At 65.5% G+C, this 55,347-nt stretch carries 57 protein-coding genes and 2 tRNA genes (1 of these 59 only partly in view); 24 read left to right on the top strand and 35 right to left on the bottom strand.

The features are described 5' to 3' along the window. Both AC5O77_RS14395 and AC5O77_RS14390 read right to left on the bottom strand, forming a co-directional pair. Positions 1-543, bottom strand: partial view of an efflux RND transporter permease subunit gene (locus tag AC5O77_RS14395; protein ID WP_478058250.1) — the start only. 2,559 nt of this gene lie to the left of the window's left edge; only the first 543 of its 3,102 coding nucleotides appear in the window; it begins with the start codon at positions 541-543; its stop codon lies beyond the left edge, outside the window. Positions 544-547: 4 nt separating this feature from the next. After that, a complete protein-coding gene (locus AC5O77_RS14390; RefSeq protein WP_478058249.1) occupies positions 548-1,726 on the bottom strand; it encodes an efflux RND transporter periplasmic adaptor subunit in 1,179 nt (392 codons plus the stop codon). Positions 1,727-1,879: 153 nt separating this feature from the next. Between AC5O77_RS14390 and AC5O77_RS14385 the strand changes: the two genes are divergently transcribed. The 3 genes from AC5O77_RS14385 to AC5O77_RS14375 all read left to right on the top strand — a co-directional run bounded on the left by AC5O77_RS14385 (position 1,880) and on the right by AC5O77_RS14375 (position 6,116). Continuing rightward, positions 1,880-2,563 (top strand): response regulator transcription factor, encoded by a 684-nt coding sequence (locus AC5O77_RS14385; RefSeq protein WP_032969121.1) that lies wholly within the window; start codon positions 1,880-1,882, stop codon positions 2,561-2,563. Beyond that, positions 2,541-3,926, top strand: a complete 1,386-nt coding sequence (locus tag AC5O77_RS14380; RefSeq protein WP_478058248.1) for a sensor histidine kinase — start codon at positions 2,541-2,543, stop codon at positions 3,924-3,926. Before AC5O77_RS14385 ends, AC5O77_RS14380 begins: the two co-directional genes overlap by 23 nt. A gap of 99 nt (positions 3,927-4,025) precedes the next feature. After that, the gene (locus tag AC5O77_RS14375; protein ID WP_478058247.1) at positions 4,026-6,116 is read left to right on the top strand and encodes a TonB-dependent siderophore receptor; all 2,091 of its coding nucleotides are present in this window, start codon (positions 4,026-4,028) and stop codon (positions 6,114-6,116) included. A 157-nt stretch (positions 6,117-6,273) separates the two neighbouring features. On the opposite strand, the gene AC5O77_RS14370 is transcribed toward AC5O77_RS14375, so the two are convergent. From AC5O77_RS14370 to AC5O77_RS14360, 3 genes are all read right to left on the bottom strand, one after another. Next, entirely contained in the window at positions 6,274-7,152 is an 879-nt protein-coding gene (locus AC5O77_RS14370) for a LysR family transcriptional regulator (RefSeq protein ID WP_478058246.1), read from the bottom strand. 38 nt (positions 7,153-7,190) lie between these two features. After that, complete coding sequence (locus tag AC5O77_RS14365; protein ID WP_478058245.1) at positions 7,191-8,072, bottom strand: SDR family NAD(P)-dependent oxidoreductase; 882 nt, start codon at positions 8,070-8,072, stop codon at positions 7,191-7,193. 158 nt (positions 8,073-8,230) lie between these two features. Beyond that, positions 8,231-9,094: a DMT family transporter gene (locus AC5O77_RS14360; protein ID WP_478058244.1), complete on the bottom strand. Its 864-nt coding sequence runs from the start codon at positions 9,092-9,094 to the stop codon at positions 8,231-8,233. A gap of 133 nt (positions 9,095-9,227) precedes the next feature. Here AC5O77_RS14360 and AC5O77_RS14355 point away from each other — a divergent pair, with 133 nt between their 5' ends. Next, the gene (locus tag AC5O77_RS14355) at positions 9,228-10,607 is read left to right on the top strand and encodes an aminotransferase-like domain-containing protein (protein ID WP_478058243.1); all 1,380 of its coding nucleotides are present in this window, start codon (positions 9,228-9,230) and stop codon (positions 10,605-10,607) included. Between the two features lie 99 nt (positions 10,608-10,706). Further along, positions 10,707-11,381 carry a class I SAM-dependent methyltransferase gene (locus AC5O77_RS14350; RefSeq protein ID WP_478058242.1) on the top strand — a complete coding sequence of 225 codons (675 nt, stop codon included), beginning with the start codon at positions 10,707-10,709 and terminating at the stop codon, positions 11,379-11,381. 3 nt (positions 11,382-11,384) lie between these two features. Here the strand turns inward: AC5O77_RS14350 and smqnr are convergent, their stop codons facing one another. Next, positions 11,385-12,032 carry a SmQnr family pentapeptide repeat protein gene (gene smqnr, locus AC5O77_RS14345; protein WP_317217323.1) on the bottom strand — a complete coding sequence of 216 codons (648 nt, stop codon included), beginning with the start codon at positions 12,030-12,032 and terminating at the stop codon, positions 11,385-11,387. Positions 12,033-12,190: 158 nt separating this feature from the next. On the opposite strand from smqnr, the gene AC5O77_RS14340 reads away from it, so the two are divergent. Continuing rightward, positions 12,191-12,967, top strand: a complete 777-nt coding sequence (locus tag AC5O77_RS14340; protein ID WP_478058241.1) for a DeoR/GlpR family DNA-binding transcription regulator — start codon at positions 12,191-12,193, stop codon at positions 12,965-12,967. Between the two features lie 11 nt (positions 12,968-12,978). Beyond that, a complete protein-coding gene (locus AC5O77_RS14335; RefSeq protein WP_478058240.1) occupies positions 12,979-14,112 on the top strand; it encodes an MFS transporter in 1,134 nt (377 codons plus the stop codon). 9 nt (positions 14,113-14,121) lie between these two features. Here AC5O77_RS14335 and AC5O77_RS14330 read toward each other — a convergent pair whose 3' ends face one another. From AC5O77_RS14330 to AC5O77_RS14320, 3 genes are all read right to left on the bottom strand, one after another. Continuing rightward, entirely contained in the window at positions 14,122-15,627 is a 1,506-nt protein-coding gene (locus tag AC5O77_RS14330) for a PepSY domain-containing protein (RefSeq protein WP_478058239.1), read from the bottom strand. Positions 15,628-15,638: 11 nt separating this feature from the next. Then, positions 15,639-17,777: a TonB-dependent receptor gene (locus AC5O77_RS14325; protein WP_478058238.1), complete on the bottom strand. Its 2,139-nt coding sequence runs from the start codon at positions 17,775-17,777 to the stop codon at positions 15,639-15,641. Positions 17,778-17,906: 129 nt separating this feature from the next. Next, a complete protein-coding gene (locus AC5O77_RS14320; protein WP_478058237.1) occupies positions 17,907-18,302 on the bottom strand; it encodes a DUF2946 family protein in 396 nt (131 codons plus the stop codon). Positions 18,303-18,561: 259 nt separating this feature from the next. Between AC5O77_RS14320 and AC5O77_RS14315 the strand changes: the two genes are divergently transcribed. Continuing rightward, positions 18,562-19,143, top strand: a complete 582-nt coding sequence (locus tag AC5O77_RS14315; protein ID WP_430345018.1) for a hypothetical protein — start codon at positions 18,562-18,564, stop codon at positions 19,141-19,143. Positions 19,144-19,175: 32 nt separating this feature from the next. Beyond that, entirely contained in the window at positions 19,176-20,273 is a 1,098-nt protein-coding gene (locus AC5O77_RS14310) for an XVIPCD domain-containing protein (RefSeq protein WP_478058236.1), read from the top strand. A gap of 34 nt (positions 20,274-20,307) precedes the next feature. Here the strand turns inward: AC5O77_RS14310 and AC5O77_RS14305 are convergent, their stop codons facing one another. Next, on the bottom strand, positions 20,308-20,688 hold the full coding sequence (locus AC5O77_RS14305) for a tautomerase family protein (protein ID WP_032127756.1): 381 nt from the start codon (positions 20,686-20,688) through the stop codon (positions 20,308-20,310). Between the two features lie 564 nt (positions 20,689-21,252). Between AC5O77_RS14305 and AC5O77_RS14300 the strand changes: the two genes are divergently transcribed. Further along, positions 21,253-21,660: a hypothetical protein gene (locus AC5O77_RS14300; protein WP_478058235.1), complete on the top strand. Its 408-nt coding sequence runs from the start codon at positions 21,253-21,255 to the stop codon at positions 21,658-21,660. Positions 21,661-21,712: 52 nt separating this feature from the next. Further along, entirely contained in the window at positions 21,713-22,276 is a 564-nt protein-coding gene (locus tag AC5O77_RS14295; RefSeq protein WP_164079933.1) for a hypothetical protein, read from the top strand. An 84-nt stretch (positions 22,277-22,360) separates the two neighbouring features. Here the strand turns inward: AC5O77_RS14295 and AC5O77_RS14290 are convergent. From AC5O77_RS14290 to AC5O77_RS14225, 14 genes are all read right to left on the bottom strand, one after another. Next, positions 22,361-22,435, bottom strand: a tRNA-Val gene (locus AC5O77_RS14290). Between the two features lie 189 nt (positions 22,436-22,624). Beyond that, on the bottom strand, positions 22,625-22,978 hold the full coding sequence (locus AC5O77_RS14285; RefSeq protein ID WP_004146965.1) for a PilZ domain-containing protein: 354 nt from the start codon (positions 22,976-22,978) through the stop codon (positions 22,625-22,627). Next, positions 22,975-23,931 (bottom strand): DNA polymerase III subunit delta', encoded by a 957-nt coding sequence (locus AC5O77_RS14280; protein ID WP_350259907.1) that lies wholly within the window; start codon positions 23,929-23,931, stop codon positions 22,975-22,977. Before AC5O77_RS14280 ends, AC5O77_RS14285 begins: the two co-directional genes overlap by 4 nt. Further along, positions 23,928-24,593, bottom strand: a complete 666-nt coding sequence (tmk, locus tag AC5O77_RS14275; protein ID WP_478058234.1) for a dTMP kinase — start codon at positions 24,591-24,593, stop codon at positions 23,928-23,930. Before tmk ends, AC5O77_RS14280 begins: the two co-directional genes overlap by 4 nt. Continuing rightward, positions 24,590-25,651, bottom strand: a complete 1,062-nt coding sequence (gene mltG / locus AC5O77_RS14270) for an endolytic transglycosylase MltG (RefSeq protein WP_317217318.1) — start codon at positions 25,649-25,651, stop codon at positions 24,590-24,592. Before mltG ends, tmk begins: the two co-directional genes overlap by 4 nt. 211 nt (positions 25,652-25,862) lie before the next feature. Continuing rightward, entirely contained in the window at positions 25,863-27,227 is a 1,365-nt protein-coding gene (locus AC5O77_RS14265; RefSeq protein ID WP_478058233.1) for an aminodeoxychorismate synthase component I, read from the bottom strand. A gap of 124 nt (positions 27,228-27,351) precedes the next feature. Continuing rightward, positions 27,352-28,614, bottom strand: coding sequence for a beta-ketoacyl-ACP synthase II (fabF, locus tag AC5O77_RS14260; RefSeq protein ID WP_049463472.1), 1,263 nt, complete (start codon positions 28,612-28,614; stop codon positions 27,352-27,354). A gap of 143 nt (positions 28,615-28,757) precedes the next feature. Beyond that, positions 28,758-28,997 carry an acyl carrier protein gene (gene acpP, locus AC5O77_RS14255; protein ID WP_005415509.1) on the bottom strand — a complete coding sequence of 80 codons (240 nt, stop codon included), beginning with the start codon at positions 28,995-28,997 and terminating at the stop codon, positions 28,758-28,760. A 152-nt stretch (positions 28,998-29,149) separates the two neighbouring features. Further along, positions 29,150-29,893 carry a 3-oxoacyl-ACP reductase FabG gene (gene fabG, locus AC5O77_RS14250; protein ID WP_004146899.1) on the bottom strand — a complete coding sequence of 248 codons (744 nt, stop codon included), beginning with the start codon at positions 29,891-29,893 and terminating at the stop codon, positions 29,150-29,152. Between the two features lie 82 nt (positions 29,894-29,975). Further along, complete coding sequence (gene fabD, locus AC5O77_RS14245; RefSeq protein WP_478058232.1) at positions 29,976-30,920, bottom strand: ACP S-malonyltransferase; 945 nt, start codon at positions 30,918-30,920, stop codon at positions 29,976-29,978. A gap of 135 nt (positions 30,921-31,055) precedes the next feature. Beyond that, the gene (locus AC5O77_RS14240) at positions 31,056-31,838 is read right to left on the bottom strand and encodes a BUD32 family EKC/KEOPS complex subunit (protein ID WP_032127765.1); all 783 of its coding nucleotides are present in this window, start codon (positions 31,836-31,838) and stop codon (positions 31,056-31,058) included. A 77-nt stretch (positions 31,839-31,915) separates the two neighbouring features. Then, entirely contained in the window at positions 31,916-32,893 is a 978-nt protein-coding gene (locus AC5O77_RS14235; protein ID WP_032127766.1) for a beta-ketoacyl-ACP synthase III, read from the bottom strand. 91 nt (positions 32,894-32,984) lie between these two features. Further along, positions 32,985-33,179, bottom strand: a complete 195-nt coding sequence (gene rpmF / locus AC5O77_RS14230) for a 50S ribosomal protein L32 (RefSeq protein ID WP_004154640.1) — start codon at positions 33,177-33,179, stop codon at positions 32,985-32,987. Between the two features lie 107 nt (positions 33,180-33,286). Beyond that, positions 33,287-33,796 carry a YceD family protein gene (locus AC5O77_RS14225; RefSeq protein WP_032127767.1) on the bottom strand — a complete coding sequence of 170 codons (510 nt, stop codon included), beginning with the start codon at positions 33,794-33,796 and terminating at the stop codon, positions 33,287-33,289. A 113-nt stretch (positions 33,797-33,909) separates the two neighbouring features. On the opposite strand from AC5O77_RS14225, the gene AC5O77_RS14220 reads away from it, so the two are divergent. Further along, the gene (locus AC5O77_RS14220) at positions 33,910-34,479 is read left to right on the top strand and encodes a Maf family protein (RefSeq protein WP_049400644.1); all 570 of its coding nucleotides are present in this window, start codon (positions 33,910-33,912) and stop codon (positions 34,477-34,479) included. A gap of 98 nt (positions 34,480-34,577) precedes the next feature. On the opposite strand, the gene AC5O77_RS14215 is transcribed toward AC5O77_RS14220, so the two are convergent. After that, positions 34,578-36,413: a glycosyltransferase family 39 protein gene (locus tag AC5O77_RS14215; RefSeq protein ID WP_032127769.1), complete on the bottom strand. Its 1,836-nt coding sequence runs from the start codon at positions 36,411-36,413 to the stop codon at positions 34,578-34,580. Between the two features lie 42 nt (positions 36,414-36,455). Here AC5O77_RS14215 and AC5O77_RS14210 point away from each other — a divergent pair, with 42 nt between their 5' ends. From AC5O77_RS14210 to AC5O77_RS14195, 4 genes are read left to right on the top strand one after another with little or no spacing between them, the layout of a single operon-like run. Then, positions 36,456-37,409, top strand: a complete 954-nt coding sequence (locus tag AC5O77_RS14210; protein ID WP_478058231.1) for an AAA family ATPase — start codon at positions 36,456-36,458, stop codon at positions 37,407-37,409. A 23-nt stretch (positions 37,410-37,432) separates the two neighbouring features. Beyond that, positions 37,433-38,356: a DUF58 domain-containing protein gene (locus AC5O77_RS14205; RefSeq protein WP_478058230.1), complete on the top strand. Its 924-nt coding sequence runs from the start codon at positions 37,433-37,435 to the stop codon at positions 38,354-38,356. After that, entirely contained in the window at positions 38,349-40,298 is a 1,950-nt protein-coding gene (locus AC5O77_RS14200; RefSeq protein WP_478058229.1) for a transglutaminase TgpA family protein, read from the top strand. The genes AC5O77_RS14205 and AC5O77_RS14200 overlap by 8 nt, the downstream gene beginning before the upstream one ends. Continuing rightward, positions 40,295-40,822 (top strand): Slp family lipoprotein, encoded by a 528-nt coding sequence (locus tag AC5O77_RS14195; protein WP_032127773.1) that lies wholly within the window; start codon positions 40,295-40,297, stop codon positions 40,820-40,822. Before AC5O77_RS14200 ends, AC5O77_RS14195 begins: the two co-directional genes overlap by 4 nt. Positions 40,823-40,920: 98 nt before the next feature. Here AC5O77_RS14195 and AC5O77_RS14190 read toward each other — a convergent pair whose 3' ends face one another. The 4 genes from AC5O77_RS14190 to dnaX all read right to left on the bottom strand — a co-directional run bounded on the left by AC5O77_RS14190 (position 40,921) and on the right by dnaX (position 44,451). Next, positions 40,921-41,280: a histidine triad nucleotide-binding protein gene (locus AC5O77_RS14190; protein ID WP_014646179.1), complete on the bottom strand. Its 360-nt coding sequence runs from the start codon at positions 41,278-41,280 to the stop codon at positions 40,921-40,923. Between the two features lie 66 nt (positions 41,281-41,346). After that, positions 41,347-41,946, bottom strand: coding sequence for a recombination mediator RecR (gene recR, locus AC5O77_RS14185; RefSeq protein ID WP_032127775.1), 600 nt, complete (start codon positions 41,944-41,946; stop codon positions 41,347-41,349). 141 nt (positions 41,947-42,087) lie between these two features. Beyond that, entirely contained in the window at positions 42,088-42,408 is a 321-nt protein-coding gene (locus tag AC5O77_RS14180) for a YbaB/EbfC family nucleoid-associated protein (protein WP_004154630.1), read from the bottom strand. A gap of 6 nt (positions 42,409-42,414) precedes the next feature. Further along, positions 42,415-44,451, bottom strand: a complete 2,037-nt coding sequence (gene dnaX / locus AC5O77_RS14175) for a DNA polymerase III subunit gamma/tau (protein WP_478058228.1) — start codon at positions 44,449-44,451, stop codon at positions 42,415-42,417. 162 nt (positions 44,452-44,613) lie between these two features. Here dnaX and AC5O77_RS14170 point away from each other — a divergent pair. Next, positions 44,614-44,706, top strand: a tRNA-Ser gene (locus AC5O77_RS14170). 84 nt (positions 44,707-44,790) lie between these two features. Continuing rightward, positions 44,791-46,320 carry a DUF6538 domain-containing protein gene (locus AC5O77_RS14165; RefSeq protein ID WP_494506920.1) on the top strand — a complete coding sequence of 510 codons (1,530 nt, stop codon included), beginning with the start codon at positions 44,791-44,793 and terminating at the stop codon, positions 46,318-46,320. 530 nt (positions 46,321-46,850) lie between these two features. Here the strand turns inward: AC5O77_RS14165 and AC5O77_RS14160 are convergent. Then, on the bottom strand, positions 46,851-47,216 hold the full coding sequence (locus AC5O77_RS14160) for a conjugal transfer protein TraD (RefSeq protein ID WP_478058225.1): 366 nt from the start codon (positions 47,214-47,216) through the stop codon (positions 46,851-46,853). A 386-nt stretch (positions 47,217-47,602) separates the two neighbouring features. Between AC5O77_RS14160 and mobQ the strand changes: the two genes are divergently transcribed. After that, entirely contained in the window at positions 47,603-49,300 is a 1,698-nt protein-coding gene (gene mobQ, locus AC5O77_RS14155; protein ID WP_478058224.1) for a MobQ family relaxase, read from the top strand. 45 nt (positions 49,301-49,345) lie between these two features. Here mobQ and AC5O77_RS14150 read toward each other — a convergent pair whose 3' ends face one another. Next, complete coding sequence (locus tag AC5O77_RS14150) at positions 49,346-49,591, bottom strand: hypothetical protein (RefSeq protein ID WP_494506919.1); 246 nt, start codon at positions 49,589-49,591, stop codon at positions 49,346-49,348. A 104-nt stretch (positions 49,592-49,695) separates the two neighbouring features. Continuing rightward, a complete protein-coding gene (locus AC5O77_RS14145; protein WP_494506918.1) occupies positions 49,696-50,019 on the bottom strand; it encodes a helix-turn-helix domain-containing protein in 324 nt (107 codons plus the stop codon). 109 nt (positions 50,020-50,128) lie between these two features. Between AC5O77_RS14145 and AC5O77_RS14140 the strand changes: the two genes are divergently transcribed. The 3 genes from AC5O77_RS14140 (at position 50,129) to AC5O77_RS14130 (ending at position 51,297) form a co-directional block, all read left to right on the top strand. Continuing rightward, on the top strand, positions 50,129-50,452 hold the full coding sequence (locus tag AC5O77_RS14140) for a hypothetical protein (RefSeq protein ID WP_478058221.1): 324 nt from the start codon (positions 50,129-50,131) through the stop codon (positions 50,450-50,452). A 4-nt stretch (positions 50,453-50,456) separates the two neighbouring features. Further along, positions 50,457-50,918, top strand: a complete 462-nt coding sequence (locus tag AC5O77_RS14135) for a hypothetical protein (protein ID WP_478058220.1) — start codon at positions 50,457-50,459, stop codon at positions 50,916-50,918. 88 nt (positions 50,919-51,006) lie between these two features. After that, entirely contained in the window at positions 51,007-51,297 is a 291-nt protein-coding gene (locus AC5O77_RS14130; RefSeq protein WP_478058219.1) for a hypothetical protein, read from the top strand. 144 nt (positions 51,298-51,441) lie between these two features. Here AC5O77_RS14130 and AC5O77_RS14125 read toward each other — a convergent pair whose 3' ends face one another. Next, complete coding sequence (locus tag AC5O77_RS14125; protein ID WP_478058218.1) at positions 51,442-52,887, bottom strand: ATP-dependent nuclease; 1,446 nt, start codon at positions 52,885-52,887, stop codon at positions 51,442-51,444. Between the two features lie 979 nt (positions 52,888-53,866). Here AC5O77_RS14125 and AC5O77_RS14120 point away from each other — a divergent pair. Then, positions 53,867-54,055 (top strand): hypothetical protein, encoded by a 189-nt coding sequence (locus tag AC5O77_RS14120; protein WP_478058217.1) that lies wholly within the window; start codon positions 53,867-53,869, stop codon positions 54,053-54,055. Positions 54,056-54,336: 281 nt separating this feature from the next. On the opposite strand, the gene AC5O77_RS14115 is transcribed toward AC5O77_RS14120, so the two are convergent. Beyond that, a complete protein-coding gene (locus tag AC5O77_RS14115; protein ID WP_478058216.1) occupies positions 54,337-54,942 on the bottom strand; it encodes a hypothetical protein in 606 nt (201 codons plus the stop codon). Beyond that, positions 54,942-55,232, bottom strand: a complete 291-nt coding sequence (locus AC5O77_RS14110) for a hypothetical protein (protein WP_494506917.1) — start codon at positions 55,230-55,232, stop codon at positions 54,942-54,944. Before AC5O77_RS14110 ends, AC5O77_RS14115 begins: the two co-directional genes overlap by 1 nt. Positions 55,233-55,274: 42 nt before the next feature. Between AC5O77_RS14110 and AC5O77_RS14105 the strand changes: the two genes are divergently transcribed. Then, positions 55,275-55,347, top strand: a 73-nt coding sequence (locus AC5O77_RS14105; RefSeq protein ID WP_494506921.1) for a transposase, incomplete at its 3' end; no start/stop codon positions are given.

Below are 55,347 nucleotides of genomic sequence, written 5' to 3'. Positions count from 1 at the left end.
CGAGCCGAACACGTTGATCTCGCCAACGCCGGGAATGCGGCTGATCGGGTCCTGCACGTTGCTGACCAGGAAATCGGAAACATCCACCCGTTCCATGCGCCGGCTGGTGTCGTACAGCGAGACCACCATCAGCGAATCGCCCTGCGACTTGGCCACCGTCACGCCCTGCTGCTGCACTTCCTGCGGCAGCCGGTTGATGGCCTGGTTGACACTATTCTGCACCTGCACCTGGGCAATATCCGGGTTGGCGCTCTGGTCGAAGGTGACCGTGATGCGCGCCTGCCCCGATGACGAACTGGTCGATGAGAAATACAACAGGTGATCGATGCCCTTGATCTGCTGTTCGATTACCTGGGTGACGCTGTCTTCCACCGTCTGCGCCGAGGCACCGGTGTAGTTCGCGGTGATGTTGACCTGCGGTGGTGCGATGTCCGGGTACTGCTCCACCGGCAGCTGGGTCACCGCTATGGTGCCGAAGGCCATGATGCAGATCGCCAGGACCCAGGCGAATACCGGGCGATGGATGAAGAAGCGCGGCAGCATCTGCTCAGTCCTTCCCGGCCGGTGCCGGTGCAGGCTTCACCCGTACCGTCATGCCATCGGCCAGGCCCTGCGCGCCGGCTACCACCACCTGCTCACCGGCGGCCAGGCCATCGAGCACCAGCCACTGATCGCCCACCGCACGCGCGGTGCGGAACAGGCGCAGCCGCGCCTTGCCGTCCTTGTCCACCAGCCACGCCTGCGCCTCGCCCTTGGGGCTGCGATCGACCGCGGCCTGTGGCACCAGCAGCGCCTGCTGGCGGGTCCCCTGCCCCACCAATGCGCGCACATACATGCCCGGCAGCAGCTGCCCATCCGGGTTGGGGAAACGCGCCCGCAGGGTGATGCTGCCGGTTTCCTGCTGCACGTCCACGTCGGCGAATTCCAGCGTGCCGGGCAGCGGGTAGTCGGTGCCATCGGACAGGCGCAGCCGCACCGGCGCAGTATCGGCCTGCACGCCACCGTCGGCGATGGCGCGGCGCAGTGCCAAATACTCATTGCTGGACTGGGTGATGTCCACGTTCATCGGGTCCATCTGCTGCACCCGTGCCAGTGGATCGGCTTGGCCGGAGGTAACCAGTGCACCCGGCGTGAACAGCGCGCGGCCGATGCGCCCGGCGATCGGCGAGGTCACCGTGGCAAACCCCAGCCGTGTGCTGGCCGTGTCACGCGCGGCCTGTGCGGCCTGCGCCGCGGCGGCAGCCTGCTGGTCGCTGGCGATCGCATCGTCCACGTCCTGGCGCGCGGCCAGCTGGTCCTTGCCCAGCGCCTGCATGCGCTGCGCCCGCAGGCGCGCGGTCACCGCAGCGGCCTCGGCAGTTTTCAGGTTGGCCTGCGCCTCGTTCAGCGCCGCCTGGTACAGCGCCGGTTCGATCTGGAACAGCGGCTGCCCGGCCTTCACCCACTGGCCCTGCTCGAACAACCGCTTCACCAGCACGCCATCGACCTGCGGGCGCACGTCCGATTCCTGCGAGGCGACGCTGCGCCCGGGTAGTTCCTGCTGCAGTGCCAGCGGCTGGCTGCGCAGGGTCAGCACGGTCACCTCCGGTGCCGCGGCGCCGGGCTTGGGCGCGTCCTTGCCGCAGGCGCTGAGCAGGCCCGCCAGGGCAAGCGCCAGCAGCGGCAGGCCCGCGGTTCGCGGCAGCCGCCAGGCACGGTACGGACGGGAGGGGTTCGGAAGGATCATCGGCTGCAGGGTTCCACGCGTGGGGGAGCGTTCGGCGCCGAATATAGAAGACGTGGCGGCACGATCCTGCTAAATCGCGCATGAAACATTTTTCATTTGCAGTCGCTGCCCACGATTGCGAGGATGCCCCTGTCCCACTCTGCACACTGGCCCATGCCGCGCGTACTCACCATCGAGGACGATCTTGTCACCGCCGAGGAGATCGCCACCGAACTGCGCAGCCACGGCTTCGACGTGGACCTGGCCAGCGACGGCAGCAACGGCCTGGCGCTGGCACGTGCAGGCGACTACGCGGTGATCACCCTGGACCGCATGCTGCCCGGCATCGACGGGCTGGCCCTGGTCACCACGCTGCGCCGTGAAGGCATCACCACGCCGGTACTGATGATCAGTGCGCTGTCGGACGTGGATGAACGCGTGCGTGGCCTGCGCGCCGGTGGCGACGACTACCTGACCAAGCCCTTCGCCTCCGATGAGATGGCTGCACGCGTGGAAGTGCTGATCCGGCGCCAGGGCCCGACTGGCGCCATCGACAACGTGCTGCGCGCCGGTGACCTGGAACTGGACCTGATGACCCGTTCGGCGCGACGCGGCGGGCATGAAATCGCGCTGTTGCCGACCGAGTTCAAGCTGCTCGAATTCCTGGTGCGCAACGCCGGCCAGGTAGTCACCCGCAGCATGCTGTTCCAGGAAGTCTGGGGCTACCACTTCGATCCGGGTACCAACCTGATCGACGTGCATATCGGTCGCGTGCGCAAACGCATCGAACAACCCGGCCGGCCGCAGCCGATCATGACCGTCCGTGGAACCGGCTATGTCTTCGACGCGCAATCCTGACCACTGGCGTTCCTCCAGCAGCAGGCTGCTGGGCCTGTACTGCATCCTGTTCGTGGCGTGGTCGAGCCTGCTGCTGGGCGTGATGTACTGGCGCATCTCGGACTACCTCAGTGACCTGACCGAATCGGGCCTGCAGCAGCGCGCCCACCTGTTCATGAGCTTCGACGGGCCGGCACTGGATGAAGCATTGCGCGACAGCCAGCGCTTCGATCTGCACCAGGTCTATACCTATGGGTTGTTCGACAAGGCCGGCATGCCGATGGCAGGCCCGCTGACAGCGATCCCCGCGGGACTGCAGCTGGATGGCAACTCGCATCCGGTGGACGGTTGGACACTGGCCGATGGCCGCCACGACAACGGTGGCAGTGCGCTGGGCGTAGTAACCCGCGATGGCCGCACGCTGGTATTCGTACGCCAGAATGGCAAGCTCATGGCGGTCAACAGCATCATCCTCGATGCACTGCTGTGGGGTGTGTCGCTGACCGTCATCCCCGGGTTGGTGGGCTGGCATCTGCTGCGTCGGCGCCCGTTGAAACGTATCCAGCAGATCGAAGCGGCCACCAACCGAATTGTTGCCGGCGACCTCGGCCAGCGCCTGCCGGTCTCCAGCCGTCGCGACGAGATCGATCGGCTGTCGAGCATCGTCAATGCCATGCTGGAACGCATCGAACAGCTGATGACCGAAGTCAAAGGAGTCTGCGACAGCATCGCCCACGATCTGCGCACCCCGCTGACCCGCCTGCGCGCGCATCTGTACCGCATGCGCGTGGGCCTGGACGAACTGAACCCGCATGCCGATCCACTGGACAAGGCGCTGACCGAGACTGACCTGCTGATGGCGCGCTTCGCCGCGCTGCTGCGGGTATCCGAGCTGGAGAGCCACCAGCGGCGTTCGGCCTTCGACGCGGTCGACATCGCCGATCTGCTGCAGGAACTTCACCAGTTCTACCTGCCGCTGGCCGAAGAGAAGCAACAGTTGCTGGAACTGCAGGTGGACCCGAAGCTCGGGCAACTTCGTGGCGACCGCGAACTGCTGTTCGAAGCGCTGGCCAACCTGCTGTCCAACGCCCTGCAGTTCACGCCGGCGCAGGGCCGCATCCTGCTGCGTGCGGTCGATGATCACGGCGCCCCGAGGATCGATGTGATCGACAACGGGCCGGGCATTCCGCCACAGGACCGCACGCTGATCTACCAGCGCTTTTTCCGCGGCAGCAGCAGTGCCGGCCAGGGACCGGGATTTGGCCTGGGCCTGTCGATCGTGGCCGCCATTGCCGGACTGCACGGCTTCCGCGTCCGTGCTGGCAGCGCCCCCGGCGGCGGCGCCTGGATGAGCATCCGCGGCGCAACGGACGGCCTGCCCTGAGGTCTGGCCCGGGCGCCTCAATCGCATTTGGGAATCATTTGTATTTGAGGGCGAGCATCCGGATAATCCGCCGTCACCGCCCTTCCCGGATCATTCCCGATGCCCGCCCTGCCGTCGCGTCCGCTGCTGTACACGCTCGCCCTGCCCACCCTGCTGGCCTCGGCCCTCGCCCAGGCCCAGGACAACCCGGCGGCGCGCACCCTGGACAAGGTGACGGTGGTGGCCGAGCGGGCCAGCACCGCGACCAAGACCGACACCGCCCTGACCGAGACGCCGCAGGCGATCAGCGTGGTCACCCAGCAGCTGTTCACCGATCGCGGCGCGCACAATCTGCAGGAAGTGCTGCGCTACAGCGCCGGCGTCACCGCCGATGCGTGGGGGCTGGATACCCGCAACGATGCGACCTCGGTGCGCGGGCTGGACCCGGTGCAGTACCAGGATGGCCTGCGCCGCAGCTACGGTTTCAGCCCCCTCGCCCGCCCTGAGATCTATGGCCTGGAGCGGGTGGAGGTGCTGCGCGGCCCGTCCTCGGTGCTGTACGGTGCCGGCGCCACCGGCGGCATCATCAATGCGATGAGCAAGCGCCCGACCTTCGGTGCCCTCAACGGCGAGGTCGGCGTGCAGCTCGGCAGTTTCGACCGCAGGCAGCTGCAGGGTGACATCGGCGGCGCATTGAACGATGCCGGTACGCTTGCTGGCCGCTTCGTCGGGCTGGTGCGCGAATCGAACATGCAGACCGATGTATTGAAGGATGACCGCGTCTATCTGGCACCGTCGATCAGCTGGCGTGGCGAAAGCAGTACGTTGACCCTGCTGGCCAGCTACCAGCGCGACAAGACCGGCTCCAGCCAGCAGTTCCTGCCGCTGGCTGCGACCCTGCTGGCCCCGCCCGGACGCCGCCTCGACCCGTCCACCTTCATAGGCGATCCCGGCTTCGACCGCATCGACTCGCGTGTGTACAGCCTGACAGCGCTGTTCGACCACAGCTTCAACGACACGCTCAGCCTGCGCTCGGCAGTGCGTTACATCGATGGCAGGACCACTCTGCAGCAGATGTACGTGGACAGCTACAGCAATCCGGCCGATCCCTTCATCGACGCCGATCGGCGCGTGGTCAACCGCACGGCCTATGGCACCCGCCCCGACGTGCAGATCTTCAGCGCCGACAATGCGCTGCAGTTCGACTTCGCCACCGGTGCCTTCCAGCATCTGCTGCTGGCCGGCGTGGACTACAGCCAATACAAGGAGCAGCTGCAGCGGCTGGACGCCACCGGCACGCCGATCGACATCTACACCCCGGTATCGGTCGCACCGATCGTGCGTGGCTGGGATCGTCAGCCGGACCAGACCTCCACCCAGCTGGGTGTCTATGTGCAAGACCAGATCCGCTGGGCCGACCGCATCTCGCTGGTGCTGGGCGCGCGCCGCGACCATGCACGCTCGAAGACCGAAGGCCAGCCCAGCCAGACCGACAATGCCACCACCTACCGCGCCGGGCTGATCGGCGAACTGGGTGCAGGCGTTTCGCCCTACCTGAGCTACAGCGAATCGTTCCTGCCGGTATCCGGCCAGGATCTGTTCGGCAGCGCCTTCAAGCCGATGCGCGGCCGCCAGTCCGAGGCCGGCATCAAGTGGCAACCGGCGCGCAGCCTGCTGCTGACGCTGGCGGCGTACCGCATCACCGAAACCAACCGGCAGACCAACGACCCGGACAACGTATTGAACGTGGTGCAGACCGGGCAGATCCGCTCCAAGGGCGTGGAGCTGGAAGGGCAGTTCCAGTTCGCCAACGACCTCACAATCACCGCTGCCGTTGCGCGCAACGAGGCTGAGGTCAGCCGCAGCAACTTCGCACTGGAAGTGGGCCAGCGCCTCAACGACACCCCGCAGGACCTGGCCTCGGCCTGGGTTTCGAAGGGCTTCCAGCTGGACGATGCCGCACGCCTGCGCCTGGGCCTGGGCGTGCGCCATGTCGGCAACACGGTGTCGCTGGGCAATGGCGGGCGCATCGTCACGCCCAGCTACACGCTGGCCGATGCATTGCTGGAAGTGCAGGTGACCGACTGGACGATGGCGTTGAACATCACCAACCTCACCGGCAAGCGCTACTACGCGCCGTGCCGCACTTTTGGCGACTGCTTCGCCGGCTACCCGCGCGTGGTGACCGGCACCATCAGCTATCGGTTCTGATCACGGCCAACGCTGGCCGCCGCAGCAGCAGGTGCAACAGCACAGCGCATGCGGCGGTCAGGTCCCGCCACGGTGGCCTGGCATACGCCCGCAGGCGTCATCGACGACGCCGTTGCGCATCTGCTCCGTAGTGCTCAGGCCCAGCTGATCCACCGGATCAGCTCGCGGTCGCGGCGTCCAGGAAATTGCGCAGCACTGGCGACGGAGCTTCCGGGCGCGCGCAGAACTGCAGCGCGAAGCGCGCTGCGTCATCGGCCAACAGGCGATAGACGATTTCCTGCGAACGGAAACTGGCCATGCTGGCCGGCACGATCGCCACGCCGGCGTCCACCGCCACCAGCGACAGCACCGCGTGCATGCCCTGCGCTTCCTGCACCACGCGCGGGGTGAATCCTGCTGCGGTGCACAGGCCCAGCACCTGCGCATGAAAGCCGATGCCCTCGCCCGCCGGCCATGAAACGAACGGCTCATCGGCGAGCATCGCCACACTGACCTCCGGCGCGTTGGCCAGCGCATGTGCACGCGGCAGCGCAATCGCCAGGCGGTCGTGGTCGAAGCCGTACAGCACCAGCTCGGCGGCGAGAATCGGTGGGATCAACACGCCGACATCGATGCGCTGCTCACGCAGCCACAGCTGCTGCTGACGCGAGGTCGCTTCCTGCAGATGCAGCTGCACCTGCGGGTACTGCTGGCGGAAGCGGCGGATCAGGCCCGGCAACCGGCCATACAGCGCACTGCCCACATAACCCACGCGCAGGCTGCCAGACTGCCCGGCGGCGGCTTCGCGCGTGCGCTGCAATGCCTGCTCGGCCTGCTGCAGCGTTGCCCGCGCCTCCACCAGCAGCGTCTGCCCGGCCACGGTCAGGCCCAGGGTACGGTTGCCGCGCACGATCAGCTCGCTTCCGAGTTCGTCTTCCAAGCGTCGTACTGCCGCGGTCAGCGGCGGCTGCGACATGTGCAGGCGGGCTGCGGCGCGGTGGAAATGAAGCTCTTCGGCTACGGCCACGAACTGGCGCAGCAGGCGCAGGTCGATCATCTCGATGCAGGCAGTGGGAACCCGCCTAGGGTACGCCCTCAGCTGCGCGCGTCCACGCTGGCGCGGACAATGGCTGGCCATTGCAGCGCCACCGACTCGATGCTGTCGGCACTGACCGCGCGCAGATCCCGCGGATACGCCACATGCTCGGCCTCCTGCAGGCGCAGTGCGTGGAACTGGCCATTGCTTGCGCGCAGCACCCATCCGCCGTCCTGGCAGCGCGTGGACGCCAGATAGGCCACGCCCTGCGCGACCGCGTCCGGATGCAGTTCGTCGGGCTCGCCGTCGATGCCCCACATGCGCGTCTTTGCCACCGGCGAAACCGCGTTGACCACGATGCCATGCTCGGCGCCTTCCAGCGCCAGCACATTGACCAGGCCCAACGCCGCCAACTTGCCCATCGCGTAAGCGGACAGCCCGCGCTGTGCGTACTGCGGATACAGCGCGCGATCGGAGGTGGTGATGACGATGCGCCCACCGCCCGCCGCGCGCATTGCCGGCCACGCCGCCTGCGCCAGCCACAGCGGCGTCTTCGCGGCCAGGGACAGCATCTGCTCCAGCGCGTTGTCCTCGATCGCTTCCAGCATCTGGTACTCGACCCAGCCGGCGTTGTGGATCAGGAAATCGATGCGGCCGTGCTGCTGCAGCAGATTCTGCACCAGCGCGCGGCAACCGGCGCGATGGTCGATGGGATCACTGACGGCCTGCACCGATAGCCCCCGCGCCAGCAGTGCTTCGACACTGCGTTGGATGCGCTGCGGTTCCACACCGCGACCATCGGTGCCGGCACCGACGTCATGCATCACCACATGCGCGCCACGCTCGGCCAGCAGGCGGCTGTAGGCCAGGCCCAGTCCACCGGCGGCACCGGTCACCAGGCCCACCTGGCCTTCGAAGGAAATACGCGAGATCGGCTTCATGCGCCCAGCTTCAACCAAGCACGCAGGCCGCAGCCAATACCGTTCACCGCCCTCCACGATACGCGCACGCTATCGTCGAAAAGGGGACGGAGGGGATTAAGTCGTTTCAGGCACAGTAGGGCCGATTACGACTTAATCCCCTCCGTCCCCTTTTTCGCTCAGCAGCTGAAGCGGCGCGCGCCTGCCACGCAGATCACCGCGACCACGGTCACCAGCACCATGCTGAGGCTGACCGACTCGTGCAGCAGCAGCGCAGCCAGGGCCAGGCCGAAGAACGGTTGCAACAGCTGCAGCTGGCCAACTGCGGCAATCCCGCCCTGGGCCAGCCCGCGATACCAGAACAGGAAACCGATCAGCATGCTGAACACAGCGACATAGCCCAGCGCCCACCACGCGGATGCCCCGACCGCCGCGAATGACGCCGGCCGCATCAGCACCGCCAACGGCAACATCACTGGCAGCGCCAACAGCAGCGCCCAGCTGATCACCTGCCAACCGCCGAGATGGCGGGCAAGTCGACCACCTTCGGCATAGCCCAGCCCACACACCACGATCGCCGCCAGCATCAGCAGGTCAGCCTGAAGCGAGGCCTCGATGCCGTTGCGTACCGCATAGCCGACCACGCAGGCACTGCCCAGCAGCGAGAACAACCAGAACGCCGGGCGCGGCCGATCGCCACCGCGCAGTACACCGAACACAGCAGTGCTCAGTGGCAGCAGGCCGAGGAACACGATGGTGTGTGCCGATGAAGCGTGGCGAAGGGCCAGTGCGGTCAGCAGTGGAAAACCGACCACCACGCCGAGACTGACCACGGCCAGGCCCGCCAGATCGGTGCGCTGCGGACGCGGCTGGCGCAGCAGCAGCAACAGGCTGACGCCAAGCACGGCGGCAATGGTGGCACGTGCAGCGGTGACGAACCCGGCGTCCAGCTGCAGCACTGCCAGACGGGTTGCCGGCAACGAGCCCGCGAAAATCACCACGCCGATGAAGCCATTGATCCAACCACTCGCCGACCGTTCCACGCCTGTACTCCTGAAGGTGCCGGACGATGCCCGGCTGGACCTGTATGGAAGCATCCAGCGCGGAACGACCCCAGCTACAATCCAGTACAGTCGCAAGTAACTGTACTGCCCACACTTCCACTACGGTTCCGCCATGCCACGTTCGCCCACCCGCATCGAATCGGTCATCCAGTCCGTCCGCACCCGCATCGGTGCGCGAGTGGATGGCCCCGGCTCCCGCCTGCCCTCGGTACGTGCGCAGGCGGCGGCGATGGGGGTTTCGGTCTCCACCGTGGTCGAGGCCTACGAGCGCCTGGCCGCCGAAGGCCTGATCAGCGCTCGCGCAGGTTCGGGCTTCTACGTCAGTGGCCCGGCGGCACCGCTGGCGCTGGCCGAGATGGAGCCGCGGCTGGACCGCGCAGTGGACCCGTTGTGGGTGTCGCGGCAATCGCTGGAAACACCGGCCGGTCACCTCAAACCGGGCTGTGGCTGGATGCCCAGCGATTGGCTGTACCACGACGGCATGCGTCGTGGCCTGCGCCGGCTGGCGCGCGCCGATGCATCACAACTGGTCGACTACGCCGGGCCGCTCGGCCTGCCTGCGCTGCGCCAGTTGCTGCAACGGCGTTCGGCCGCAGTGGGCATCGATGCGCCGATGGAACAGATCCTGCTGACCGAATCGGGCACGCATGCGGTCGAGCTGATCTGTCGTTTCCTGCTCAAGCCCGGCGACTGCGTGCTGGTCGATGACCCCAGCTACTTCAACTACCACGCGTTGCTGAAGGCACACCAGGTGCAGGCCATCGGTGTGCCCTACACGCACAGCGGCCCGGACCTGGAAGCGTTCGCGCAGGCACTGCAGGCGCATTCGCCGCGGCTGTACATCACCAATTCCGGCCTGCACAACCCGACCGGCGCGGTGCTTTCCGCGAGCACCGCACACCGCCTGCTGGGCCTGGCCGAACGCAGCGAACTGATCATCGTTGAGGATGACATCTTCGCCGACTTTGAACTGCAGCCTGCACCGCGACTGGCCGCGCTCGATGGACTGTCGCGGGTGATCCACGTCGGCAGCTTCTCCAAAACACTGTCGGCTGCATCGCGCTGCGGCTACATCGCTGCCCGCCACGAATGGATCGAGGCGCTGACCGACCTGAAGCTGGCCACCAGCTTCGGTGGCGGTCACCTGGCGATGCAGTTGATGCACATCGCGCTGACCGACAGCGGCTACCGCCGCCACATGCAGTCGGTGCGTTCGCGGCTGGCCGATGCGCGCCGGCACACGCTGCGGAAGCTGCAGGCGCTGGGCATCACGCCGTGGCTGCAGCCGGAAGCCGGGCTCTTCCTGTGGTGCCAGCTGCCCGATGGCCGCGATGCCGCCGCACTGGCCCGGCAATGCCTGCGCGAGGGCATCGTGCTGGCACCGGGCAACGCGTTCAGTCAGTCGCAGCGCGCGGCCGACTATGTACGTTTCAACGTTTCGCAGTGCCAGGACCCGAGGATCTGGCAGGTACTGGCGCGGGAACTGCGCTGAGCTGGTTGTGAACCGGCCCGCGCAGGCGGCAGTATCCAGCCGCAAAGGCGCTTGCGCGCCGCGCTACAGTGGTATGTCCCCCGCTGCAGGAATCCGCGCATGTCCACGTTCTCCGATCCGCAGGCGGTGGCCCGCTATGCCGAAGCACCGCTGCGCCAGGTGCCCGGCTTCCTCGCCCTGCAGCAGATGAGCCGGCTGCTGCTGGCCGAACGTGTTCCCGCTCAGGGCCGCGTGCTGGTGCTGGGTGCCGGTGGCGGGTTGGAACTGAAGGCCTTCGCCGAGGCGCAGCCGGGCTGGCACCTGCTGGGGGTCGACCCGGCCGCGCCGATGCTGGCCCTGGCCGAGCAGACACTGGGTCCGCTGATGTCGCGCGTGCAGCTGCTGGAAGGCTATATCGACGATGCACCCGATGCGCGCTTCGACGGTGCCAGCTGCCTGCTGACCCTGCACTTCCTCGATGCCGGGCAGCGCCTGCACACGCTGCGCGAACTGCACCGGCGCCTGCAACCCGGTGCGCCGCTGGTGGTGGCGCACCACAGCGTGCCGCAAGACCCGGCCGGCAAGCTGCGCTGGTTGCAGCGCTACGCGGCGTTCGCCGAAGCCTCGGGGGTTGCCCACGCCGAGGCGCAGCGCGCGATCGAAGCAATTGCGGAGCGGCTGCCGCTGCTGGCGCCCGAGCAGGAAGTCGCGCTGCTGCAGGAGGCCGGCTTCAACGACGTGGAGCTGTTCTATGCCGGCTTCAGCTTCAAGGGCTGGGTGGCGTACGCCGGATGATGTCTACGGCACCACGGTAATGCCGATGCGCTGCATCAACAGCGCCACCTGCTGCACATCCAGCGTGGCGCCGCGCAGATTGGTGCTGCGCAGGTCCAGCTCGCCCAGCTCCGAGTTGGTCAGGTTGCAGTCGGTGAAGTTGGCGCTGTTCCAGTCGATACCCTCGAACTGCCCCCCGGACAGATCCGATCCTGCGAAACTGGCACCGCTCACGTTGGCGCCGTCCCAGCGGTTCTCCCACAGTTCGCACTTCTCCAGCGTCACCCGCGAGAAATTGGCGTAGCGCAGGTTCGATTTCTTGATGAAGGCGCTGCAGAACCAGCTGCGCGTGGTGATCTGGTTCATGAAGCTGGCGTTGCTGAAGTCCGCGCCCTGCGCACGGCACTCGCTGATCTCCAGGCCCAGCGCCTTGATGAAACTGAAGTTGCACATGCTGATGTCGCAACTACGAAAGCTGGCTTCCTTCAATGTGGCGCCGTTGAAACGGCAACCGGCGCGGTTTTCAGCGTCATAGAAGCTGCAGTTGATGAACTCGGTGGCGGTGAGGTCAGCGCCGGAAAAGTCGCATTCGTGGAACTGCTGGTCGACCACTTTCTGGCCGGTGTACTGGTCCACGCCGATGCGCAGCTTTCGGTGAACGGTGGGGGACATCGGGGATTCCATGCCAAGTGCCCCGCCATGATGCCGGGCCACGAAGGTGATCCATAGACCCGGACGCGGGCAGGTTCACCGGCAGTCCAGCCGTTCTGTGTCCACCCGGCCGAATGCACGTTGTTGCACGTTGATGCACGAACATGCAGACTTGCAGCATGAGCTCCGATCCCAGCCCCCTGCCCGCCCAGCGCACCCAGCTGATCCTCGACGAACTGCGCCAACAGGGCCGTGTGGTGGCCGCTGAACTGGCGCACCGCTATGCGGTTTCCGAGGATTCGATCCGGCGCGATCTGCGCGAGCTGGCCGCCCAAGGCCTGTGCCAGCGTGTCTACGGGGGCGCCGTGCTGCCGCCGCCAAAGGAACGCCCGCTGCGCGAGCGACTGACCCGCGACCGCGGCGACAAGGCCGAGCTCGCCGCACGCGTCTGCGCGCTGCTGCTCCCCGGCCAGGTGGTACTGCTCGACGCCGGGTCGACCAATCTGGCGATCGCCCAGCAGCTGCCGGCCGCTCTCGGCCTGACGGTGATCACCAACGCGCCGCAGATCGCCACCGCTGCCAGTGTGCTTGAAGGCACCTCGGTGCAGCTGATCGGCGGTCGCCTCGCCAGCGGTGGCGGTGCGGTCGGTGCCGAAGCGTTGGCCCAGGTGCAGCGCCTGCGCGCCGACGTGTACCTGCCCGGCCCCTGCGCGGTGGACGGCGACACCGGCATGTGGGCGATGGATGCGGAAGAAGCCACGCTGAAGCGCGCGATGGTGGCCTGCAGCAGCCGCGTCATCGTCGCCGCTACCACCGAAAAGCTCGGTGCGCGCGGCAACTGGCAGATTGCCAGCCTCGACGAGATCGACGATCTGGTGCTGACCACCTCGGCACCGCCCGCACTGGCCGCGCGCTTCCGCGCCGCCGGCATCGCGGTACACCCCACCCCGCCCTGACCTTACTGCCCATGTCCGTCGCCAATCGCGCGCGTGCCGAACAGCACGCGACCCGCGCTGCATTCTTCATTCCCGGTTTCGCCACGGCGTTGTGGGCAACACTGGTGCCGTTCGCCAAGGCGCGCACCGACATCAACGACGCTACGCTGGGCCTGGTGCTGCTCTGCCTCGGTGCCGGTTCGCTGCTGGCCATGCCGCTGTCCGGTGTACTGGCCGCACGCCTGGGCTGCCGGCAGGTGATGGTGGCCAGCAGCCTGCTGATCTGCCTGACCGTGCCCGGCCTGGCGCTGGCCGGTTCGGCCTGGACGCTGGGGCTGGTGCTGTTCGTGTTCGGCGCAGCTGTCGGCGCGATGGACTGCACGATGAACGTGCAGGCCGTCATTGTCGAGCGCGAAGCACGGCGGGTGATGATGTCCGGCTTCCATGCCTTCTTCAGCATCGGCGGCTTCCTCGGCGCGGCAACGATGACCGTATTGCTCTCCGCACAGCTGCCGCCACTGGCATCGGTGATGATCGGCGTCGGCGCCATGCTGCTGGTGATGCTGTTGTCGGCCGCCTACTGGCACAGCGAGCGCATGCCGCACGACACACCGATGCTGGCCATTCCGCACGGCATCGTGCTGTTCATCGGCGTGCTGGCGTTCGTCGCCTTCCTCGGCGAAGGCGCGATGCTGGACTGGAGCGCGGTCTTCCTCAGCGATGTGCGCCGCGTCGATGCCAGCATTGCCGGTATCGGCTATGTGACCTTCACCCTGACCATGACCGTCGCACGCCTGTTCGGCGATGCGCTGGTAGCGCGTATGGGCCGTGAGCGCGCGATCGTGTTCGGTGCTCTGCTTGCCGCCGCTGGCGTGCTGGTGCTGACGCTGGTCACGCCGTGGCAGGCGTCGCTGATCGGCTATGTTCTGGTCGGCCTCGGCTGCGCCAACATCGCACCCGCGCTGTTCTCACTGGCTGGCCACCAGACCCGCATGCCGGGTGCGCTGGCGATCACCGCGGTATCCACACTGGGCTTCGCCGGCATCCTTGCCGGGCCGGCGTTGATCGGCTTCGCCGCCAACCACTTCGGCCTGATCGCCGCGTTCATCGGCGTGGCCACGGCCTTGTTGCTGGTGGCCGTGTCCACGCGTTGGCTGCGGGTGTAGGCCAGGACATCAACGTCGCCTTCGCCGCAGCTTCGTCCGCAATCGCCGATAGCCGATCACCGTCGCCGTGGCACACAACGCGGTGCCAGCAGCGCTCAGCAGCAGCAACACAGCCAGTCGGGCACCTTCCTGGCGCAACATCGCCGGTAGGTCCCAGCTGTGCAGGAAGTAGAACAGCCAGCGCCCCACCCGCTCGCGATGCCCCATCGTCAGCAACGGATCACCGGTGGCCAAGTCGAGATAGACGCGCGTCGCCTCGGCATCGCCGAAGTTCACCACTGCTACCGGGAAGCGGCGCACCGCCGCACCATTCATGGCCTCCGGTGCACGCGGATAGAAGTACGCATCCGGCGCTTGCTGGACTGCGAAACCCTGCATCGGCACGTCGGACATCGCCCCTGCCTTCTGCTGCAGCCACTCTGCGGGCAACACGCGCGCAACCTGCAACTGCCCTTCAACCTGGGACACGATGCGGGTATCGCCTTGTCCATCCAGCAGCACCGCAAACAGTTCACCACCGATGCGCCGCCACTGGATCTCCACCGGCTTGAACCGCGTAGCGTCGGCCACCGCCAGCAGCGCCGCTGGTGTACCCAATGCGCCATCCACCGCCACCGCACCACCGCGATAGCGTCCGCTGTCGATCGCCTCGCGCGTGCTGTTGAAAATCCCCAGCGGATTCATCGACATCAGCCCGCTGAAGATCCAGGTAAAAACGAAGGCGGCCGCCACCAGTCCGATCAGATGGTGCCAGCGCATCCACGGCTCGACATACGGTGTCTTCGCACCCGAGCGATAGTGCCCACGGAAACGCCAGCGCCATATCCCCACCACGATCCCGCTGACCGCCGCCACCGTGCACAGCGCGGACAGCACGATCACCACCCACGTCCACACCGGATCCACCGACTGCATGCGCAGGAAATACAGCCAGTGCAGCCAGGCCCCCACATAGTTCCAGCGCTGCTGCACATGCGGTGCGTCCAGCACCACTTCACCGGTGCGCGAGGACACATACAGGTCACCGGGCTGTGCGCCCCCCACCTCCACCCGGTACAGCGGCCGGTGCGCGTCCAGCGCGCGCGAATGCGTCCAGCGATCCTCGTCCACCCGCATCGCACCAACGAAGGCCGGACCGCCGGCGAACTGTGCCGCCGATGCTTCGGCGCGCTGTGCCGACACCGGCAGCAGGGCCTGGCCAGTGACGGCTAACCACGCCCCAACGTTGCTTCCCGCGCGCACCACATACGCCGGCTCGCCGCGCAGCGTGGTCAGTGCCACGGCCTCCGGCTCGGCCTGCACGGCGGCAGGCAGCACCGACAGCCCGTGCAGATCGTGGGCCTCCGGCAGCACCGGCAATGCCGCCAGACGTTCACCGGGCGTCAGCTTCGGGTAGCCGATGAACAACATCACCATCCCGCTGACGAACCACAACAGCATCAGCAGGCATCCGCCGATGCCCAGCCAGCGGTGCACCAGGTAGGTCCAGCGCTTGGCGGTGGATCGCAGCGACATGGTGCGCGTCCTCAGAAGCGATGATCGACGGTGAACTCGACGCGGCGATCCGCGCCCAGCAGCCACTGTGTACTGGTGTAGTACGCGGTGGCGTAGTACGCCTTGTCGAACACGTTGAACAGGCGAGCGGTCAGCCGCGTGCGCGGTGCTGCCTGCCAGGTCAGCGCCAGATCGGTGGTGCTGTAGCCGGGCAATTCCAGCGTATTGGCATTGTCGGCGTAGCGCTTGCCGACATAGCGAACGCCACCCGCCGCGCTCCAGTCCGGCGCGAACCGCCAGCTCAACCACACATTGGCCAGGCGTTCGGCCACGTTCGGCGGCACGTTGCCATCACGCGAGACCAGCATCGGCGGCGAACCGGTGGTTTCCAGGAAGTCCTCGAACTCGGCCTTCAGCACCGTGGCGTTGGCATCCAACGTCCAGTGCGGCGCGAAGTTCCAGTTCAACGACGCCTCGATACCGCGCGAGGTCTGCGCGCCCACCTGCACGCGGCGGTCCGGTACCAGCGGATCGCGGCTGAGCAGCCCGGTCTTGCGGATGCGATACGCCGCCAGCGTCCACTCGCCGCCATCGAACGCCTGCTTCAGGCCCACTTCGATCTGCCGCCCCTTGGCCAGGTCGAAGGCACCGTTGGCCGGGCTGATCATCAGCAGGCCACTGACAGGGTCCGCCGCCTGCGAGTACTGCGCATATAGGCTCAGCGTCGGCTGCAGCGCGAACACCGTGCCTGCACGCCAGCCGGTGCTGCTGTAGGTCTTCGAGAATGCGTTCTGGCCACTGATCAGATCGGTGCGGTCGATGCGCGCGCGGTCGTGACGCAGCCCACCCAGCACCGACCAGCGCTCGCTCAGCGCCACGCGGTCTTCCACGAACAGCGCGTACTGCTCGGCGCGGTTGCGGTAGCGCGGCAGGTTCGGCGCGTCGCTGACGAAGTGGCCCGGCACCGGATCGAACGGGCCGACCGGGCCCGAGCTGCCAGCATAGGTGTTGTTGGTGTGCTTGAAGTGCGCGCGATTGGCGTCCAGGCCCACCGCGAAGCTGTTCTGCAGGTCACCCGCCGTTCCCTGCACACGCATCGTCGAGGTCAGTCCGGTCTGATCCTGGTTGTGAGTGATCTCGGTATTGCCCGATCGATCAATCAAGCCAGTGGCGCGGTTGTAGACATAGGCCTCGGCATTGCGCCAATCGCGTTGGCTGTCGATCTGGTAGAGGCGCGTGCGCCATTCCACGTTCGCGGTCGGCGTCCACAGCGCATCGAGCTGGGTCCAGCGGTCACGGTAGCGGATCTCGCTGTCATCCACGTTGTAGTTGCGGTGGCGCAACGCCTCCAGCTGGCGGCCCTCGACCAGCGGCGTGCCGAAGTAACGCATCGGCTGCTGGTAGCCCTGCGCATGGGTGAGGGTCAGCTGCAGGTCGGTGCGCGGCTGCCACAGCAGCGCGCCGGAGAACGTCGCATCGTTGTTGCGGCCACGGTCCACCCAACCGCCGCTGTAGTTGCCACTCACATCCAGCCGGTAGGCCAGCTCGGGCGTCAGCGCGCCACCGCTGCCGAAGCCCAGGCGCGCGGTGTCCTCGCTGCCCACGGTCACGCTGATCTCGTTTTCGATGGCACCGCGCGAGGGCTTCTTCGGCACGATGTTGATCACGCCGCCGATCGCGCCATCACCGTGGATCACCGAGGCCGGCCCGCGCAGCACTTCGATGCGCTCGATCGACCAGGTATCGAACGGGAACGTGATGCACACGCCGCCGTACTGGCGCAGCCCGTCGTACAGGCGCATCACCGAGGCGCCATCGGTGAAGCCGCGGCTGGACAGCGCGCTCAGGCCGTTGCCGGGGTGCGGCATCGCACTGATCGCGCCTGCCCGGCTGATTGCATCGTTGAGGTTGCTGTCGCCACGCTGTTCCAGCTGTTCGCGCGAAATCACCGTCAGGCTGGCCGGTGTCTGCAGCACGCTCAGGCCCAGTGCGGATCCGGCGTTGGCGGTGGACGAGAGTTCGCCGCTGCGGGTATCGACCACCCGCACGGTATCCAGCGTGGTCGGTGATGCCGCATCAGCGGCAAGCAGGGGCGCGGCGTGCAGGAGCAACGCGCACAGGACAGGCAGCGTCGCCCGGCGCAGGTGCGCGGAGTTGGAGTTCGTTTTCATTTGTTCACGGCATGCAAGGCCACCCCGCAATGGCAGGGCAGCAATCAGAAAGGGACAAACACGCGCGTGCGGGCACCGGCCGTGGCCGGCAACCTCATGGAAGGCAGATCAGTGCAACGCGCGTGCGGCTCAGGCGGCCATGAAGGCCGGCGGCCCACGCGCTCCCAATGTGCCGCTGATCCGTTGCGGCAGCGCCCGCACCGCACCGCGCAGCGCGCGGCACACCGGTGCCATCGGCGTCAACAGCAGCAATGCCGCCACCAACAGGGTGATCAACCGCGCTGCGATCAGGCAGTAATCGCAATCCACGCCCATCTCATGATCGGCGTGTGGATCGACGGCCGGCTTCTTTGCGGCGTCGCCGTGCGGCATCGCCATCGCGTGATGGTCGTGGTGCCCGTCCATCGCGTGCTGCGCATGCTCCGCGTGCATTGCGTGGTCCATGGCTGCCACCGGCGCAGCGGCAGCCACGTGACCGTGCGCCAGCCAGCGGCTCACCAGCGGGGCGAGCAGCACCAGCAGCATGGCAAGCCATGCCAGGGCCTGGAACCGGCGGTGGAGAGCAGAACGGCGCACCCGGCCATTCTACGGGGCCACGGTCAACCTTGGACCCCGTTCAGGGTTTGACCCCTGCGACACGGTGACGCAGGCCCTGCCTGCTGCGCCAACCTGTGGGCTGTGATGTGAACGCGCCGCATGGCGCTCCCGGGCTCCCCGTGCTTGCGGGCCCTGCATCGCGAACGTTAGGGTTCAGGGGCCACGGCAAGGAGCCAGAGGAACCTGCATGACCATCCCCATCAAGCCCCGCCTGCGCATCGGCCTGCTTGGTCTGTGCGCGCTGCTGCTTGCCGCCTGTGCCGACAAGGGCCCTCCCCCGCCGCCAGAGCCGCTAGAACTCTCACAGCCCATCGCCGTGGACGCGCCCGGCCAGCAGGTGCAGTTCGAGTTCGAAACCACGGCGCGCAATTTTGCCAGCTACCGCACTTATGCGGTGGAACTGGAACTGCAGCGGCGAAGTCCAACCACAACGGGCACGCCCGATATAGCAAGTATCAACATCCCATTCGAAGTATCCCTGCAGCGTCGGGAAGGCACTACCTGGCAGGAGATTGCAACACAGGACAGCTATCAGGCACGCGCGCGCAACGGTGTTGAGCCGCTCCCCTCGTGGCACCACTCTGAGAGCTGGCGCTATGCCTCGCTCGCATCAGGCAGCGACGGCAGCTACCTCCTGAACGTGACAGCGCTGCCGCTGGAGCTCGGCAGCAGATACCGGCTGCAGATTCAAACGGTCCATGCCATATCAGGACTGCAAGACTATTCGGCAACGCTAGTCGTGCACGCCTCGCGTCCTGCAGGGAAGTGACACCATTCATTCGAAGGAACGAAGGAGTTTCCATGAACAAGCCCCGCTACAGCCTGGACATTGTCATTGCCGCACCCGGCACCCCACTGCTCGATCCCGATTCGGGAAAGCAGCAGCTGACGCCCGATGGCATTCCTGATACTTCCGGGCCTGGCCACATGTTCTATGTTCTGCACGCTCCAGGTAAAGCGGCGCAGAGTTTCGGCTTCGCACCCGTCGAGCATGGCAGCATGAATGGTCCCGGGCGCATCGTCAGAGACGACGTGAAAGTCTATAAGGACCCCGCCCATGTCCGTACCATCGAAATCACCGAAGCCCAGTACAACAAGCTCAAGGCGTTCGGCGATGATCCAGTGGCGCACGGCTTCAGCAAGCACTATGCCGACGTGCGTCACAACTGCGTGGACTTCACCTGGGGCGCATTGAATCATGCGGGTATCCAGCGCAAGCAGAGCCTGGACGTGAACAGCATCGGCGGCCCTGTTGGGCAATTGCTGCCCGATGTCCGCATTCCGCTGGGCGTCCAGTCACAGGGCAAGGACGGCTATCGTCCGCTGCGCAACATCCATGGCGTGGACAGCATTGAGCCCCCTTTCCCCAACAGCGAACTCAACCGCACCATCACTCATCCCCTGCCCGAGCGCAGCTTGAAGCAGCGTCTGCTCAGCGAAACCGATGGCATTGATGGCCCCTTGGGCGAGCGTCTGGCTGCGGACGCGCGCGCACCGGGGCACAGCCTTCATGCCTTGGACCAGAAGGTGCGCACCGCACTCGCCCAGGCCAGCGAACAGCAGGGACTGCCCCCCGGACAGGAGCATGAACGCCTGGCCGGCCATCTGACCCACGCGGCGGTGCAGGCCGGCTTCAGCGAAAAGGACACGCTGCACGTGGCATTCAGTTTAAACAGCACCGCCGAGGTACCCGGCTACGTATTCCTGCATCGCAACGGCGACACCGCCTCGCCGGACCCGGCCGCCAATCGCCAGCGTCTGTCCCTGCTCGATACGCAGCTGGGCGACGCCGATACGCTGTATCAGCAGGCCAACGTGCAGCAGCAATCCCGCGATGCAAGCCGGCTGGTGCAGGACGAGCAACAGGCACAACAGCAGGCATCGCCGCGCATGGCCTGACCAAACCGCGTCAGGCGCAGACACCGTTCCCGCATCAACTCACGTACTGCGCCTGACCGTTCCCGAAGGACCAGTTCTCCTTCTTCACTTCCACCAGATTGATGAACACGTCTTCGCGGCGGATACCCACCGCCGCATGCAGGCCATCGGCAATGCCCAGGTACAACGCTTTTTTCTGCTCCAACGTGCGCCCTTCGTTCCAGGTGATCTGGATGCAGATGAAATCGTCGGTGCGATCCACGCCCAGGTAGCCGGGATCGTAGATCAGCGTGTCCGGCGCGTGTTCCTGAAAGATCTGGAAGCGGTCGTTTTCCGGCACGCCCACCGCGCGCATGGCCTGGTAGATGGTTTCGCCGACGCGTTGCAGGTAATCGGCGGATTTACCTTTGCGAAGATCGATACGGGCGAGCGGCATGGTGGCACTCCAGAGTGGATGGGCACGGCAACGGGCTGAGACTACGCCTGCCCGGGGCGGCGGGACAGCGCAGGGATGGAACCCTCTGGCTCCATGCGTGGCATGGTCCCGTCTCCGCCGCGCGGGGTGACGCGATTGCCGTGGCGGCGCCGCTCTGGAGTCATCTCGTGCACGGTCGGCAGGGGCGGCGATGTGCGCCATCAGTGATGGGCCGCACTACTCGCGGGTGTCGGACGGCACACAACGGGAAATGTCTGGCCTGCCTAGGGACAGTTGAGAATTTTCCTTACAGACCGATGTGATTGCCCGGCCAGATGATCGCTGCGTCGAGGCAAGACGCCTTGGCCGGGATTGGCGTCTCGAAAAAGCAAACCGAACGGACAGGTTGCGCAGCAGTGCGTAGCCGCAAGAATGCACCAACTGCCCTCAATGGCGGGCGGTGCGTGGGGATCACTCGATCCGCCGGGTGATTTCTCACTCCGTTGTGTTTGCCCCGGTACGCCAACCCGCACCGTCCGCCACCTTCACTCCGGAAGGTGGCCCTGCGCCAGTGAGGGTTTCGCCATGACCAACCGCACCGCCATCCATCCCCGCCTATTCGCCCTTATCGGCGACGTCGCCGCCGACGTGCCTGAAGACTTCGCACGCGAGATCGAGTGCGCCTTGCACGAACAGAATCTGCCCCTACAGTCGCCTGCCTTCTTCGCCTGCCTCAATGCCATCAGCCGCGCCGACGGCGATGACGGGCAGCCGTGCAACAGCCTCACTCTTGGTGCCAGCAACCACGCCTCGTTGCGCCGTTCGATGTCTGGGCTCAGCGCAGTGCTCGATCTGCTGCAGGCCGCCGACCGCGCGCGTAACGAAGGCGGCCCGGACGAACAGTTGGGCGCTTTCCACACCGACGGGCTGATCGTGGCCGCACGACAGTTGGTGCGCGAGGCACATCATTGCCTCTCCAGCGGCGATGCCTGACCGGCCCGGATGTGCTCCCGCTACAATCGAGCAGGGAGCGCAGGAGGCCGCAATGGACGCCGAACACCTGGAGTACTTCAAGGCCGCACTGGAAGGCCGCGCAAGCGTGGGCTGGAACGTCTGGTTCACCGCCAACCAGCAGGCGCTGGCGCAACACCTGAGCCGTCCTGCACTGCTGCGCTTGAAGTTCAGCAAACTGGATGAAGCCGAACGCCTGCTGGCCGAGGCCGGCATCGTGCCCTGCAGCACAGCGGGCAAGCGCTACGAAATGTACTGCGCGCAGTTCTCGGCGGACGTGGTGGACGCGAACGGTCGCCCGCTACCGGCCATCTGGCGCGCGGCGCACGGCGGTGCCATCGGCCTGCTTGCCGATGGTGAGCAGGAGGCCGGCCAGGCGAAGCTGCTCGCGGAGTTCCGCCGCGTCCGCAAGCGCGGACTGCAGCAGGCCCAAGAATGGTTGGCCGATCTGTGCTTTGAAGGCGAGATGGAACTGAGCGGCGGCAATGCCGATGTGGGCCGTAGCCTGCTGGCGGTGGTGGTGCGGGCCGGCAGCGGTCACGACCTGCTGGATGCAACCGCGATGATCGCGCGCGAGCTGCTGGAGGACCTCGGCTGAAACGGTGATCGCTTCGGCGGGCACTACGGAATCACAGGCAACAAAAAAGCCCCCATTGCTGGAGGCTTCTTTTGTTCTGCAACATGGTGGGCGGTACAGGGATCGAACCTGTGACCCTTGCCGTGTGAAGGCAATGCTCTACCGCTGAGCTAACCGCCCGGTGTGTTGCTGAGCCGCTCATTATAGGGGCTTTTCAGAGGCCGTCAACAGTTTTTCACATAGGTGTTCACGGGCGTTTTCGGGGACTGCGGTCGAGCATGGCTTGACTCTACAGAGGGGCGGGTTCACAGGCGTTTCGGGGCATGCAGCCGAGCATGGCTCGGCTCTACAGGACCGCCCAGCGCGGCCTCACATCGTGTGGGTCGGCTTGTCCGAGCTGGTCAGGCCAGCCAGCAGGGTCTCGATCTTGTGGCGCACGCCCTCGCCTTCGGCGCCATCGGCCAGCTGCACGCCGATGCCGGCGGTACGGTTGCCCTGCGCACCGGCCGGGGTCACCCAGATCACCTTGCCGGCCACCGGCAGGCGTTCGCTGGAATCGGGCAGGGTCAGCAGCAGGAACACCTCGTCACCCAGGAAGTAGCGCTTGGGCGTGGGTACGAAGATGCCGCCATTCTTCACGAACGGCATGTACGCGCTGTACAGCGCGGCTTTGTCCTTCACAGCCAGGGACAGGATGCCCTGGCGGGCGTTGCTGGCACTCATCGATTTCCCCTTGCGGCAGGCCGCTCGTTCACCTTGTTCCAGGCCAGCAGCAACTCGACCACCGCAAGGTCTGCACGCACCGTGGTGCGCAGCAGGTCGCGGGTGCGGTTGGCCGCATCGAACCAGGCTGCAAGCTTGTGCAATCGCTCCGGCGTGGTCAAGGCATCGGTGCTGGCCTGGGCCAGCGCCAGGTCGGCCGCAAAGCGCAGTCGCAGCGCCGCGTTGTCATCACCGCACCACTTCTGCGCCAGCTCCACCGCGCCGGTCTTGCCGGCGGCCAGCTGTTCCAGTTCGCGGCCCACTTCGCGGCGCAGGCTCAGGCCATCTTCGCGCAGCCAGTTGTCGGCCTGGCCGGGATGACCACGCGCAGCCTCCAGCGCTTCGCGCGCAGATGCTTCGCCATGGCCCTGCTGCTGCAGCCAGGCCAGCGCTTCGTGCTGCGGCGGCAACTTGAATTCCAGACGCTGGCAACGGCTGCGGATGGTCTGCGGCAGGCGCGCCGGGTCGCTGCTGATCAGCCACAGGTAGCGGCCGGGCTGCGGCTCTTCCAGCGTCTTCAGCAGCGCGTTGGCCGCCGAGCGGTTGATCGCATCGGCCGGGTCGACGATCACCACCTGCGCCACGCCGTACTGCGGGGTCAGCGCCAGCTTGTCGGTGATCTCGCGCACCTGCTCGATGACGATCTCGGTGCGCAGCTTGTCGCCGCTCTTGTTCGGAATGAAGCTGACCAGCTGCAGGTCAGGATGGGTGCCGGCGGCGATCAGCTGGCGCGTGCGCGTGGCATGCGCGGCATCACCGCGCGCCAGCACGTGGTCGGCCAGCGCCAGTGCCACCTCGCGCTTGCCCAGCCCGGCCGGGCCGCAGATCAGCAGGCCATGACCAAGGCGGTCGGCATCGAGCGCTGCCACGGTCTGGTCGAACGCGCGCTGCTGCCACGGCGAGAATGTACTCATGCGCCCTCCCCGTCCTGCAGCCAGCGCTCGACCTGCGCGACCACATCGGCCGCTACACGCGCCTGCACCTGGCCGGCGTCGATCAGCGCGAAGCGCTGCTGGTCCTGCTGCGCGCGGCTGCGGAACACTTCGCGCACGCGCTGGAAGAAATCATCCTGTTCGCTTTCGATGCGGTCCGGCCACAGATCGCGCCCGTTGGCGCGTGCGCGGCCTACTGCCACGTCCACGTCCAGCAGCAGGGTCAGGCCCGGCAGCAGGCCCACCGCGCGTCGTTCCAGATCGGCAATCCACTGCGGGTCGAGGCCACGGCCACCGCCCTGGTAGGCGTAGCTGGAATCGGTGAAGCGATCGCTCAGCACATAGGCGCCGCGCTGCAGTGCCGGCTGGATCACCTGGCGCACATGCTGCGCGCGTGCAGCGAACACCAGCAGCAGCTCGGCTTCGGCGCTGAGCGGCTCGGCGGCGATCTCGGCATCGGGTTTCAGCACCAGGCCACGGATGCGCTCGGCCAGCGGCGTACCGCCCGGCTCGCGGGTCAGCACCACCTCGTGGCCGTGGCTGCGCAGGCAGTCACGGATGGCATTGATGGCGGTGGTCTTGCCTGCGCCCTCGCCGCCTTCCAGGCTGACGAAACGCGGGTGGCGAAGCAGCGCGGGACTCATTGCGCCGGGGTCTCCTTGGTACGTTGCTGGCGCAGCTGCTGCAGGTAGCGGGCCACTGCGGCGTTGTGCTGGTCCAGGCTGGGCGAGAACACGTGCGCGCCACTGCCATCGCCCACGGCGACGAAGTACAGCGCGTCGCCCGCTGCGGGTTGCGCGGCTGCCATCAGCGCATCGCGGCTGGGCATGGCGATCGGGGTCGGGGTCAGGCCGGCGCGGGTATAGGTGTTGTAGGGCGTATCGGTGGTCAGGTCGCGGCGGCGGATGTTGCCGTCATACGCAGCACCGATGCCGTAGATCACGGTCGGGTCGGTCTGCAGGCGCATGCCGATCTTCAGGCGGCGCATGAACACGCCGGCGATCTGCGGACGCTCGCTGGCCAGCGCGGTTTCCTTCTCGATGATCGAGGCCATCGTCAGCAGTTCGTAGGGCGTGTTGATCGGCAGGTCCGGCGCACGGCTTTCCCAGGCTTCATCCAGTGCGTCCTGCATTGCAGCGTGAGCACGCTTGAGCACATCAAGATCGCTGTCGCCACGCTGGTAGACGTAGGTCTCCGGCAGGAAGCGGCCTTCCGGATGCTGGCCACCGAAGCCGAGGCGCTGCATCAACGCGGCGTCATCGAGGTTGTCGGTGGTGTGCAGCAGCGGCTCGGCGCGCTTGAGCGCGGCACGCAACTGGCGGATGTTCCAGCCTTCAATGATCGTGACGCGGTGCTGCAGCACCTTGCCGGCGCGCATGCGCAGCAGCAGATCACGCGGGGTCAGGTCGTTGCTGAGCGCGTACTCACCCACCTTCAGTTTGCCGGCCGCATCGAGCTGGCGCGCCAGCAGCTGCCACTGCGCGTCCTGGCCCTCGTCCACGCCGGCGTCGCGCAGCTTGCGCAGCACCGTGTTCATGCCGTCGCCACTGGCGATGACCACGCTTTCGGCGGACGGGGTGATCGGAGCGTCGGCGAACCGGGTCTGCTGGTAGAAGAACCACGCGCCCGCGCCGGCCACGACGGCGGCCAGCACCACCACCAGCGTTACCACGAACAGACACCCGCGCTTGGCTCCCGCCATGGACTACCTCTGAACTCGATTCCGTCGTGCAGGATACCGTGCCGGTGGATTGGGGTCATGACCGGGGGCATGCGCCTGTGCCGACCGACGGTCGGCACCCACCCGAACAATGGCACCCACCGGTACCGGTAGTGCCGGCCGCTGGCCGGCAATCGCGCGGATCATGGGTGCATGAGGTTGCCGGCCAGCGGCCGGCACTACCGGAATACGCCTACCCCTGCTGGCCCAGCGCGCGCAGCAGACCGCGGGCCTTGGCGCGGGTCTCGTCCAGTTCCTTGTCCGGGTCCGAATCAACCACGATGCCGGCGCCGGTGCGGAAGCTCACCTCGTGGCCATCCACTTCGGCGGTGCGGATCAGGATGTTCAGGTCCAGGTCGCCATCGCGGTTCAGCCAGCCGAACGCGCCGGTGTAGGCACCACGCGGCACCTGCTCCAGCTCGCTGATGATCTGCATGCAGCGCACCTTCGGGCAGCCGGTGATGGTGCCGCCGGGGAAGGTGGCGGCGATCACCTCGCCGGGGGTGACCTCCGGGCGCAGATGGCCGCTGACGTTGCTGACGATGTGATGCACGTGCGCGTAGCTCTCCACGGTCATCAGCTCATCGACCACCACGGTGCCGGGCAGGCAGATGCGGCCCAGGTCGTTGCGTTCCAGGTCGATCAGCATCACGTGCTCGGCACGCTCCTTCGGGTGACCGACCAGCTCCTGGATGCGCGCAGCATCATCGTCCCCCTCGAAGCGCGGACGCGTGCCGGCAATCGGACGGGTCTGCGCGTGGCCGGCATGCACCGACACCAGCCGCTCCGGCGAGGAACTGACCACATGGCGGCCGTGCGCGCTGAACAGGCCGGCGAACGGTGCCGGGTTGGCACGGCGCAGCTGCGCGTACAGCGCCTGCGGGCTGACCGGTGCGGCAAACTGCGCGCTCCAGCGCCGCGACAGGTTCACCTGGAACACATCGCCGGCACGCAGGTATTCGATCACCCGGCGCACGCCGTCGGTGAAGCGCTGCGGCGCGTCCTCGCCGACCGACTGCGGTGGCTGCCAGCCCTGCCCGGCTTCGGGCAGCGTGGCCGAGGCCAGTGCCACCAGCGCATCCAGCAACGCCTGCTCGCCGGCTTCGGCGATGACGAAGCTGGCCTCGTGGTGGTGGTCGTGCAGCACCGCGGCCGGGCAGCGCAGCGCCAGCGCGGTCGGGCGGCCGTCCTCGCGTGCGCGCGCCGGCAGCACCGGTTCTATCTGGCTGGCCACTTCGTAGTCCAGCATCAACGCCCAACCACCGCGGAACGGCAGGCTGTGGCTGCCGTCATGCGGCAGGCGTTCGCGCTGCCAGGCACGGTCCAGCACCTGCAGGAAGCTGCCGGCCTGCACCGCGTCGTGCTGGTCGCGCACCTGGCCATCGGCATCCAGCCGCAGGCTATCGCCCTGCGCGGCCAGCAGCAGGCTCCAGCGGCCCTGGGCAGTGCCCGAGGCGGTGGATTCCATCAGCAGCGGGAAGCGCGACGGGTCGTGCTGCTGCAGGGCCAGCAGATCGATCGGGTGCGGCAGCGGGTGGATCAGCGGTGCGTGGGTCATGGCGGCCAGTTCGGGGATTCAGATGCACGGAAGCCGCCTTGCGGCGGCCTCCTCGTGCGTAGAGTCGAGCTTGCTCGACTGTGTTGCACGTTCAGTCGAGCATGGCTCGACTCTACAACGCCGGTCAGACGCGCTTGAAGATCAGCGTGCCGTTGGTGCCGCCGAAGCCAAAGCCATTGGACATCACCACGTCGACCTTGGCCTGGCGCGCTTCGTTGGGCACGTAGTCCAGATCGCAGCCTTCGCCCGGCTGCTGCAGGTTGATGGTCGGCGGAATGACATTGTCCTGCAGCGCCATCACCGAGAAGATCGCTTCCACGCCGCCGGCGGCACCCAGCAGGTGGCCGGTCATCGACTTGGTGGAGCTGACCATCATCTTGTAGGCGTGGTCGCCGAAGGCGGTCTTCATCGCCATGGTCTCGCCCAGGTCGCCCAGCGGCGTGGAGGTGCCGTGCGCGTTGAGGTAGCCCACCTGTTCCGGGGTCACGCCGGCGTCCTTCATGGCCATGACCATGCAGCGGGCGGCGCCTTCGCCGTTCTCGCTCGGTGCGGTCATGTGGTACGCGTCGGAGCTGGCGCCGAAGCCGGCCAGTTCGCAGTAGATCTTCGCGCCACGTGCCTTGGCGTGCTCGTACTCTTCCAGGATCAGGATGCCGGCGCCGTCGCCCAGCACGAAGCCGTCACGGTCCTTGTCCCACGGGCGCGAGGCCTGTTCCGGGGCGTCGTTGCGGGTGCTCATGGCCTTCATCGCGCAGAAGCCGCCCAGTGCGGTCGGCGACGAGCCACGCTCGGCACCACCGACCACCATCACGTCGGCATCGCCGTACTGGATCATGCGCATGGCGGTGCCGATCGAATGGTTCGAGGTCGCGCACGCAGACACCGCCGAGAACGACGGGCCCTTCAGGCCGGTGATGATGCTCAGCTGGCCCGGCAGCATGTTGATGATGGTCTTGGGCACGTAGAAGGGCGAGATCTTCTTGCCCTCATGGAACTCGATGGTCTGCTCTTCGATGCCGAGCAGGCCGCCGATGCCGGCGCCGACGATGGCGCCGATGCGCTCGGCATTGGCGTCGGTGATCTCAAGGCCCGAGTCATGCAGGGCCATGAACGAGGCACCGAGGCCGTAATGGATGAACGGGTCCATCTTCTTGGCATCCTTGCCGCTGACCCGGAATTTGCCGAACAGTTCATTGTCGGCGGTGATGTCGAATCCCTTGACCTCACCTGCAATCTTGGTGGTGAACCGATCCAGATAGGCATCAGAAACGTTGGTCAGCGGACCGATGCCCGAACGACCCTGGGTGATGCCTTCCCAGCTGCTGGCCAGATCATTGCCCAACGGCGAGACGATACCCAGGCCGGTTACGACGACGCGACGCTTCATTGCTGATTCTCCTGGCCCGGATGATTTCAACGGGCAACTCGGTTTGCTTCGGTGTGATGCTCAAACACACGGGGCCGCAACAGCGGCCCCATGGGGTGCGGTGCGCGGCGAGCGTGAGCCCGCGCGCGCACTGCCGTCTGACATCAGGCCTTGACGTGGGCCTTGATGTAGTCGATGGCGGCCTGCACGGTGCTGATCTTCTCGGCTTCTTCGTCCGGGATCTCGCACTCGAATTCTTCTTCCAGGGCCATCACCAGCTCGACGGTGTCCAGCGAGTCAGCGCCCAGGTCATCGACGAACGATGCGCTGTTGGTGACTTCTTCTTCCTTGACGCCAAGCTGTTCGACGACGATTTTCTTGACGCGTTCTTCGATGGTGCTCATGGGATCTCGCTCCAGATGGAGTTGTGGTTCAAAAGTGGTCGCCATCAAAGGCGATGGCCGTGGGATAGTGTAGTGGAAACCGGCGCGGCCTTGCATCGCAGCAAAAACCTCCGCAGATCAACCACTTGCGGCGCAATCCCTGCGCCCCTTGCTTACGGCATGTACATGCCACCGTTCACATGGAGGGTTTCGCCGGTGATGTAACCGGCAGCCGGGCCGGCCAGGAAGGCCACCGCATGGGCGATGTCTTCCGGCGAACCCAGGCGTTCTAGGGCGATGTCGTTGATCAGCGCGGTACGCGCTTCTTCCGGCAACGCCTTGGTCATGTCGGTGTCGATGAAGCCGGGTGCGACAACATTGACGGTGACACCGCGCGAACCGATTTCCTTGGCCAGCGACTTGCTGAAGCCGATGATGCCGGCCTTGGCGGCAGCGTAGTTGGCCTGGCCGGCATTGCCGGTCACGCCCACCACCGATGCGATATTGATGATGCGGCCCTTGCGCGCCTTCATCATGCCGCGCATCACCGCCTTGCTGGTGCGGAACACGCTGGTCAGGTTGGTGTCGATGATCGACGCCCAGTCCTCATCCTTCATGCGCATCAGCAGGTTGTCGCGGGTGATGCCGGCATTGTTCACCAGGATCGAGATCGGGCCGAATTCCTTGGCGATGCCATCGAGCACGCTGTCCAGCGCGGCGGCGTCGGTGACGTTCAGCGCGCGGCCGTGGCCACCGTGGGCGGCCAGGCGCTCACCGATCGCGGCGGCGCCGGATTCAGTGGTGGCGGTGCCGATGACGGTGGCGCCCTGGGCGGCCAGCAGATCGGCGATGGCGGCACCAATGCCACGGCTGGCGCCGGTGACCAGTGCGATTTCACCCTGCAGGGGCTTGCTCATGATGTTTTCCTCAGGCTGGGACGGCCGCCGTACCCGTACCGCTTGCAGCGGCCACCGGTACGGTCGGCAGGAACAAGGGGGATCAGGCCGACCATGCCTCGCGGGCGGCTTCGAAGTCGCCTGGCGTGGCCAGCGAACGGCCGTCGATGGCCTTGTCGATACGCTTGACCAGACCGGTCAGCACCTTGCCCGGGCCGCACTCGGCGATACGGGTGACGCCACGGCCAGCCAGCGCCTGCACGCACCCGGTCCACTGCACCGGCTGGTACAGCTGCTGGACCAGCGCGTTACGGATCGCGTCAATGCCGTCATGCACCTTGGCGTCGACGTTCTGCACCACCGGCAGCTGCGGCGCCTGCCAGGCCAGGCCGGCCATCACTTCGGCCAGGCGGTTGGCGGCTTCGCGCATCAACGGGGTGTGCGAGGGCACGCTCACGGCCAGCTTGACCGCCTTGCGCACGCCCTTCTCGGCCAGCAGCGCCAGCGCACGGTCGACCGCGTCGGCGTCGCCACCGATCACGATCTGGCCCGGCGAATTGAAGTTGGCCGGCACCACCACCTGGCTGCCTGCGGCTTCGGCGCAGACGTCCAGCACCAGCTGGTCTTCGGCGCCGAGCACGGCGGCCATGGCACCGACGCCGGCCGGTGCGGCTTCCTGCATCAGTTGGCCGCGCAGGCGCACCAGGTGCGCACCGTCATGCAGGCTCAGCGCGCCAGCGGCGACCAGGGCGGTGTACTCGCCCAGGCTGTGACCGGCCAGCACCGACGGGCGCGGACCGCCCACGGCGTTCCAGGCGCGCCACACGCCGATGCTTGCGGCCAGCAGGGCCGGCTGGGTGTATTCGGTGCGGTTGAGCATTTCCTCCGGGCCACCCTGGGACAGCGCCCACAGGTCGACGCCGGCACCATCGGATGCCTCGGTGAAGGCTTCACGCACCTGCGGGTGCAGTTCAGCCAGCTCGGCCACCATGCCCACAGACTGCGAGCCCTGGCCGGGGAAGACAAAAGCGAGGGTGGATACGGTCACGCGGTCATCCGCTTGTTGCAATCGAAGCGGGCCATGATAAGGGGGAACATGCCGTGTCGTCTGTACGTGCGCGTATGCACGCGTATGGTGGGCCAGCCGCGGAACGCCGCCGGGCATGGCCCGGCGGACGCACAGTCAGCAAAACAGCTGCAGGACGTCCAGATCGCCGTCGGCGAGGAAATCCACGCACAGGCCCACCAGCATCAGCACGCCAGCGGTGCTGGCGCCATGGGCGATGAAGATGGAGTGGGCCAGCGCGCGCGCCGAGCGGCCCAGCTTCATGCAGACCCGGGCCAGGCTGCGCAGGCGGCCAGTGACCGCATGCACGTGCTCGCGCACCGGCGCCTGCGCATCGCCCATCGCCTCGGCCATCATCGCCTGCAGGTGCTCGGGGCGGTCGGCGTAGTACTTGGCCACGCCATAGCCGAACATCAGCCAGTCGCGGGCCTGCGCTTCGGACAGATCCATCACTTCCAGCGGATCTTCCTCGAAGTCGATGAAACCGACCTTCTCGCCATCCCAGGTGAGATTGCGCGGCAACGGCTGACCGAAATAGGCGCCGCGCGCATGCGCTGCGGCGATGGCCAGCATGGCCGCCATCACCAGGCGGTCGCGACCGGCCTCGTCGGCTTCGCGCAGGCAGGTATTGAACGAACTGCCGTTGTCGCCGATCACCAGCGCAGCATGGCCGGTGCCCAGCACATCGGGCACGTTCACGCCCTGCGCCTGCAGTTCTGCAAGGCGACGGGCTTCGGTTTCGCGCGCGGCGTCACCGCCACGGTGCGGCGGCGGGCGCAGGGCATCCAGATGAAAACGACGGGCAACAAAATTGAGCAGGCCAAGGGCCAGCGCGCGGCTTCCCTTGCCGTACTGCTTCAGCCAGGCACGTTGCCCTTCGATGACGATGGGCTCAACCATGACAGGTCCTCCTTAAACGCGTTACGGCCCCAAAGGGGCCGCAACGACAAAGCTTCACGTTGTCGTAACTTGCACTATCAATAGCGCAGCAGAGCCGAACCCCACGTGAAGCCGCCGCCGAAGGCTTCCAGCAGCAGCAGCTGGCCACGTTCGACCTTGCCCGAGCGCACGGCGGCGTCCAGCGCCAGCGGCACCGAGCCGGACGAGGTATTGCCGTGCTTGTCGACGGTGACCACGACCTGGTCCATCGACATGTCCAGGCGCTTGGCGGTGGCTTCGATGATGCGCAGGTTGGCCTGGTGCGGAATCAGCCAATCCAGGTCGGACTTGTCCAGGCCGTTGGCAGCCAGAGTCTCGTCCACGACCGAGTCCAGCGCCTTGACGGCGTACTTGAACACGTCGTTGCCCTTCATGTTGATGGTGCCGCCGCCATTGGCGCCGTCCTTGAAGCCGGTCGAAACGCCAACCGGGTTCCACAGCAGCTCCTTCTTGCTGCCATCGGCATGCAGGTGGGTGCTGAGGATGCCGGTGTCTTCGTCGGCCTTGAGCACGACAGCACCGGCGCCATCGCCGAACAGCACGCAGGTGGTGCGATCGTTCCAGTCGACCATGCGGGTCAGCGTTTCGGTGCCGATCACCAGCACGTGCCTGCAGTCGCCGGAGCGGATGAACTTGTCGGCCACGCCCAACGCGAACACGAAACCCGAGCAGGCGGCGTTGACGTCGAAGGCGGGGCACCCGGCCACACCGAGCTTTGCCTGGATCAGGCACGCGGTGGACGGGAAAATGAGATCAGGGGTGGTCGTGCCGACCACGATCATGTCGAGCTGCGAGGCGTCGATGCCTGCGGCTTCAAGCGCGCGCAGGGCGGCGTTGTAGCCAAGGTCGCTGGTGGTTTCGCCTTCGGCCGCGATGTGCCGCTCACGAATGCCGGTGCGCGACTGGATCCACTCATCCGAGGTTTCGACCATTTTTTCCAGGTCGGCGTTGGTCAGGACTTTTTCCGGCAAATAGCTACCGGTGCCCGCGATCCTCGAGTAGATCCGCTTGCTCATCATGTTTCCTGTTGCGCGGGCCGCCGATCACCGGCACACCCGGGAAAGAAGGCAAAGGCCGCTGCCCGGAGGCAGCGGCCTTCCCGGCACATCAATCTTCTTCGACGGCCGAGGTCTTGGTCTGGATGACCTTCTTGCCGCGGTAGAAACCATCGGCAGTGATGTGGTGACGCAGGTGCACTTCGCCGGTGGTCGGGTCGGTCGACAGCTGCTTGGCGCTCAGGGCGTCATGCGCACGACGCATGCCGCGGCGGGACGGGGTGACACGGGATTTCTGCACAGCCATGGGATTGCTCCAAACTCGGTTCGTTTTGCTTCGTCGTATCGTCGCGCAGGACGCCAGCGCCCAGCACACTTTCGCTTTCGCCGCAGCCGCCGACGACAATCCGGCTGCTATTGTTTCTTCAGTGCCGCCAACGCCGCGAACGGGTTGGCCTGCTTTGTTTCTTCTTCGCTCGGCGCCCAGTCCTTGTCGACTGCTTCACCGTCGGGCGACAGCGGCACCACAGGCACCGCCAGCACCAGCTCGTCCTCGACCAGGTCCAGCGGACGCAGCTGGCCGTCTTCCGGCACCAGCAACGCCTCGTACTCCTCCGGCAGGGACGATTCCTCGTCCTCGTCGCGGATCAGGCCAAGCCTCTGGGTCATCTTCACCGGCAACAGGAATCGCTGCATGCTGCGCTGACAGGTCAGCGGCAACGCGGTGTCGATGGTCAATTCCACATAGGATACCCGCAAGACGTCGTCGCGACCGAATTCAAGCGAGTAATTGCACTCACCGTCGGTATCTGCGACCAACCCCTGCAGGCGGGTCAATTCAGCCAGGGACACCTGACCGTCGAAGCGCCTTCGCGCTACAACCATCCGCCAGGCATCCAGCGTTTCGGGCACGTTCGCGGACATAAGCCGCTGAATACTAAGGATCGGGGCGGCGGCTGTCAAATGCCCGCCATACAGGACTTGCCGCTGGCGCTGCGGACACGCCAGACTGCCGCGCCCTGCCCCGGTATTCTCGCATGTCACTGGTCCTGGCCTCCACCTCCCGCTACCGCCGCGAGCTGCTGCAGCGATTGGGCCTTGCCTTCGACTGCGCGCGCCCGGAGGTGGATGAAACCCCGTTGAATGGCGAAGCGCCGCGGGCTCTGGCCACGCGCCTGGCTGCGGCCAAGGCCGCCGAGGTGGCTGCCCGCCATCCGGGCGCCTGGGTAATCGGTTCGGACCAGGTCGCGGACCTGAACGGCCAGCCGCTGGGCAAACCCGGTACGGTCGAGGCCGCCTGTGCGCAGCTGGCAGCGATGTCCGGGCAGACCGTGCGCTTCCACACCGCCGTCTGTCTCAGCCGTGATGGAGAATCATTCACGGCCGTCGATCTGACCGAAGTCTGCTTCCGCGCACTGGAACCGGACGAGATCGCCCGCTACGTGACCACCGAGCAGCCACTGGACTGCGCCGGCAGCTTCAAATGCGAGGGCCTGGGCATCAGCCTGTTCGACGCCATCGACAACCGCGACCCGACCGCGCTGGTCGGCCTGCCGCTGATCGCAGTATGCGGATTGCTGCGCAGGGCCGGTTTCGCGGTGCCCTGAACTGTAGCGTCGAGCCCTGCCCGACTGCTTCTGCTGTAGATGGCAGGCGACCCGGAAAAAGCAGTCGAGCATGGCTCGACCCTACAAAAGCAGAGGCCTCAACGGACCTCGAACGGCTGCTCCTGCCATTGCTCCACGCTGCCATCGCGGCCATACAGGCGCAGGCCCAGCCAATGCCTGCCCGGCGCCAGCGTGGTGGTATCCAGCGATGCGTCGAAGCCCACCGCCGGGTGCTGCGGATCGGTGCTGTCCGGCCACACGGGGCGCACGTCGAATACACGCCCATAGCGGGCGTCACCGATGGAACGGCCATCGACCAGCACTTCGACACGTGCCAGGCCGACGCCATCCTTGAACGCCCAGCCCTTGATCGCGAACGTGCCGGACACCTTCTCGCCATTGGACGGCGCATCCAGCCACGCCATCGCCGGCGTCACGCACGGCCCTTCCGCGCGCTGCACCGGCAGGCGGAACAACAGGAAGCGCTGGAACCCGTGATCACTGCTGACCACGCGTGGCGCAGGCATCGGCCCCACCTGATCGCAGATGGCGTGATAGCGCTCCAGCAGTTCGCGATAGCGCTGGTCACTGGGTGACAGCACCAGCAGCATCGGCGCCGTGCGCTCGCCCTCATGCAGCAGGCCCCACTGTGCCAGCTGCGCGGTGCGGCCATGCTTGTCATTGAGCGGATGCGGCAGCACCTCGATGTTGCCATTGCCCAGCTGGAAGCCCAGCTCGGCGCCAACCTTGAAGTTGCCGGCCAGCACGCGCGTCCCTTCCGGCATCTGCCGCAGCTCTTCATGGACCGCTACGGCCAGTGGTTGCCAGCCAGCGAAATTGCGCGGGTAGTACTTGCTGCCGGCCATCTGCTCGCGCAGTGCCGGCGTGGATGCCATCAGGTAGTAGCCGAACGCCAGCACCATGCCCGCGCCTGCCAGCCACCAGCCGGTGCGGCGCAGCCAGCGCGGCCAGCCGTTGAGCACTACCGGCACCGCCACCAGCAGTGCGAGATAGCCCGGCAGCGGCCAATGGAAACTGATCCGCTCGACGTCAGTGAAGAAGCCAAGCACGAAAATGCCCAGTGTGGATACGCCGCCCACCAGGCCGAAATAGCGCCACTGCACGCGCGCACCGCCACCGCTCCGGGTTCCTGCCAGCGCCACCTTCCACATCGCCATGCACAGGATCGGCGTCACCAGCATCGGCTGGATCACCAGGAACCACAGCCCGCCCCATTCAAAGGCCCAGGGATGACGCTCGACCACCTGGAATTTCAGACCGGCATCGTGGTTGTCCGCATTCCACGCCAGCAGTGGCAGCCATGCCAGCACGCCCACCGCCAGTGCGACCCACACGCGCGGATCGGCCAGCATGCGCCGCCCCTGCGGCAATGCCAGCAGCGCGATGAAACCGACGCCGATGACACCGATGAAACGGTAGTGGCTGAGTGCACCGATCAGCAGGCCCAGCGCCAGCTTCATCGCCGAAGAGGCATCCACGTTGTGCAGCAGGCGCGCACCGGCGTGCAGGCAGATCACCGCCGCCAGCGCCATCGGCACGTCGGGTACCGCCAGCAGGCCCAGCGTCGCCGACAACGGCATCAACAGCGTGAGGCTGCCCGCCTGCCAACCCGCCACATTGCCGAACCAGCGCGTGGCCGTGCGCACCACCAGCAGCGGCAACAGCGCACCGATGGCCAGGAACGGCAGGCGCAGCGCAAGCACGTGATGACCGCCGAGCTCCACGCCCAGGCGGGCCAGCCAGGCGGTCAACCCGGGCAGATCCGAATAGGCCGCGGCCAGATGCTGGCCTTCCTGCCAATAGAACGCTTCGTCGACGAACAGCGGCAAGCGCGCGGCAACGATCAGCTTGGCCGCTGTGACCAGCGTCCATAACCAGAGAAATATCGTCCGTGCGCGCTGTTCGCCTTGCATTGCTCTATGGATAATCGAGTGGATTCCAGATCTGAGACGATCATGCCAGCTTCGTCCCCCAACCCCAGCATGCTAACCGATCAATTGCGTCAGGCCCTGCGGGAGGCACAGGATCAGGTGAACGCACTGGTACTGGGCAAGGTGCCGGAAGTCAGGCTGGCGTTCGTCGCATTGCTGTCCGGCGGTCACCTGCTGATCGAAGATCTGCCCGGCCTGGGCAAGACCACGCTGGCGCATGCGCTGGCCAGCAGCCTCGGCCTCAGCTTCCAGCGCGTGCAGTTCACCTCCGATCTGTTGCCCGCCGATGTGCTGGGCGTCTCGGTGTATGAAGCCGGCAGCCGGCAGTTCCAGTTCCACCCCGGCCCGGTGTTCACCCACGTACTGCTGGCCGACGAGATCAACCGCGCACCACCGCGCACGCAGAGCGCGTTGCTGGAAGCGATGGCCGAGCAACAGGTCACCCTGGATGGGCAGACCCATGCCCTGCCCGATCCTTTCTTCGTGATCGCTACGCAGAACCCGGTGGATCTGTCCGGCACGTTCCCGCTGCCGGATTCGCAGCTGGACCGCTTCCTGCTGCGACTGGCGATGGGTTACCCCAGCGCGCAGGCCGAGCGCGAGCTGCTGCGCGGCACCGATCGCCGCGACCTGATCGCGCGTGCCGTACCGAAACTGGATGACACCCAGGTGCGCGCGCTGCGCGACGCAGTGAACCAGGTGCATGCCAGCGACGCGCTGATCGACTATGTGCAGGCGCTGCTGACCCGCAGCCGCCAGCATGCCGGTGTGCGCGTGGGCCTGTCGCCACGTGCGGGCCTGGCGCTGCTGCGCGCGGCCAAGGCACATGCACTGCTGCTGGGGCGCGGCCATGTGGTGCCCGAAGACGTGCAGACCCTGTTCGTGGCGGTGGCCGGTCACCGACTGGTGGCGGAAGCCGAATCCAGTTCGGGTCCGGCACTGGCGCGCGCGATCCTGCAGACCGTCGCGGTGGACTGAGCGTGGCCACACGCTGGGCACGCATGCAGCTGCTAGCTCGGCCACGCAGGCCCGAAGCCTTGCCGAGGCGGCTGGACCGCCATCGCATCTATGTGCTGCCCACCCGCTTCGGCCTGTTCGTTGCCACCCTGCTGACGGCCATGCTGCTGGGCGCACTGAACTACAACAACAACCCGGCGCTGTTGCTGGCCCTGCTGCTCGCGGCAGCAGCAATCGCCAGTGCCATTGCCGCGCATCTCCAGTTGTCCGGCGTGCAGATCGATGTGATCTCCGCCGAGCCGGTAGCGGCCGGGCAACCGTTGCGTCTGCGCGTGGACCTCTCACTGCGTGACCCGCGTGCGCGGCACGGCCTTCATCTGCAGCTGGGTGACAGCAACGCCTGGACCTCGCTGCCTGCGCACGGCCGTGGCGAAGTGGAACTGGACGTTCCCAGCGAACGCCGTGGCTGGCTGGAACTGCCGCGCATCCGACTGTCCACCACCCAGCCGCTGGGCCTGGTGCGGGCGTGGTCCTGGGTGTGGCCGGAACAGCCGCTGCTGGTCTACCCGCTGGCCGAAGCCGTGGCGCCTGCACTGCCGGAGAGCGGCAGCGATCCGCTGCACACCCGCGCCCATGCCAGCGGCGAGGAACTGCATCAGCTGCGCCCCTACCGGGCCGGCGATGCGCCGCGCAGCATTTCCTGGAAGCACTCGGCTCGCCGCGACAGCCTGCTGGTGCGCGAGTACGAAAAGCCGGTCGGCATCGAAGTGATCCTCGACTGGCGCGCATTGGCGCCGTTGGGCCATGAAGCACGCATCGCTCGATTGGCGCGCTGGGTGGATGTGGCCGAGCGCGAGGGCCGCCGCTACACCCTGCTGCTGCCTGCACACCCGCCGTTCGGGCCCGGTCAGGGCGCCAGCCACCATCACCTGTGCCTGCGCGCGCTGGCGCTGATGCCGCATGACTGAGACCCCCGCCCTGCTCGATCGCAATGCCCGCAACTGGACCCTGGCCAGCGCGGCGCTGGCCTTGTTGCCGTTGCTGCTGCAGCTGCCGCCACTGCTGGCTGGTGTGATCGCGCTGGCGGCGATCATCACCGCCGCCCTGTCGTGGCGGACAGTGTTGCCGATGCCGGTACGCCTGCTGCTGGTGCTGGGCATGCTCGGCGCCATCGTCTGGCAGATGGGCATGGTGCGCCCCGGGCGCGATACCGGTTGCGCACTGCTGGCCGCGATGCTGGCGATCAAGTCCAGCGAGCTGCGCAGCCTGCGTGATGCCCGCAGCCTGCTCGGCTTCGCGCTGTTCTCGCCCTTTGCAGCATTCCTGCTCGACCAGGGGCCGCTGACAACCGCGCTGGCCGCGCTGGCCGGGGGCAGCGCACTGATCGCGCTGCAACGCCTGGCCCAGGATGAAGGTCATGCCGGCCGCCTGCCACTGCGCGGGCAGCTGCATGGTGTCGGCCGCCTGTTGGCGATCGGCCTGCCGCTGGCATTGGCCTGCTTCTGGCTGTTCCCGCGCCTGGCCACACCACTGTGGGGTGTTCCCGAGCGCGCCGTGGGTACACCGGGGTTGTCCGACAGCATGGAGCCCGGCCAGTGGTTGGACCTGATGGCCGACGACAGCCCGGCGCTGCGCGTGCAGTTCTTCGGCACTCCACCCGAGCCGGCGCAGCGTTACTGGCGCGGCCCTGTACTGACAGCCTTCGATGGACGGCGCTGGACACGCGACCGCGCCAGCGCGCGGCGGCCTGCTGCGGTGGTTGAAGCAAGTACACAGGGCTGGGATTACCAGATCGACTACGAGCCGACCGACCGCCGCCAGCTGGTGGCGCTGGACCTGCCCAGCCGCGCGCCTGCAGGCAGCATGCTGGATGCGGACATGAGCCTGAGCAGCGAACGCCCGCTGGCCTCGCTCAGCCGCTGGCGGTTGCATTCGGCCCCTCCCCTGCGTTTCGACAGCACGCTGTCGCCCTATCTGCGCCGGTCGACGCTGCAGCTGCCGACCGGCTTCAACCCGCGAACCGCCACGTTGGCGCAGCAATGGCGACAGGAGGCTGGCAGCGATGACGAGGCCATCGTGCGCCGCGCGCTGCAGTGGATCACCACCGACTTCTCGTACACGCTGGACACCCCTGCGGCGGGACGCGACCCGATCGACGAGTTCCTGTTCGGCTACAAGGCCGGCTTCTGTGAACACTTCAGCTCGGCCTTCGTGGTGCTGATGCGCAACGCCGGCGTCCCGGCGCGGGTGGTGACCGGTTTCGCCGGCGGCACCCGCAACCGTATCGGCGACTACTGGGTAGTGCGGCGAATGGATGCCCACGCCTGGGCCGAGGTGTGGCTGCCGCAGCGCGGCTGGGTCCGGGTCGACCCGACCGCAGCCGTGGCACCGGAACGCATCCTGGACACACTGGATGACCGCCTGCAGGCCGGCACGGACACGCCACTGCAGCAGCGTTGGCTGCAGCTGGGCCAGATGGGCGACTGGCTGCGCCGCGGCTGGAACGACCTGGTGCTGTCTTTCGATGCGCGCCGCCAGCAACAGCTGCTCAAGCCGTTCGGGCTGGACGATCTGGGCCCCGGGCAGCTGGTCGCTGGCTTCGTGGTGGCCGCACTGCTGGCGCTGGCGTGGATGGCCTGGCTGCTGGCCCGTGGCGAGCGCGAACGCGACCCGCTGCTGCGCGCCTGGCACCGGCTCGGACGGCGCTACGCCCGCCTCGGCCTGGCCCGTGAACCGCACGAAACCGCCCAGGACTGGGCACAGCGCGTACACCGGCAGCGTCCTGACCCGGCCCTGCTCGCGCTCAGCCAGCGTTTCGCTGATGCGCGTTACGCTGGAACTTGCACCGACCTCGCTTCATTATTGCGGGACCTGCGCAGGCATCGCCCGACTTCCGGAGCCTCCCCATGAACACCAAGTTCCTTCTCACCGCTGTGGCCACGCTGGCCCTGTCGGCCTGCGCCACGGCCCCCAAGCCGCTGCAGGGACAGTTCAGCCTGGTCTCCCCTCGCGATTCAGTCGCTACCCAGCAGGTCGGCACGCCGGTCCGTTGGGGCGGTCGCATCATCGAAACCAAGCCTGGCCAGGGCGAGACCTGCTTCCAGATCATCTCGCGCCCGCTCAATGGCAGTGGCCGCCCGAACACCACTTCGTCCGATGCCAGCGACGGTCGTTTCATCGCCTGCCGTGCCGGCTTCTACGACCCGGCGGTGTTCGAAGCCGGTCGTGACGTGACCTTCATCGGCAAGATCGACGGCTACCAGAACACCCGCATCGGCGAATACGACTACCGCCTGCCGAAGCTGTCGGCCGATGTGATCTACCTGTGGCCGGAACAGCGTCAGGTCGACGTGGTGCCCTACCCCTATGGCCCGTGGGGCCCGAGCCCGTATGGCCCGTACTGGGGCGGCTATGGTCGCTGGGGCTGGTGGTGATCGTCACCGCTCAGGCATGACGGAAAAGGCCGCCCTCGGGCGGCCTTTTTCATCCACGCCGGGATACGGTAGATCCACGCCATGCGTGGATAGGGGCTTCAACGCCCCGGGGTACCGAAGTGCCCCAGCGGCGCACCGGCCAGCAGGTGCATGTGGATATGGAACACGGTCTGCCCGGCATCCTCGCGGCAGTTCATCACGATGCGGTAGCCGTCCTGAGCAAAGCCCTCGCGGCGCGCATACTCGGCGGCAGCCAGCGCCAGCTTGCCGATCAGGTGCGCCTGCGACGGCTGCAGGTCATCCAGGGTCGGAATGATCTCGTTCTTCGGAATGAACAGCACGTGCACCGGCGCCTGCGGTGCGATGTCCTTGAAGCCCAGCACCTCGTCATCCTCGTAGACGATGGTGGCCGGGATCTCGCGACGGATGATCTTGCTGAAGAGGGTTTCGTTGCTCATGGTCGGCCTCGGCGGGGATGTCTCCCGCATTGTAGGCCGCCCGCGCCCGGCCATGCCGGCCGTTGCTCAATCGCGGAATTCGCTGCGCGTCCCGAACGCGTGCGACAGCGTGCCACGATCAACGTATTCCAGTTCGCCGCCCAGCGGCAGGCCCTGCGCCAGGCGGCTGGGCTGCACCTTGCGCGCGCGCGCCAGCTGCGCCAGGTAATGCGCGGTGGCCTCCCCCTCCACAGTGGCGCTGGTGGCGATGATCAGCTCCTGCACCTCGCCTTCGGCCAGCCGCCGCTCCAGCTGCTCCAGGCCCAGCTCGCGCGGGCCGATGCCATCGAGCGGCGACAGCCGCCCCTGCAGCACGAAGTAGACACCGCGGAAGCCGGTGGCGTTCTCGATGGCCAAGCGGTCGGCCGGTGATTCGACCACGCACAGCTGGCTGCGCTCGCGGCTGCTGTTGGCACAGGTCGGGCACAACTCGGTTTCGCTGAAATCGCGGCATTGCGCGCAGTGGCCAATGCGCTCCACCGCCAGCGCCAGGGTTTCGGCCAGGCGCTGGCCACCTTCGCGCTCGCGCTCGAGCAGGTGGTAGGCCATGCGCTGCGCCGTCTTCTGGCCCACGCCAGGCAGCACCCGCAGTGCGTCGATCAATTGTTCAAGCAGGGGTGCGGACACGGCGGCAGGCTTTCATTGCGTCGAGCAGGCTCGACGGCTGTTTGTAGAGTCGAGCCATGCTCGACTGAAGGTTGGAGCAGTCGAGCAAGCTCGACTCTACGGGATCCGTGGCACCCGGTTACACGGGTGCCACGCTGAAAATCAGAACGGCAGCTTCATGCCCGGCGGCAGCTGCATGCCGGCGGTGGCCGAACCCATCTTCGACTTCGACTCGGCATCGATCTTGTTCGAGGCATCGTTGAAGGCGGCGGCGATCAGGTCTTCCAGCATCTCCGGGTCGCTGGCCAGCGACGGGTCGATGCGCACCTTGCGGCATTCCTTGGCGCCGGTCAGGGTCACGCTGACCATGCCGCCACCGGCGCTGCCGGTCACTTCGATCTTGGCGATTTCTTCCTGGGCCTTCTGCAGGTTTTCCTGCATCTTCTGGGCCTGCTGCATCAGTTGGGCGATGTTGCCGCGCATAGTGTCTTACTCGTCAAAAGAACGGATGGAATCGGAAACAACCCGGGCGCCGTGCTGTTGGATCAGCACCTGCACTTCCGGATCGTCCATGAAAACAGCCTCTGCCACCTGCTGCCGCTCGCCACGCTGGCGATCGGCACGCTGGTGCAGGGTCTCGGCCGGAACGTGTTCGGTTTCCACGGTCTCGACCACGATCTTCGGCGCTTGGCCGAGGGCCTTCTCCAGCATCTCGCCCAGGGCGGCCAGCGCGCGCTCCGAGCGCAGATATTCAAATCCGGGCGAAAGACCCAGTTTCAAGGTCCCGTGCTGGCAACTGATGAAGGCGGCGTTGGCGGCCAACTGCCGCGACGGGCCGCTCAGGCCACTGTTGGCGACCAGATCCAGCCAATCCTCGGCGCTGGCCAGATCGCTGACACCTTCCTGCGGCACGGCATCACGTGCCGGGGCCGGCTCAGCCGGCGCGATGGCAATGCCTTCAGTGCGGAACGGGCGCTCGGGCGGCGCAGGCTCGCTGGGAGCCGCGACGGGAGCTGGCGGTTCATGCCAGGGCGCCACCATGGCGGCGTCCGGCCCAGCCATCTCGGCCGCCAGCGCCTCGTCACGCGCCTCGGCTTCGTCGGTGGCCCACGGCGGCAGGTCGTCGCCCGCTTCGGCTTCAACGGATGCCGGTGCCGCTGCTTCGGCCTTCACCGGCGGCGGTGACACGGGCTCTTCCACCGGAACCGGCTCGGGCTCCGGGGTCGGGTCCGGTTCGGGTCGTGGGGCCGGCTCAGGTTCGGGTTCAGGTTCGCGCGGCGCGGCCTGCGCCGGAGCGGCCACCTGCGCTATTACGGCCGGGCTTGCCGAAGTGGCGGCAGCAACCGGTGTCGCTTCGTGGGTACCCGTACCGCTGCCACCACCGGCAGCATTGCCACCCGGCGCATTGCCTGCACCGTCCACCGACTTCGGCACCGGCGGGACCGCCGCGGCCGGGCGGAACGCCAGCATGCGCAGCACAGCCATTTCAAAGCCCGCGCGCGGGCTAGGCGCCAGCGGCAGGTCACGACGGCCGTTCAAGGCCATCTGATACCAGAGCTGCACCACTTCCGGACGCAGGCGTTCGGCGAACACCGTCGCATCCAGGCCTTCGGCAGCCGCTGCGGCACCCGGTACCAGCTGCTGCACCTGGATGCGATGCAGGCCTTCGGCAAGCGCTTCCAGTACGCCGCTCCAGTCCGGCGAGAACTCCGCCAGCGCAGCCACCACCTGCAACAGGCGCGGACCATCGCCTTCGGCCAGCGCATCGAGCATCGCTGCCACCTGGGTGCGGTCGACCGTGCCCAGCATGGTGCGCACCACGTCCTCGCGCAGCGCGCCGCCGGCGTAGGCGATCGCCTGATCCAGCAGCGATAGGCCGTCACGCAGGCTGCCGTCGGCGGCCTTGGCCAGCTGCACGATGGCGCTGCCGTCGGCCTCGATTTCCTCAGCCGCCAGGATGCGGGTCATCTGGCCCTGGATCTGATCCTCGTCCAGGCGCTTGAGGTTGAACTGCAGGCAGCGGCTGAGCACGGTGACCGGCAGCTTCTGCGGGTCGGTGGTGGCCAGCAGGAACTTCACGTGCTCCGGCGGCTCTTCCAGCGTCTTCAGCAGCGCGTTGAACGCCGCCTTGGACAGCATGTGCACTTCGTCGATCAGGTAGACCTTGTACTTGCCACGCGAGGGCATGTACTGCGCGTTCTCGATCACCTCGCGCACGTCATCCACACCGGTGTTGGACGCGGCGTCGATTTCCAGCAGGTCGATGTAGCGGCCGGCATCGATGTCCAGGCAGGCCGCGCACTGGCCGCACGGGTCGGCGCTGGTGCCCTGCTCGCAGTTCAGCGACTTGGCGAAGATGCGCGCGATGGTGGTCTTGCCCACGCCGCGGGTACCGGTGAACAGGAACGCATGGTGGACCCGGCCGCTGTCCAGCGCGTTGCTGAGCGCACGGACCACGTGTTCCTGGCCCACCAGCTCGGCAAAACGCTTCGGACGCCACTTGCGGGCAAGGACGAGATAGGACATCAGGCCACCGTTTTCCATCGGATGTTCCATTGTGCCATGCCTGTCCAGCCCCCTCGCCTCCGGCACGTCCTTCGCAGGTTCCTGACTGGGGTGCTTGTGAAGTGTCGCGCAGCCCGCTAGAATCTGCGCCCCTGCTGAGGCGTTTGCCGATGGCAGGGATCCGGAGAGGTGTCCGAGTGGTTGAAGGAGCACGCCTGGAAAGTGTGTAAGCGTCTAAACCGCGCTTCGGGGGTTCGAATCCCCCTCTCTCCGCCAGCATTACATAAGCCCCTGTTTTTACAGGGGCTTTTTTGTTGGAGGAGAAATCGCAGGCAGGGCACAAATCGGGGCACAACTCCGATGGCACTTCCTCACTACCTAATGCAGGCCGCCTCCGGCCGTTACGTCTTTCGCATTCGCGTTCCTTCCCCTTTGAGGACCAAGGTGGGGCGGGCCTTCCTGAAACGCTCACTCGGCATGGATCTGCTGCCCGCTCGGGTAGCAGCGTTGGCCCTATCCGCCCGCTATGCTGCGGCTTTCACCGCCATGCAGGAAATGGGGATGAGCAAGGAAGACGTAGGGTCGCTGGTTGCACGACTGCGCAAGGGCCGATTGCCAGAATTGACGTTGGAGCGCACGCAGCTCGCCGACGGCACCGTCGTCGAGCGCTGGCAAATGGACAATGACGATGACGTCCAGCTTTATCGTCAGGCCACCGCCCCACGCGGTCCGCAGGCCGAGTTGGCGGCGCTGTATGAAAAGGATCCACTCATGGCCATGCTGGACGGCTACGAGCCCCCGCCCCCCCATCCGGCACCGGCACCGGCGCATATGCCTTCTCCGCCCAGTCCCGTGGCGGAAGCCATTTCCGTAGCCAAGGCGCGCGACGCGTGGTTGAAAAGCCTTGAGGGATCCACCACGCCCAAGACCCTCACCATCAAAGGCACAGCCATCAACATGCTGGTGGATTACATCGGCAGCAGCCGTCAGGTGCACACCATCGGCCGGCCGGACATGGCTCGCTTTTATCAACACCTGCGCGACAAGGGCAACAGCACCCCCTCCGTCTACAACAAACAGTCCTACCTCGGCGGCGTGGGCGGCTTCTTTGACTGGGCCACCAAGTCCGGCCACTACCCTGCCATGGACAACCCAGCCAAAGGCCACGTGCGTTACACGGCGAAGGAAAAACGCCAGCGGAAAAAACTGGGATTCCGGGCCTTCACCGTGCCCCAGATCCAGGCGCTTTTCGCCCGCGAGCAGTTCGCCCGGCTTTCCCCCGGCACACGCTGGGCTGCGCTGCTGGGCCTCTACACCGGCGGCAGAGCCGGTGAAGTTGGGCAACTGCTGCTGACGGACGTGGCGGAGGCCGACGGCGTGCCCGTCCTCCACGTGACCGACGAAGGCGAAAACCAGCGGCTTAAAAGCGAGGTTTCAAAAAGGGTGGTACCCATCCACGCCGACCTTGTGGCGTTGGGCTTCCTGGACTACGTGCAGCGGTTGCGGGATCGCGGCGATACCCGCCTGTTCCCCCAAGCGGCCACCAACGCCAAGAACGGTGCTGGGAACTGGATCAGCAAAGCGTTCGGCTATTACTTGGGTAAGCGATCGGCCGACTGGCCGAAAGCCAAGCGCGGCTTCCACTCGCTCCGAAAAACCGTTATTCAAGAGATGCAAACCGCTGGCGTTGCTTCAGAAATGCGGGCTCAGATCGTTGGACACGAGCTGGACGACGAGCATCACAACACTTACAGCCGAGCTTTCACGGCCGACGAAAAACTTCGTGGCGCGGGGAAATCGCCAGGCCTGTCCGTGGTGGCCTACAGCCTCGATCTGGAGCGGCTACGCGCCCTGCTGACCGAGATGCCGGGGAGCAGGATCAGCGAATGAACCAAACGCCGCGATCCGCTCCAACTTCCGTCTTTGCCACGCGCAACCGGTAGATGCACCGCTCCCGGCTCGCGGTATGGGACAAAAAAATGCCCATGCCGCGAACCGAGTGCAAGACGAAGGGCTCGGGGCGGTTCGTCATAGCCGCTGACGATGAGCAGGAATGGCTTTGGTGCCGTGGCAAGCAGAAACCGACGGAAGCGTCACATTCAAGGCACGAGCGCGGCTATAGGCCTGAAACAACCGGTCAAGCACCGGCGCGTAGGCATTTGCGTGCTGGGCCGCAGAGAGGCCTGATCCATTCGCAGCGTCAGGGTTGGCCCCTGCGTCCAGCAAGGCCTTGGCCGTAGTCAGAAACGCAGGATTGTGGACGCTGCTCGCACTGAAGGCATAAACAATGGCGACCGCCAGGAGCGGGGTATTCCCCAGTCTCCCGGCTTGGTTTGGATCGTTTCCGTCGGCTAGTAGAGTACACACCGTCACGGCATCGCCCATCGCGGCTGCATCATGGAGATCGTGGGAGCATGCGTTCATGACCGCGCCGCCTCTCGTGCAGCTGCGCGCGCTTCCAAGTGAGCAATGCCACGCTCACGCAGTTGGTGGCGCAACGTTGGACGCTCCCCCATTTTCTCGCCCACCAACAGCAACGCCCCGACGATTTCGGCCGGGTCCCAGCCATCGGCTTCAGCGGCGATGGTCAACCCACCCAGCACGATTTTTCGATGAGCATCCGCCGAGCGGAACAGCTTGGCGCGTTCCTTGGCTTTCTCCCGGGCCGCTTGGCGGGCCTCCCGTGCTTTCTGTTGCTTCTCGGCCACCATGAGCTTGGCATGCTCTTTGGCGGCCACGTCCAACAATTTCGATAGTTTTAGTTTTTGCCTTTCAACATCCGCCACAGCACACCTGCAACCAGCCCCTGATAAACCATGCAACCAGAAAATGGGCCGAAGGCAAGGGGGGGCAACGCCCCATTCCCAGGCGCGAGCGAGCAGCGAGCGCCGCTTTTGCTTTTGGCTAAAAAGTTGACAGTTTTTGCGTGCATGGGACGCTGGATACAGGGGCCAGCGAGCGCAGCGAGCAGCCCGGTTCTCCTGCGGTTTTCAGAGGGTGCGAAGCGCCCGAAGAAAACGACAAGAGCGCGGTTATGCAAACTCCTTCGGAGTTTGCCCGCGGTCAGGGGCTTCGCCCCCGACACCCCGCGAGCGCTACGCACTCGCTGCCCCCTTCCGCCGGACGCCCCCACAGGTGGGGACTGGCGGGCCTTCCAAAGCATGGGGACCGTGTGGCCATTTACCGTTGCGAAATCAAGACCGTCAGCCGAAGCCAGGGCGCCAGCGCCGTGGCCGGCGCGGCCTATCGCGCGGGCTTGGATCTCACCGACCAGCGCACCGGCGAGCGCCACGACTACACCCGCAAAAACGGTGTGGTCGCCTTTGGCATTCTCGCCCCGGCCGGTTCCCCCGAGTGGGCCCACGATCCAGCCCAACTGTGGAACGCCGCCGAAGCCGCCGAGACGCGCAAGAACAGCGTGGTGGCGCGGGAGTTCCTGGTGTCGCTCCCGCACGAGCTGACGGACGACCAACGCGCCGACTTGGCACGCGACCTCACCGCCCACCTGGTGGGCCGGTTCGGCTTTGCGGCCATGTTCGCCATCCACGCGCCGGACAAGAGCGCCGACGCGCGCAACCACCACGTCCACATCTTGGCGACCACTCGCCGCATGGAGCCCACCGGGCTGGGCGCGAAAACCCGCGAGCTGGACGATCGCAAAACCGGTGCGGTGGAGGAAGTTCGCGCAAAGGTGGCCAGTACCATCAACCAGCACTTGGAGCGTGCGGGCTTCTCAGAGCGGGTGGACCACCGCAGCCTGTTGGACCAGCAGGTGGCGGCCGCCAACGCCGGAGACTTCGCCCGGGCCGCCGAGTTGGATCGCGCCCCGGAACCCAAGGTGGGCCGCACCGCGACCGCTGCCGCTCGTCGGGGCAAACGCAGCCCCCGTGCCGAACGTGTCCAGCGGGTGCGCATCGAGAACGCTCAGCACGCCCAAGCCCAGGCCGATCGCTTCCGCGAACTCAAAGCCCAAGCCGCCGCCGAGGGGCGGCTTCAGCACGTGGACGAGCAGGCATTGCATGCCCGTGCGCTTTTGGAACGCAGCGAGGCAGGCCGCGACCGCCTGGCTCAAGCCATCCCTGCTGTCCCAACCAAGGCCGCCATTCCGCCGCCTGCGAAGCGGCCGGTTTCCCACCTGCCTGGGGGATCCGCGCCCCGGCGGGCCACCCGGGCAAACGGTCATCGGACGAGAGGTTCAACGCCTCAACTGGCTCCACAAATCCACACGCGGGTGACGGGCAACGGCACCAAGGAAAGCGAGCAAGTGGCGCGCGTGGCCGACGCTTGGTTGGCGACCCTCGAAAAGGATCTGGCAGAGCTGCTGCGCACGGCCCTTGCCTGGGCGCAGGGCCACGCCGATCCGCTGCCCCGTGCTTTGGCCCGCGACTACCTCCAGGCCGAAGGCGAAGCCCAGGTCGCGACCGTGCTGCGGGACCAAACCGCCGCCGAGCTCAAACAGGCCCGGCGCGACCGGCACGACGCGCGCTACCACCGGGACAAGGGTCAGGCCGGCTTGAAGGGTGTCGGGAAAATGGCCGAGCGTATGGGCTGGACGCCCAAGTCCCTGCGTGACCTGCAAGACGTGGTCAAGCTCTCGGAAGAACAGGTGACGATGGCCAAGCAATCCGAGCTCGTCGCTATCGCCGCCAAGGAACAAGCCGCCCAGGAAGCCGAGCGCCAGCGCCAACGCCTGTTGCAAGCGTTCCACAAGGCGCACCCGACCGAGGACTTCCGGTTCCCGGACCAGTGGCCGCCGGTGGCGCCGCCGCCAACCATTGAGCAGTCACCAAGCAAACAGCCTGGGGCGGGCACCGGCTTTCTGCCTCCTCGGTTGGAGCCTCCGCGCTTCCGACGATCAGGACCGCGTTAAGAACGCGAGGCGCATTGTTGCCCAGGTGCCACGAACGTTAAAGCATCACGAGGTGCCAAGAATCTTCCATTTCACCAAGAAGTGAATTGCAAGAACAATGACTCCGAAAATGCTGATCAACGTTCGCCCTGTATTGGCGCCACGCGCGCCCGACGCCTTGATCGATTGATCATCTGGTAGCACTACCCCGACCAAGAGCAGAACAAATCCCACGACTCCAGCGAGATCATTTAGCTGCCTGCCGTAGAAGAGGAAATCGATCAGCTTTGTCAGCAATGCGAGGCCAATCATGATGGGAAGTATCTTCTTCAAAACGCTTCTCTACGGTAATTGGGCTTTAGGTGTGTAGACCTCCTGTGCACCGAAAGGCGGCAGGACGGACTTCTACTTTGGAGCTAACTTTTTCTTAGACGTTTGAGCGCTGTCGCCCGCTCATCTGGTGCCATCTTCGACAGCGTCAAGATGACCTCTGCGATGGCTTCGTCTTCGGCCACCAAGTAGGCCATCGGCACCCCAAGGACCTCGGCCAATTTGCCCAATCCATCCAGGTCGATGCCGCTGGTCTCGTTTTCGTAACGGTTGACCCGGCTGCTCGCCAGCTTCTTATCCAGCCCCATGAGCACCCCCAGCGCTCGCTGGCTGGCAATGTCACGCAGCGCCCGTGCTTGTTTCAGGCGAGCCGCGAAGAGGCTGCGGGGCGATGGTGGAGCCTTGGGCACGTGGACACAGCTTGATGGATTGGTCCTGAAGCATGACTTCTCGCAGCGTTTTGTGGCAGAGTCTTCATGAAATGTAGCACTCAAACGTCACCCAACCACAGAGGGTTTCATGAAGATCGTCCGCAACATGCTCTTTTCCGCCATCGCTGCATTGGGCCTGGCCGCCTGTGCCAGCAATCAACCATCCGTCGAAGAAGCCCAAGCTGCCATCGGGGCCACTTTCACTCAGGTTTCCAGCGGATCGATGACGGTGACCGGTTATCGAGACTTCAAGCTTTCGGATTGCCGAGACGCCGCCCCCTCCGAGGGGGTCATCTGTCACCTCGGCGGAGAGGTGGTCCTCAATGTGTCAGGCGCCGAACTGGTGCGCCCCATCGTGGAGCCCGTTCGGTTCGCCAAGGCCAACGGCACTTGGACCGCCCACAGGCCCTGACCGCATGAACTCCTACGCGAACGCGGGTTGCGCGTCCGTTCTTCTCGGTGGAGCCGGCCTCGTCTTCATCGGCGGCGGGTTTGAAATGATCCGGAACGGTAGCCACTTCGGCTGGCTGGCTGTTCTGGGGGGCCTAGGGGTGTGGTTGCTGCTGGCCTTCCTCTTCTGGATCACCCACCGAGCCATCCGACGACGGGCATGGATCAACCGCCAGCCCTTCCCCCATTACGCAGAACAAAGCCTCCCGCGCGGAGGCTTCTGGCGGGGCTTCCTTTGGACTTGGGCCGGTGTCATCGCCCTCAACATGCTGGCGTTCCTGGTCAGTGGGTTCGCTGATGTGTTTCCCGATGCAGACCACGTGAGAGGCCTGGCGGCACTTGTGAGCATGACGCTGGCTCCTGCGCACGTCGTGCTGCCCATACTAGGTGGTGCTGCGTTCTTCCTTGTGCGCTCAACATCTGCCTAGAACGCTGGACTTGAAACTCACATCGGCAACCTGATCTATACCGGGCGCGAACTATTCTGGCGCACCTAACCATGACAGGGGGACAAGCATGACTAAATTCTGCGTTACAGCCGTGAGACGTGAAAATCTGGATGATGACCGGGTTTCGGAGCTTCTTATCTGGAAATACTATTTTAATGAAGATAGGAATGAATGGCGATGGAAGCCGCTAGGCGCCAAAAAATCCGGAGAAGTCGTGAAGCTCCTGATCGAAGGACACGACGTATTCTCCGGAACACTGAATGAAAGCAAAATAAAACTTGGCGAAAAAATTGAATTCATACTTCGCATCGCTCAAAACGAAAAGGGATTCAATATCACCGAAATGCCGGAATTCTAGATTCATAAACATCTAGAATTGAGCCCCGGAATCGAGACCTCTCCGGGGCTTCCCCTCCATGCATAGAAATCACCCCTTAGGGCCGCGGCACCAGTAGAGATAATTCAGCGCCTACACAAAGGAATGATTGATGCGTAACTCAAATCAGTGCGGAAGGATGTCCTTGATCGCCTTGACAATCTGGTCACGAACAACATCCGAGAGGCAATTCCTACACCATTCCGTCGCCATGGTTTCCCATACGTTGGTCTTGCTTTTCAGTATTTTGTCACCAACAAGTTCGGGCCACGCATGGAAATGCGGGTTAAGCATAGCGTCTTCAAGATAGGCATGGAGGCTTCCTGCACCAATTCCAAAGCGCTCATGTAGAAGGCCCCAATTTTTATCGCGCAAACCCTCAAAGACCACTTGCTCTGGCGCCTTCTCACCAGGGAGCTTCACACACCCAGGCCTCAACTCTTGATCTCCGTCGAGAATCCCCAGACCTGGCTGCGGCAACTTGCCCTCCGAAGCCAATTTGCCCATCATGGTAACTACATTTGCAGGGCCGACAGCAGAAATCTTAATATGGGAAAGAAGGTCGCCACCTTCCACGTGTGATGCGACAATCTCTCTGACCCAGATTTCTGCGAATCCGTCCTCAACGTAGATGAAGGCTTCCGGGTGCGCGACGTCGTCAAGCTTAGTCAAAGAGAACTCCGGGCTAGCCCCATAGACCACGCTTGGTCCAGCCGGAGTGGGCAGAAGCAAAATACGTGCTTCAGGCGGCAACTCTTCCAGTATGTAGGGACTATGGGTTGATACAATCACTTGTGCGCGCCTCAGGCGACTCAGCTCAATAAGGAAGTTAATTAACCTGCGCTGCGCTTTGGGATGAAGGGACGCCTCCACCTCATCAACTATGATGAGAGAGTTCTGAGGAACCTCTTGGAGAGCCCTCATCAAGTCTAACGATGTATCTTCGCCCGCGCCTTGATGGAACTGAGAAATTTCTCCAAATTCCCGCCTCAGCAGACCAACTGCGCGCTTCTCATTGACGTCAGGTGTAGCGAAACGTGCCCCCTGATACTCCCGCCCCAAAATGTAGGATAGCTTCCCGCGATATTCCTCTGTTAGTTCCTCTGTCGCTATCTCGCCGGCAGCGAGTCGAGCCACCTTTGCGTAGCCGGCAGTTGCGTCAAGCGGCAGCGTCCTTGCCACGTCGAACCAATATATGCGACGCGAGTAACGCTTTTCAGGAAAGCTCCAGCGCTTAGTCGGCTTCCTAATTTTGAAGCCTACGGTGTTCTCTCCCAGCTTAATTGCATAGCCCAACTCAACATCACTTAGGGTATCCCAGTGTGTATCCAAGAAGAAGTCAGACGGATAGTATCCAGAGACTTTTGTTTTCTCGTAGGCGGCCGCAGCAACTTTTAGGACGGTGCTTTTACCCGCTCCATTTTCCCCAACAATCGCTGCTACTGGAAATTTGAAATGAACGGACTGCCCTTGCCAACCTCGCAGCCCCTTGATATCGACACGATCCAAAAATTGAGGCCATAGACCTCCTTGAAATTGCTCTCGAATGCGCTGAATTTCTCCGTAATTCATTGAGTGCTCCTTTGGATGCTTCGTGGATTGATGCACAACACGACACCCGTTTGCAAATGAAAACGCCCTAGGCTTGACAAAGCCCCAGGGCGCTCTACCTTGAATTCATGGCCCCCGGGTTGGACGACCCGGAGGCGAGCAAGGTAGTGACAGCTACGACATGCCCAGGCACTGGCCCCTTGAGGTCAAGGTAACAAGCCCCGGCCATCTGGCAAGCCCTTCCTGTTCGCCCTCCCTTCGCTCCACCCGGACGGCCTGCGTGATCAGCACTAGGCGGGGGTGGTTCGTAGCCATCAAACGGTTCTGCTGATCAGCCCACCATTGGGCAAACGCGCGGCAACCGAGGACTGCGGGCAAGGAGTAAAGCACCCGTGTAACTTGGGTCTACGTGAGACCGTAGGCGAACGCTGGCTCAGCCGCAGCCCGAGAGAGACGCCTACAGCAGACCGTGGGCGGCGTGGACCGGGGCAGCAGCGGCGACGCTGTGAACCACGCTGGGCCGTCATGGGGTCGTTTCCCGCCGGCACACCCGCAGCCGCAAGGCACTTCAACCGCGGGCCGACCATCTCGTTATTCCTGGCCCTCACGGGTGGGGGGCTCGTGCCCAAGCGACCCGCAAAACGGTTTGCCCGCCCAAAACGCCAAGCGTTTTGAACAGGCAAACCCAAGGCCGAGGCCGACGCCTCCGGCGACGGTCCTCGGCAGCCGGGGGGTCGCAGGGGGGCGCGCTGCCAGCGCCCCCCCGTTGTTCAAGGCCGCCGTTGGCGCCTTTCGCGGCCGAGGGGTCACTACCAGGAAAACACGCGCACGGGCTTCGTCGCTGGGCGGGCTGCGCTCGGGTTCAAGAGCAAAACCACGGGCGGCTGCGCCGCCCTTCTGGCCTCGCTACCGCTCGGCTACCCTTGGAGGGGAAAGGCAAGAGGCGGCGCAGGAGCGCCGCCGGGCTTGCGCACCGGCGAAAACGCGTTAAACACTGGGGATGGACAAACTCACTCGCTTTGCAGTGGAACGCGCTGCCGACAAGCTGCTGAAAGCCGCCGGTTACGACACAAGTGGCAAAAGCCTCCGCCGAACCATGAAGAAAAAGCGCAAATCCGCCAATGCAGCTAAGGAAGGTAAGAAAACGGGGAAGATGCGCGGCAGCCTTGCCCGCCGATCAATGGGTTGACAACGCGTTGTGCTGTTTTAAGTTGGGAGCGTCAGCCGGGTGTTCACCGCCCTACGGGTGGCTTAGAAAGAGCTGCTTTTCCCGCCGACATACCGAGGCCCCTGCATTCGCAGGGGCCTCGCTTTCCAACCGTTGCAGTAGCTGCCCAACGCAGCCACCGGCTACAATGTCCGGGGCACAATACAGGGCACACCCCCGGCGCTTCACTCCAGTGCACCTCAAATTGCGCTCTGTCGGACTTGCAGGCGTGCGGCCCGCGTTTGCCCGACCCGACCTGGCTGTCATTGGCCGTTCAAAATCCTCAAGAACGGAACTGCAAAGCCTTCAAAGTAATCTCGATGATCCTGCAAGAACTCTTCAGCGAACAACCTCGCTTCTTCCTTACGGCCCATCAGATGCAGGCAAGATGCCACCCGTTCCGGATAGGCACCGAGCATCGGCACGCGTTCTTGCAACAAGGGAAGTAGCCGCTCATAGGTGCCGATGGACAACGCATACGACAAGCCGGCATCCGAATATAAACGCGCCAGCCGAGCCGCTTGCGCTGCAACATCAGTTTCCCGAGTAAAACGAAAAGCCTGCTCCTTGGGTGCCAGCTCTCCCATGTGAACCGCATAGGTGGATGTGCTTCGGCTGTATTTCCGCCCCTCAAGGGAGGTATAAAGTTTCATGATCGGCACCACATGAACGCCGACGAATGGATTGATATCGAGATACTCTCTTTCCAAGCCAGTATTGAGCCCAACCCAGCAATGGAAGCCATGTTCCATCGGCCAGTCCACATCCTGCATTCGATAGCGCGTAAATCCTTCCACCTCAAGCGCCTCATAGCACTTGAGTAGAACAGCCTTCCTGAAGGCCGCATCGCAATGTCCAGTAGCACTCATCAGCAACGCTTCACGTCATAGCACTTCATTTGCGTCGGCTTTCCTGGCTCAAGCCCCGCTTTTTCCGCGTTCGCTCCCCTAGGCGTCACCGGACGACCGGCATCGACATCAGCCTTGATAGCCTTTTGCCCCGAACTTAGTTGAGCACCACCGCTCTTTACTTCCACAACACCCTTATCCTTCGTCACGATGTCCGCCACGCTTCGTTGACCGGTAGATGCTTCCAGTGTAACGCGCTGCCCTGCCACCTTTTCACCAAGCGCTTGGGCTGGGTTCAGCCCCGTTTTCACGGACACTTACAAGAAGGCCGATTCAGGCCATGAGGAGTGTTCATGTCAAAGCGTAGGAAGTTCAGTGCCGAGTTCAAGCGCGGTGCGGTTGAGCAGGCGAGCCAGCCCGGCATCA

It is taken from the genome of Stenotrophomonas sp. INTA L402-1, assembly GCF_059295135.1.
The sequence above is the reverse complement of the archived record's forward strand: the minus strand, read 5'-3'. Positions and strand labels throughout refer to the sequence as shown.

Coding starts and splice junctions, on each gene's coding strand:
- AC5O77_RS14385 (WP_032969121.1), top strand. CDS start 1,880: ATGCCGCGCGTACTCACCATCGAGGACGATCTTGTCACCGCCGAGGAG.
- AC5O77_RS14280 (WP_350259907.1), bottom strand. CDS start 23,931: ATGAGTACATTCTCGCCGTGGCAGCAGCGCGCGTTCGACCAGACCGTG.
- smqnr (WP_317217323.1), bottom strand. CDS start 12,032: ATGTCCCCCACCGTTCACCGAAAGCTGCGCATCGGCGTGGACCAGTAC.
- AC5O77_RS14115 (WP_478058216.1), bottom strand. CDS start 54,942: ATGAGTGCTACTGGACATTGCGATGCGGCCTTCAGGAAGGCTGTTCTA.
- AC5O77_RS14355 (WP_478058243.1), top strand. CDS start 9,228: ATGCCACGTTCGCCCACCCGCATCGAATCGGTCATCCAGTCCGTCCGC.
- AC5O77_RS14295 (WP_164079933.1), top strand. CDS start 21,713: ATGGACGCCGAACACCTGGAGTACTTCAAGGCCGCACTGGAAGGCCGC.
- AC5O77_RS14130 (WP_478058219.1), top strand. CDS start 51,007: ATGACTAAATTCTGCGTTACAGCCGTGAGACGTGAAAATCTGGATGAT.
- AC5O77_RS14140 (WP_478058221.1), top strand. CDS start 50,129: ATGAAGATCGTCCGCAACATGCTCTTTTCCGCCATCGCTGCATTGGGC.
- AC5O77_RS14235 (WP_032127766.1), bottom strand. CDS start 32,893: ATGAGCAAGCGGATCTACTCGAGGATCGCGGGCACCGGTAGCTATTTG.
- AC5O77_RS14190 (WP_014646179.1), bottom strand. CDS start 41,280: ATGAGCAACGAAACCCTCTTCAGCAAGATCATCCGTCGCGAGATCCCG.
- AC5O77_RS14310 (WP_478058236.1), top strand. CDS start 19,176: ATGAACAAGCCCCGCTACAGCCTGGACATTGTCATTGCCGCACCCGGC.
- AC5O77_RS14375 (WP_478058247.1), top strand. CDS start 4,026: ATGCCCGCCCTGCCGTCGCGTCCGCTGCTGTACACGCTCGCCCTGCCC.
- AC5O77_RS14325 (WP_478058238.1), bottom strand. CDS start 17,777: ATGAAAACGAACTCCAACTCCGCGCACCTGCGCCGGGCGACGCTGCCT.
- AC5O77_RS14195 (WP_032127773.1), top strand. CDS start 40,295: ATGAACACCAAGTTCCTTCTCACCGCTGTGGCCACGCTGGCCCTGTCG.
- rpmF (WP_004154640.1), bottom strand. CDS start 33,179: ATGGCTGTGCAGAAATCCCGTGTCACCCCGTCCCGCCGCGGCATGCGT.
- AC5O77_RS14200 (WP_478058229.1), top strand. CDS start 38,349: ATGACTGAGACCCCCGCCCTGCTCGATCGCAATGCCCGCAACTGGACC.
- acpP (WP_005415509.1), bottom strand. CDS start 28,997: ATGAGCACCATCGAAGAACGCGTCAAGAAAATCGTCGTCGAACAGCTT.
- AC5O77_RS14365 (WP_478058245.1), bottom strand. CDS start 8,072: ATGAAGCCGATCTCGCGTATTTCCTTCGAAGGCCAGGTGGGCCTGGTG.
- AC5O77_RS14335 (WP_478058240.1), top strand. CDS start 12,979: ATGTCCGTCGCCAATCGCGCGCGTGCCGAACAGCACGCGACCCGCGCT.
- AC5O77_RS14125 (WP_478058218.1), bottom strand. CDS start 52,887: ATGAATTACGGAGAAATTCAGCGCATTCGAGAGCAATTTCAAGGAGGT.
- AC5O77_RS14370 (WP_478058246.1), bottom strand. CDS start 7,152: ATGATCGACCTGCGCCTGCTGCGCCAGTTCGTGGCCGTAGCCGAAGAG.
- AC5O77_RS14215 (WP_032127769.1), bottom strand. CDS start 36,413: ATGCAAGGCGAACAGCGCGCACGGACGATATTTCTCTGGTTATGGACG.
- AC5O77_RS14225 (WP_032127767.1), bottom strand. CDS start 33,796: ATGTCCGCGAACGTGCCCGAAACGCTGGATGCCTGGCGGATGGTTGTA.
- AC5O77_RS14320 (WP_478058237.1), bottom strand. CDS start 18,302: ATGCTGCTGGTGCTGCTCGCCCCGCTGGTGAGCCGCTGGCTGGCGCAC.
- dnaX (WP_478058228.1), bottom strand. CDS start 44,451: ATGTCCTATCTCGTCCTTGCCCGCAAGTGGCGTCCGAAGCGTTTTGCC.
- AC5O77_RS14315 (WP_430345018.1), top strand. CDS start 18,562: ATGACCATCCCCATCAAGCCCCGCCTGCGCATCGGCCTGCTTGGTCTG.
- mltG (WP_317217318.1), bottom strand. CDS start 25,651: ATGGCGGGAGCCAAGCGCGGGTGTCTGTTCGTGGTAACGCTGGTGGTG.
- AC5O77_RS14285 (WP_004146965.1), bottom strand. CDS start 22,978: ATGAGTGCCAGCAACGCCCGCCAGGGCATCCTGTCCCTGGCTGTGAAG.
- AC5O77_RS14390 (WP_478058249.1), bottom strand. CDS start 1,726: ATGATCCTTCCGAACCCCTCCCGTCCGTACCGTGCCTGGCGGCTGCCG.
- AC5O77_RS14305 (WP_032127756.1), bottom strand. CDS start 20,688: ATGCCGCTCGCCCGTATCGATCTTCGCAAAGGTAAATCCGCCGATTAC.
- AC5O77_RS14210 (WP_478058231.1), top strand. CDS start 36,456: ATGCCAGCTTCGTCCCCCAACCCCAGCATGCTAACCGATCAATTGCGT.
- AC5O77_RS14380 (WP_478058248.1), top strand. CDS start 2,541: ATGTCTTCGACGCGCAATCCTGACCACTGGCGTTCCTCCAGCAGCAGG.
- AC5O77_RS14165 (WP_494506920.1), top strand. CDS start 44,791: ATGGCACTTCCTCACTACCTAATGCAGGCCGCCTCCGGCCGTTACGTC.
- AC5O77_RS14220 (WP_049400644.1), top strand. CDS start 33,910: ATGTCACTGGTCCTGGCCTCCACCTCCCGCTACCGCCGCGAGCTGCTG.
- AC5O77_RS14205 (WP_478058230.1), top strand. CDS start 37,433: ATGCAGCTGCTAGCTCGGCCACGCAGGCCCGAAGCCTTGCCGAGGCGG.
- AC5O77_RS14340 (WP_478058241.1), top strand. CDS start 12,191: ATGAGCTCCGATCCCAGCCCCCTGCCCGCCCAGCGCACCCAGCTGATC.
- AC5O77_RS14330 (WP_478058239.1), bottom strand. CDS start 15,627: ATGTCGCTGCGATCCACCGCCAAGCGCTGGACCTACCTGGTGCACCGC.
- AC5O77_RS14120 (WP_478058217.1), top strand. CDS start 53,867: ATGGACAAACTCACTCGCTTTGCAGTGGAACGCGCTGCCGACAAGCTG.
- AC5O77_RS14150 (WP_494506919.1), bottom strand. CDS start 49,591: ATGATTGGCCTCGCATTGCTGACAAAGCTGATCGATTTCCTCTTCTAC.
- fabG (WP_004146899.1), bottom strand. CDS start 29,893: ATGAGCAAGCCCCTGCAGGGTGAAATCGCACTGGTCACCGGCGCCAGC.
- AC5O77_RS14350 (WP_478058242.1), top strand. CDS start 10,707: ATGTCCACGTTCTCCGATCCGCAGGCGGTGGCCCGCTATGCCGAAGCA.
- AC5O77_RS14180 (WP_004154630.1), bottom strand. CDS start 42,408: ATGCGCGGCAACATCGCCCAACTGATGCAGCAGGCCCAGAAGATGCAG.
- AC5O77_RS14240 (WP_032127765.1), bottom strand. CDS start 31,838: ATGGTTGAGCCCATCGTCATCGAAGGGCAACGTGCCTGGCTGAAGCAG.
- AC5O77_RS14265 (WP_478058233.1), bottom strand. CDS start 27,227: ATGACCCACGCACCGCTGATCCACCCGCTGCCGCACCCGATCGATCTG.
- AC5O77_RS14300 (WP_478058235.1), top strand. CDS start 21,253: ATGACCAACCGCACCGCCATCCATCCCCGCCTATTCGCCCTTATCGGC.
- tmk (WP_478058234.1), bottom strand. CDS start 24,593: ATGAGTCCCGCGCTGCTTCGCCACCCGCGTTTCGTCAGCCTGGAAGGC.
- AC5O77_RS14135 (WP_478058220.1), top strand. CDS start 50,457: ATGAACTCCTACGCGAACGCGGGTTGCGCGTCCGTTCTTCTCGGTGGA.
- fabF (WP_049463472.1), bottom strand. CDS start 28,614: ATGAAGCGTCGCGTCGTCGTAACCGGCCTGGGTATCGTCTCGCCGTTG.